The sequence below is a fragment of the Solirubrobacter phytolaccae genome (assembly GCF_027587195.1).
GTDB lineage: Bacteria > Actinomycetota > Thermoleophilia > Solirubrobacterales > Solirubrobacteraceae > Solirubrobacter > Solirubrobacter phytolaccae.
Map to the genome: position 1 here is coordinate 1 of NZ_JAPDDP010000073.1, position 40,801 is coordinate 40,801.

At 70.8% G+C, this 40,801-nt stretch carries 44 protein-coding genes, 1 tRNA gene and 1 pseudogene; 30 read left to right on the plus strand and 16 right to left on the minus strand.

The window, feature by feature from the left end:
- The coding region (locus tag OJ997_RS28550) for a DUF2339 domain-containing protein (protein ID WP_270028741.1) at window positions 1-1,463 on the minus strand (1,463 nt) is incomplete at its 3' end.
- Window positions 1,464-1,542: 79 nt separating this feature from the next.
- On the opposite strand from OJ997_RS28550, the gene OJ997_RS28555 reads away from it, so the two are divergent.
- Window positions 1,543-2,136, plus strand: coding sequence for a TetR/AcrR family transcriptional regulator (locus OJ997_RS28555; RefSeq protein ID WP_270028743.1), 594 nt, complete (start codon window positions 1,543-1,545; stop codon window positions 2,134-2,136).
- A gap of 4 nt (window positions 2,137-2,140) precedes the next feature.
- Here the strand turns inward: OJ997_RS28555 and OJ997_RS28560 are convergent, their stop codons facing one another.
- Together OJ997_RS28560 and upp are read right to left on the minus strand one after the other, a co-directional pair.
- On the minus strand, window positions 2,141-2,704 hold the full coding sequence (locus tag OJ997_RS28560) for an FKBP-type peptidyl-prolyl cis-trans isomerase (protein WP_270028744.1): 564 nt from the start codon (window positions 2,702-2,704) through the stop codon (window positions 2,141-2,143).
- A 108-nt stretch (window positions 2,705-2,812) separates the two neighbouring features.
- Window positions 2,813-3,442, minus strand: a complete 630-nt coding sequence (upp, locus tag OJ997_RS28565; protein WP_270028745.1) for a uracil phosphoribosyltransferase — start codon at window positions 3,440-3,442, stop codon at window positions 2,813-2,815.
- 27 nt (window positions 3,443-3,469) lie between these two features.
- On the opposite strand from upp, the gene cdd reads away from it, so the two are divergent.
- The 9 genes from cdd (at window position 3,470) to OJ997_RS28610 (ending at window position 12,945) form a co-directional block, all read left to right on the plus strand.
- Entirely contained in the window at window positions 3,470-4,372 is a 903-nt protein-coding gene (gene cdd / locus OJ997_RS28570) for a cytidine deaminase (protein WP_270028746.1), read from the plus strand.
- Entirely contained in the window at window positions 4,369-5,130 is a 762-nt protein-coding gene (locus tag OJ997_RS28575) for a purine-nucleoside phosphorylase (protein WP_270028747.1), read from the plus strand. The genes cdd and OJ997_RS28575 overlap by 4 nt, the downstream gene beginning before the upstream one ends.
- Window positions 5,131-6,429, plus strand: coding sequence for a thymidine phosphorylase (gene deoA, locus OJ997_RS28580; RefSeq protein ID WP_270028748.1), 1,299 nt, complete (start codon window positions 5,131-5,133; stop codon window positions 6,427-6,429). It abuts the gene before it with no gap.
- Entirely contained in the window at window positions 6,426-7,421 is a 996-nt protein-coding gene (add, locus tag OJ997_RS28585) for an adenosine deaminase (RefSeq protein WP_270028750.1), read from the plus strand. The genes deoA and add overlap by 4 nt, the downstream gene beginning before the upstream one ends.
- Window positions 7,422-7,499: 78 nt before the next feature.
- Window positions 7,500-8,510 (plus strand): BMP family lipoprotein, encoded by a 1,011-nt coding sequence (locus tag OJ997_RS28590; RefSeq protein ID WP_270028752.1) that lies wholly within the window; start codon window positions 7,500-7,502, stop codon window positions 8,508-8,510.
- Window positions 8,511-10,037, plus strand: coding sequence for an ABC transporter ATP-binding protein (locus OJ997_RS28595; RefSeq protein WP_270028754.1), 1,527 nt, complete (start codon window positions 8,511-8,513; stop codon window positions 10,035-10,037).
- A complete protein-coding gene (locus OJ997_RS28600) occupies window positions 10,021-11,220 on the plus strand; it encodes an ABC transporter permease (protein ID WP_270028755.1) in 1,200 nt (399 codons plus the stop codon). Before OJ997_RS28595 ends, OJ997_RS28600 begins: the two co-directional genes overlap by 17 nt.
- Window positions 11,217-12,377, plus strand: coding sequence for an ABC transporter permease (locus tag OJ997_RS28605; RefSeq protein WP_270028756.1), 1,161 nt, complete (start codon window positions 11,217-11,219; stop codon window positions 12,375-12,377). The genes OJ997_RS28600 and OJ997_RS28605 overlap by 4 nt, the downstream gene beginning before the upstream one ends.
- Before the next feature lie 37 nt (window positions 12,378-12,414).
- Window positions 12,415-12,945, plus strand: coding sequence for a hypothetical protein (locus tag OJ997_RS28610; protein WP_270028757.1), 531 nt, complete (start codon window positions 12,415-12,417; stop codon window positions 12,943-12,945).
- Here the strand turns inward: OJ997_RS28610 and OJ997_RS28615 are convergent.
- A complete protein-coding gene (locus OJ997_RS28615; RefSeq protein ID WP_270028758.1) occupies window positions 12,937-13,341 on the minus strand; it encodes a response regulator in 405 nt (134 codons plus the stop codon). The two genes, OJ997_RS28610 and OJ997_RS28615, sit on opposite strands and share 9 nt — an antisense overlap.
- A gap of 17 nt (window positions 13,342-13,358) precedes the next feature.
- On the opposite strand from OJ997_RS28615, the gene OJ997_RS28620 reads away from it, so the two are divergent.
- From OJ997_RS28620 to OJ997_RS28630, 3 genes are all read left to right on the plus strand, one after another.
- Entirely contained in the window at window positions 13,359-13,649 is a 291-nt protein-coding gene (locus tag OJ997_RS28620) for a DUF4031 domain-containing protein (RefSeq protein ID WP_270028760.1), read from the plus strand.
- Window positions 13,650-13,726: 77 nt separating this feature from the next.
- A complete protein-coding gene (locus tag OJ997_RS28625; RefSeq protein ID WP_270028761.1) occupies window positions 13,727-14,560 on the plus strand; it encodes a gasdermin in 834 nt (277 codons plus the stop codon).
- Complete coding sequence (locus OJ997_RS28630) at window positions 14,557-15,729, plus strand: hypothetical protein (RefSeq protein ID WP_270028762.1); 1,173 nt, start codon at window positions 14,557-14,559, stop codon at window positions 15,727-15,729. The genes OJ997_RS28625 and OJ997_RS28630 overlap by 4 nt, the downstream gene beginning before the upstream one ends.
- A 22-nt stretch (window positions 15,730-15,751) precedes the next feature.
- Here OJ997_RS28630 and OJ997_RS28635 read toward each other — a convergent pair whose 3' ends face one another.
- Window positions 15,752-15,955, minus strand: coding sequence for a hypothetical protein (locus tag OJ997_RS28635; RefSeq protein ID WP_270028763.1), 204 nt, complete (start codon window positions 15,953-15,955; stop codon window positions 15,752-15,754).
- Window positions 15,956-16,039: 84 nt separating this feature from the next.
- On the opposite strand from OJ997_RS28635, the gene OJ997_RS28640 reads away from it, so the two are divergent.
- Window positions 16,040-16,789, plus strand: a complete 750-nt coding sequence (locus tag OJ997_RS28640; protein WP_270028764.1) for a hypothetical protein — start codon at window positions 16,040-16,042, stop codon at window positions 16,787-16,789.
- Between the two features lie 159 nt (window positions 16,790-16,948).
- Here OJ997_RS28640 and OJ997_RS28645 read toward each other — a convergent pair whose 3' ends face one another.
- The 3 genes from OJ997_RS28645 to OJ997_RS28655 all read right to left on the minus strand — a co-directional run bounded on the left by OJ997_RS28645 (window position 16,949) and on the right by OJ997_RS28655 (window position 20,538).
- The gene (locus OJ997_RS28645; protein ID WP_270028766.1) at window positions 16,949-17,815 is read right to left on the minus strand and encodes a nucleotidyl transferase AbiEii/AbiGii toxin family protein; all 867 of its coding nucleotides are present in this window, start codon (window positions 17,813-17,815) and stop codon (window positions 16,949-16,951) included.
- A complete protein-coding gene (locus OJ997_RS28650; protein ID WP_270028767.1) occupies window positions 17,815-18,378 on the minus strand; it encodes a type IV toxin-antitoxin system AbiEi family antitoxin domain-containing protein in 564 nt (187 codons plus the stop codon). Before OJ997_RS28650 ends, OJ997_RS28645 begins: the two co-directional genes overlap by 1 nt.
- 762 nt (window positions 18,379-19,140) lie before the next feature.
- Entirely contained in the window at window positions 19,141-20,538 is a 1,398-nt protein-coding gene (locus tag OJ997_RS28655; RefSeq protein ID WP_270028768.1) for an AlbA family DNA-binding domain-containing protein, read from the minus strand.
- Between the two features lie 623 nt (window positions 20,539-21,161).
- On the opposite strand from OJ997_RS28655, the gene OJ997_RS28660 reads away from it, so the two are divergent.
- Complete coding sequence (locus OJ997_RS28660) at window positions 21,162-21,587, plus strand: helix-turn-helix domain-containing protein (RefSeq protein ID WP_270028769.1); 426 nt, start codon at window positions 21,162-21,164, stop codon at window positions 21,585-21,587.
- Window positions 21,588-21,905: 318 nt separating this feature from the next.
- Window positions 21,906-22,232, plus strand: coding sequence for an N-terminal phage integrase SAM-like domain-containing protein (locus OJ997_RS28665; protein ID WP_270028770.1), 327 nt, complete (start codon window positions 21,906-21,908; stop codon window positions 22,230-22,232).
- Window positions 22,233-22,294: 62 nt separating this feature from the next.
- Here OJ997_RS28665 and OJ997_RS28670 read toward each other — a convergent pair.
- Window positions 22,295-22,368 (minus strand) — tRNA-Thr (locus OJ997_RS28670).
- A 58-nt stretch (window positions 22,369-22,426) separates the two neighbouring features.
- Here OJ997_RS28670 and OJ997_RS28675 point away from each other — a divergent pair.
- The gene (locus OJ997_RS28675; protein WP_270028772.1) at window positions 22,427-24,700 is read left to right on the plus strand and encodes a sensor domain-containing protein; all 2,274 of its coding nucleotides are present in this window, start codon (window positions 22,427-22,429) and stop codon (window positions 24,698-24,700) included.
- Here the strand turns inward: OJ997_RS28675 and OJ997_RS28680 are convergent.
- Both OJ997_RS28680 and OJ997_RS28685 read right to left on the minus strand, forming a co-directional pair.
- Window positions 24,697-25,596, minus strand: coding sequence for a GDP-mannose 4,6-dehydratase (locus OJ997_RS28680; protein ID WP_270028773.1), 900 nt, complete (start codon window positions 25,594-25,596; stop codon window positions 24,697-24,699). The genes OJ997_RS28675 and OJ997_RS28680 overlap by 4 nt on opposite strands.
- Before the next feature lie 90 nt (window positions 25,597-25,686).
- Window positions 25,687-26,217: a hypothetical protein gene (locus OJ997_RS28685; protein WP_270028775.1), complete on the minus strand. Its 531-nt coding sequence runs from the start codon at window positions 26,215-26,217 to the stop codon at window positions 25,687-25,689.
- A 68-nt stretch (window positions 26,218-26,285) separates the two neighbouring features.
- Between OJ997_RS28685 and OJ997_RS28690 the strand changes: the two genes are divergently transcribed.
- From OJ997_RS28690 to OJ997_RS28710, 5 genes are read left to right on the plus strand one after another with little or no spacing between them, the layout of a single operon-like run.
- Complete coding sequence (locus tag OJ997_RS28690; RefSeq protein ID WP_270028776.1) at window positions 26,286-27,950, plus strand: 1-acyl-sn-glycerol-3-phosphate acyltransferase; 1,665 nt, start codon at window positions 26,286-26,288, stop codon at window positions 27,948-27,950.
- Between the two features lie 12 nt (window positions 27,951-27,962).
- Window positions 27,963-28,523 carry an RNA polymerase sigma factor gene (locus tag OJ997_RS28695; protein WP_270028778.1) on the plus strand — a complete coding sequence of 187 codons (561 nt, stop codon included), beginning with the start codon at window positions 27,963-27,965 and terminating at the stop codon, window positions 28,521-28,523.
- The gene (locus tag OJ997_RS28700; RefSeq protein WP_270028779.1) at window positions 28,520-28,894 is read left to right on the plus strand and encodes a hypothetical protein; all 375 of its coding nucleotides are present in this window, start codon (window positions 28,520-28,522) and stop codon (window positions 28,892-28,894) included. Before OJ997_RS28695 ends, OJ997_RS28700 begins: the two co-directional genes overlap by 4 nt.
- A gap of 9 nt (window positions 28,895-28,903) precedes the next feature.
- Entirely contained in the window at window positions 28,904-29,497 is a 594-nt protein-coding gene (locus OJ997_RS28705) for an RNA polymerase sigma factor (protein ID WP_270028781.1), read from the plus strand.
- Window positions 29,494-30,207: an anti-sigma factor gene (locus OJ997_RS28710; RefSeq protein WP_270028783.1), complete on the plus strand. Its 714-nt coding sequence runs from the start codon at window positions 29,494-29,496 to the stop codon at window positions 30,205-30,207. Before OJ997_RS28705 ends, OJ997_RS28710 begins: the two co-directional genes overlap by 4 nt.
- On the opposite strand, the gene OJ997_RS28715 is transcribed toward OJ997_RS28710, so the two are convergent.
- A complete protein-coding gene (locus tag OJ997_RS28715) occupies window positions 30,175-30,807 on the minus strand; it encodes a TetR/AcrR family transcriptional regulator C-terminal domain-containing protein (protein ID WP_270028785.1) in 633 nt (210 codons plus the stop codon). The genes OJ997_RS28710 and OJ997_RS28715 overlap by 33 nt on opposite strands.
- A 39-nt stretch (window positions 30,808-30,846) precedes the next feature.
- On the opposite strand from OJ997_RS28715, the pseudogene OJ997_RS28720 reads away from it, so the two are divergent.
- The 3 genes and pseudogenes from OJ997_RS28720 to OJ997_RS28730 form a co-directional block, all read left to right on the plus strand.
- Window positions 30,847-31,545, plus strand: a pseudogene (locus OJ997_RS28720) (ABC transporter ATP-binding protein); the annotation flags it as partial.
- A 65-nt stretch (window positions 31,546-31,610) separates the two neighbouring features.
- Window positions 31,611-32,348 carry an ABC transporter permease gene (locus OJ997_RS28725; RefSeq protein ID WP_270028788.1) on the plus strand — a complete coding sequence of 246 codons (738 nt, stop codon included), beginning with the start codon at window positions 31,611-31,613 and terminating at the stop codon, window positions 32,346-32,348.
- A gap of 35 nt (window positions 32,349-32,383) precedes the next feature.
- Window positions 32,384-33,187 (plus strand): rhomboid family intramembrane serine protease, encoded by an 804-nt coding sequence (locus OJ997_RS28730; RefSeq protein WP_270028790.1) that lies wholly within the window; start codon window positions 32,384-32,386, stop codon window positions 33,185-33,187.
- Here the strand turns inward: OJ997_RS28730 and OJ997_RS28735 are convergent.
- Window positions 33,184-34,068, minus strand: a complete 885-nt coding sequence (locus tag OJ997_RS28735) for an ABC transporter substrate-binding protein (protein ID WP_270028791.1) — start codon at window positions 34,066-34,068, stop codon at window positions 33,184-33,186. The genes OJ997_RS28730 and OJ997_RS28735 overlap by 4 nt on opposite strands.
- Here OJ997_RS28735 and OJ997_RS28740 point away from each other — a divergent pair.
- Window positions 34,067-34,309 carry a 4a-hydroxytetrahydrobiopterin dehydratase gene (locus OJ997_RS28740; RefSeq protein ID WP_270028792.1) on the plus strand — a complete coding sequence of 81 codons (243 nt, stop codon included), beginning with the start codon at window positions 34,067-34,069 and terminating at the stop codon, window positions 34,307-34,309. The two genes, OJ997_RS28735 and OJ997_RS28740, sit on opposite strands and share 2 nt — an antisense overlap.
- 70 nt (window positions 34,310-34,379) lie before the next feature.
- Entirely contained in the window at window positions 34,380-35,702 is a 1,323-nt protein-coding gene (locus OJ997_RS28745) for a hemolysin family protein (RefSeq protein ID WP_270028793.1), read from the plus strand.
- A gap of 351 nt (window positions 35,703-36,053) precedes the next feature.
- Here OJ997_RS28745 and OJ997_RS37895 read toward each other — a convergent pair whose 3' ends face one another.
- On the minus strand, window positions 36,054-36,845 hold the full coding sequence (locus tag OJ997_RS37895; RefSeq protein WP_270028794.1) for a 3-hydroxyacyl-CoA dehydrogenase family protein: 792 nt from the start codon (window positions 36,843-36,845) through the stop codon (window positions 36,054-36,056).
- A 123-nt stretch (window positions 36,846-36,968) separates the two neighbouring features.
- Here OJ997_RS37895 and OJ997_RS28755 point away from each other — a divergent pair, with 123 nt between their 5' ends.
- Window positions 36,969-37,661, plus strand: coding sequence for an FHA domain-containing protein (locus OJ997_RS28755; RefSeq protein ID WP_270028795.1), 693 nt, complete (start codon window positions 36,969-36,971; stop codon window positions 37,659-37,661).
- 173 nt (window positions 37,662-37,834) lie between these two features.
- On the plus strand, window positions 37,835-38,782 hold the full coding sequence (locus OJ997_RS28760; protein WP_270028796.1) for an acrylyl-CoA reductase family protein: 948 nt from the start codon (window positions 37,835-37,837) through the stop codon (window positions 38,780-38,782).
- On the opposite strand, the gene xseB is transcribed toward OJ997_RS28760, so the two are convergent.
- Window positions 38,783-39,004, minus strand: coding sequence for an exodeoxyribonuclease VII small subunit (xseB, locus tag OJ997_RS28765; protein WP_270012471.1), 222 nt, complete (start codon window positions 39,002-39,004; stop codon window positions 38,783-38,785).
- Between the two features lie 65 nt (window positions 39,005-39,069).
- Between xseB and OJ997_RS28770 the strand changes: the two genes are divergently transcribed.
- The gene (locus tag OJ997_RS28770; protein ID WP_270028797.1) at window positions 39,070-40,173 is read left to right on the plus strand and encodes an HD-GYP domain-containing protein; all 1,104 of its coding nucleotides are present in this window, start codon (window positions 39,070-39,072) and stop codon (window positions 40,171-40,173) included.
- On the opposite strand, the gene OJ997_RS28775 is transcribed toward OJ997_RS28770, so the two are convergent.
- A partial coding sequence (locus tag OJ997_RS28775) for an exodeoxyribonuclease VII large subunit (RefSeq protein WP_270028798.1) occupies window positions 40,170-40,801 on the minus strand: 632 nt, incomplete at its 5' end. The two genes, OJ997_RS28770 and OJ997_RS28775, sit on opposite strands and share 4 nt — an antisense overlap.

The following is a 40,801-nucleotide window of genomic DNA, read 5'->3' on the forward strand; positions in this document are numbered from 1 at the left end:
CCGGATACATCGGGTCCATCGTCGCTCGCCGGCTGCTGGCCCGTGGGGCGGCCCGTCGCGGCGTCCTCGCGAGGCGCGCCTGTGGCGGCGGCCGACGACGTGCCCGCGGGGCGGCCCGTCGCGGCGTCGTCGCGCGGTGCGACCGGAAAGGCGAGGCGGACGTCGTTCACGAAGGCCTCGACCGCGGCCGGGCGGCGGCGGGCGCCGAGCAGCGCGGCGAACGCGAGGACCGGGCCGGCCCAGCCGAGGACGACCGGGAGGCCGTCCGCCATCGCGACCAGCGCGAGGTCCGCCAGGCCGACGGCGATGCCGAGCGTGACGAGGGCGACCGGGCGCGAGATCCCTGGGGTGCGGGTCGCGGCAAGGCCGGCGACGAAGTGCGCGGCGGCCAGCGCGATCAGCCAGCCGTCGTGGTCGCCGTAGGAGACGGCCAGCAGCAGCGCGTTGAGGACGAGCAGGGCGGCCGCGTTCCAGTTGACGGACGCGCGGCGCGCCTCCAGGCCGAACGCGAGCGCGGCGGTCAGAAGGCCGAACGTCACGAGCACGACGAGCCGCCCCGTCTCGGTGGGGCTCGCGTCCCACAGCCACACGATCAGCTGCAAGGCGGCGGTGACGAACGCGGCCCACGCGAGGGCGTTCCAGCGCTGCCACACGACGACGGCGACGGTCGCCGCGTACGCGACCGCGAGGAACGCGACGGCGTCGAGCGCGCCGAGCGCCGTCGGTGCCCAGAGCGCGCCGAGCAGTCCGAGCCAGCCCATCAGCGGGGCGTTCCAGCGGATGGCGAGGACCGTCGCGGTCGTGCCGACGATGAGCGCCCCGACGAGGGCCGTGGCGGTCGGGATGAGCTCGTAGCCGGCGCCCGCGATCAGGAGCGTGCCGAACAGGCCGGCGACGCCGACCGCGGCTGCGGCGAGGGCCGCTTCGGTGCGGTCCTTGTGCTCGCGCAGGTAGACGCCGGTGGCGAGCAGCGCCGCGGAGAGCGCGCCGCCCAGCACGGTCCGCATCGTCTCGTCGAGCCAGCCGCGGGAGATCGCGATCGTGAGGAGGAACGCGAGGCCCGCGAGGATGGCGACGCCGCCGAGCCAGGCGAGGATTGAGCCGCCGACGACGTCCTCGAGATCGCGCTTCGGAGGAGCGCCGGCCGCGTGGTGGCCGGGTGCGCGCGACCCCGGTCGTGCGGAACCGGCTTCGCCGAAAAGGGGGGATGTTCCGCGCGGACCGGGTCGCGCACACCCGGCTGGGGCGGCGCGACGGACCGCTCGCCGTGAGGCGGCGCGGAGGTCCGGGCCTTGGGCGGCGGCCAACTCTGTGGCGCGGGCACTTCCGGGTGCGTGCGATACCACGCCACGCCGCGGCGGGCGCCCTCCAGCTCGCGGACGCGCTCCTCGAGCGTCGCGGCGTGCTGCTCCAAAGCGGTGATGCGGTCCTCGACCATCCCAGCGGCTCCCTTTGTTGACCATCGGTCGATAACCGCAATACGGAGAAGTGGGCCAAGGGTTACAGCGCTATCGACCGATGGTCAGATACGCTGACCCGCAGATGTCCGACGGACCCGCCTATACGCGGCTCGCGGTGGACGAGCGGCGGCGTCGCCTGCTCGAGCTCGGCTCGGAGCTGTTCACCCGCCACGCGTACGACGAGCTGTCGATGGCAAAGATCGCGAAGGAAGCCGGGATCAGCAAAGCGCTGCTCTACCACTACTTCCCGAGCAAGGAGGCGTACTTCGTCGCCACGCTCGAGGAGAAGGCGAACGAGCTGCAGCGGCGCACCGTCCCGGACCCGGCGCTGCCGCCGTTCGAGCAGCTGTCGGCGAGCCTCGACGAGTACCTGAAGTGGGTCGAGGAGAACGCGGGCGCCTACGACAAGATGATCCGCAACGCGGGAGCGGCGCCGGAGGTGCGGGCGCTGCTCGACCGAGTGCGCTCGCAAACCGCGAACCGCATCCTCGTCGGCCTCAGCCCGGACGGCCCGCCGTCACCGCTGCTCAGAACCGCGATCCGCGGCTGGCTCGGCTTCCTGGACGGCGCGTGCCTGGACTGGGTCAACCACGACGACGTGGACCGGGAGACCTTGCACGGCCTCCTCGTGTCCACGCTCGTGGCCTCGGTCCTCGCGCTCAGCGAGGACGAGTGACGCGCTACGGCGCCGTGATGTCTTCCATGTCGACGACGAAGACCAGCGCCGCGCCGGGCGGGATCGGGCCGGAGCCGCCGTCGCCGTAGCCGAGGTCGGACGGGATGACCAGCACGCGCCGGCCGCCCTTCTTCATGCCGACGACGCCCTGGTCCCAGCCGGGGATGACCTGGCCACCGCCGAGCGGGAAGGTGAAGCCCTCGCCGCGGTCGAACGAGTTGTCGAACGGCTCGCCGCCGTCGAGCAGCACGCCCGAGTAGTTCACGGTGACGCTCTGGCCGGCCTGGGCGGGGTCGCCCGTGCCCTCCTCGAGGTCCTCGACGATGAGGCCGTCGGGCGCCTTGGCACCGGACGTGTCGATCTCGGGCTTCTCGCCGACCTTGCCCGTCACCTTCACGCCGGAGTCGGTGGACTCGGGCGCCTCGCCCGTGGGCGCGGCCTCCGTCGGGGCTTCGGTCGGAGCCTCCGTCGGAGCCTCGGTGACTTCCTCGGTCGGGGTGGCGGTGGCGGCCGTCTCGTCGTCGGACGAGTCATCGCCGCACGCCGCGAAGGCGAGCGCGAGGGCCACGGCGGGCAGGGCTAGTAGATGTCGGCGCATAGCGGCGACTGAGGGTAGAGGGCGACGCTCGCGTAGGACGCTCGCGTCGCTGGCTCGCTCTCCCGCCGCGGGATGGGCTTAGCGGTCAGTACCGAAGATGCGGTCGCCCGCATCGCCGAGCCCGGGCCGGATGTAGCCCGTCTCGTCCAGCTCGCGATCGAGCGCGGCCATGGTGATGTGCACGTCCGGATGCGCCTCACGCACCGCGGCGACGCCCTCGGGCGCCGCGACGAGGCACACGAAGTGAATCCGCCGAGCGCCCGCGCGCTTCAGACGCGCGATGGCCTGCACGCCCGACCCGCCCGTCGCGAGCATCGGGTCCACGACGAACACCTCGGCGTCCTCCACACCCGACGGGATGTTCTCGTAGTAGCCGACCGGCCGCAGGGCCTCTTCGTCGCGGTACATGCCCAGGTGCCCCACGCGCGCTTCCGGCACCAGGCGTAGGAAGCCGTCGACCAGGCCGAGGCCCGCGCGCAGGATCGCGACGACGAACACCTCGTCGGCGAGCCGCGTCCCGGGCGTGCGCTCCAGCGGCGTCTCGAGCTCGATGTCGGCGCCGCGCAGTCCGCGCATCGCCTCGTAGCCGAGGATCAGCGCGGCGTCCGTCATCGTCTCGCGGAAGACGCGGTGCGGCGTGTCCTTGTCGCGGAGAATCGAGAGAAGCCGCCGCAGCAGCACGTGATCGACGACCGTGACCCCATCCATCCCCCGGAACCTACTAGTGTCGGGCCGATGGCAGCGCCGCGCCGCAACATCGAGCTCAAGGCGTCGGACCCCGACCCCGAGCGCTCGCTGGCCGTCGTCAAGGGTCTCGGAGCGCACGACAAAGGCGTGCTCCGTCAGCGGGACACGTACTTCCGGGTGCACACGGGTCGCCTCAAGCTGCGGGAAGAGGACCCCGGCGGCGCGACCCTGATCCAGTACGACCGCGTCGACGCCGACGAGGCCCGCGAGTCCCGCTACCGGCTCACGCCGATCGACGATCCGCAGACGCTCAAGGCCAGCCTCGAGGCGACGCTCGGCGTGCTCACCGTGGTCGAGAAGGAACGCCACCTGCTGCTGTGGCAGAGCGTCCGCATCCACCTGGACGTCGTCAAGGGCCTCGGCAACTTCCTCGAGCTGGAGGGCGTCGCGACCGCCGATTCCGACCTCGCGCTGGAGCTGGAGCGCGTCACGCGGCTGACGGAGGCGCTGGAGATCGCCCCGGAGCGGATCCTGCGCAACTCCTACAGCGACCAGGTGGTCGGCTCCGGCGCGCTGGTCGACGCCGCGCGCGACGTCATGCAGCGCGCCCACGCGCCGTATTCGAACTACAAGGTCGGCGCCGCGCTGCGCGCCGAGGACGGCTCGATCCACGTCGGCGCGAACGTCGAGAACGCGGCGTATCCCCAGGGTCAGTGCGCGGAGGCCTCGGCGATCGGCGCAATGGTCGCCTCCGGCCGCACGCAGATCACCGAGGTGGCCGTGATCGCCGACTCCGACGACTTCTGCGTCCCGTGCGGCGGCTGCCGTCAGCGGCTGCGCGAGTTCATCGCGCCCGGCGCCGAGATCCACCTGTGCGCGCGCAACGGCGCGCGCCAGACGACGACCCTGGAGACGCTGTTGCCTCGCTCGTTCGGCCCGGAGTTCCTTTGACGCCGCGCGTCGGAATCGTCCTGGGCTCCGGCCTCGGCGCCATCGCCGAGGCGCTCACCGACGCCACGCACACGCCGTACGCGGAGCTCGAGGGCTTCCCGCGGCCGAGCGTGGCGGGCCACGGCGGGACGCTCAGCCAAGGGCTGCTCGGCGGCCTGCCCGTCGCCATCTTCCAGGGCCGCAAGCACGTCTACGAGACGGGCGACGCGTACGGGATGCGGGTCCCGATCCGCTGGCTGAAGGAGGCCGGCGCCGAGACGCTCTTCCTCACCAACGCGGCCGGATCGCTTAACGCCGACGTCGGCCCCGGCCGGCTGATGGCGATCAGCGACCACATCAACTTCCTCGGCGTGAACCCGCTGACGGGCCCGAACGACGACGCGGTCGGCCCGCGCTTCCCGAGCCTGCGCGACGCGTACGACCCGGAGCTGCGCGCGAAGCTGCACGCGGCGGCGACCGGCCTCGACATCAACCTCGCCGAAGGCGTCTACCTCGCCACGGCCGGCCCGACGTTCGAGACCCCGGCGGAGATCCGCGCGTTCCGCACGCTCGGTGCCGACGCGGTGGGCATGAGCACCGTGCCCGAGGTCATCCTCGCCCGGCACGCCGGCCTGCGGGTCGCGGCGGTGTCGGCGATCACGAACCTCGCCGAGGGCATGGGCGGCGAGGAGCTCTCGCACGAGCAGACGTTGCGCAACGCCGAGGTGGCGGCGCGTGACCTCGTGCGGCTCGTACTCAAGTTCGCGGAGGACTATTAGTTGCTGGCACCCGAGGTCATCCGGAAGAAGCGCGACGGCGCCACGCTCACGCGCGAGGAGATCGGCTTCCTCGTCGGCGGGATCACGGACGGAGGGCTGAGCGACGCGCAGGTCGGCGCGCTCGCCATGGCCTTCTTCCTGAAAGGCCTCGACGCCGAGGAGCGGCTGAACCTCACGACCGCGATGCGCGACTCGGGCAGCGTGATGACGTGGGACCTCGATCGCCCGGTGCTCGACAAGCACTCCACGGGCGGCGTCGGCGACAAGGTCTCCCTGATGCTCGCGCCGATCCTCGCGGCCTGCGGCGCGGCCGTGCCGATGATCAGCGGCCGCGGGCTCGGCCACACCGGCGGGACGCTCGACAAGCTCGACAGCATCCCGGGCTACGTCTCCACGCCCGCGACGGAGGTCATCCGGCGCGTCGTGCAGGACGTCGGCTGCGCGATCGTCGGCCAGACGAGCGACCTCGCGCCCGCCGACAAGCGCCTGTACGCCACGCGTGACGCCACGGGCACGGTCGAGTCGATCCCGCTGATCGTGGCGAGCATCCTCTCCAAGAAGCTCGCGGAGGGCCTCGACGCGCTCGTGCTGGACGTCAAGACCGGCAGTGGCGCCTTCATGGCCGCGCCGGAGGACGCCCGAGCGCTCGCCACCGCGCTCACGGAAGTGGCCAACGGCGCCGGCGTGAACACGGTCGCGCTGATCACCGACATGAACGAGGTGCTCGGCACCACCGCGGGCAACGCGCTCGAGGTCCGCGAGGCCGTCGACTACCTGACCGGCACGGCGCGCGAGCACCGGCTGCACGAGGTCACCGCCTCGCTGGCGTCCGCCGTGCTCGTCCAGGCGCGCCTCGTGGCCGACGACGAGTCCGCGCGCGCCCAGGTGGACGAGGTGCTGGAGAGCGGCGCCGCGGCGGAGGTCTTCGGCGCGATGGTCAGCGCCCTCGGCGGCCCGAGCGACTTCGTCGAGAATCCCGCGCTCCCATCCGCCTCCGTCACCCGCCCCGTCGCCCCGGAGCGGCCGGGCTACGTGACGAGCGTCGACACGCGGGCCGTCGGCCTCGTCGTCACCGGCCTCGGCGGCAACCGCCGCCGCGAGGACGACCAGATCGACTACGGCGTGGGGCTGAGCCGGATCGCCCCGATCGGCGCGCAGGTCGGCCCGGACCGCCCGCTCGCGCTCGTCCACGCCCGCGGCGACAGCAGCGCCGCCGAGGCCGCCACGGCGCTCCTCCGAGCCGTCAAGATCGGCGACGAGCCGCCCGCCGCGCGCCCCGTCCTGCTGGATCGCGTATGACTCAGCTCCCGCTCGCCGAGCTGCACGTCCACTTGGAGGGCACGGCGCCGCCCGCGCTCATCCGCAAGCTCGCCGACCGCAACGGGTTGACCGTCCCCGAGGGCGTCTTCGAGACGCCCGAGAAGTTCCGCTGGGTGGACTTCCTGGACTTCCTGCGCACGTATGACCTCGCCGCGAGCGTCATCCGCACGCCCGAGGACTACCGCGACGTCACCTACGAGTACCTCGTCGGCTGCGCGCGTGAAGGCGCCATCTACGTCGAGCTGATCGCCTCGCCCGACCACGCGGCGAACGTCGGGCTCAGCGACGCCGATCACTACGCGGGGATCGCCGCCGGGATCGACGACGCGCGCGCCGCGACCGGCATCGAGGCGCGCATCCTCGTCACCGCGATCCGCAACTTCGGGGTGGAGGCGGCGGTGGAGATCGCCCGCCGGCACGCGGAGGAGCGCCATCCCTACGTCGTCGGCTTCAACCTCGCGGGCGACGAGGCGGGCTACCCGCCGGCGCAGTTCCACGAGGCGTACGCGATCGCGGCGGCGTCCGGCCTGGGCTGCACGGTGCACGCGGGTGAGCACGCGGGCGCCGAGTCCGTCCGGGAGGCGCTCACGCTGCCCGTCAGCCGCCTCTCGCACGGCGTGCGGGCGATCGAGGATCCGGCGCTGGTGGCGGAGATCGCCGAGCGCGGCATCGTGCTCGAGGCGTGTCCGACCTCCAACGTCGCCACGCACGTGTTTGCTTCGTACGAGGAACATCCACTTCGCAAACTCCATGAAGCGGGTGTGAAGTGGACGTTGGGTTCTGACGACCCTCCCTATTTCGGCTGTAGCATCGGCGGCGAGTACGCCGTAGCGCGTGAGCGTTTCGGCTTCGAGGAGGGTGAGTTGAGGACGATCACGCGCACGGCGGTCCAGGCGTCCTTCGCGGACGATGCGGCCAAAGCCACCCTGCTCAATCGAATTACTGCCTCAGACGACCGCCACGACCACTAGGGTCGCGGCTCGGTCGTTCCAATTCGAAAAGGAGTCCCGGCCGTGCGCCGACCACTTCATTTCATCGCCTTGCTGGCCATGCTTTGTTCTTTCTTCGTAGCCGCGTGCGGCTCCGACGAGGAGGAACCGGCCACCGGCGGTAGCCCCTCCGCTGAGGAGACCCCGGCCAAGGAAGCGATCAAGGTCGGCCTGGTCACCGACATCGGCGGCCTGAACGATCGCTCGTTCAACCAGCTCGCCAACGAAGGGCTCGAGCGGGCCAAGTCCGAGTTGGGCGTGGAGACGCGAGTGCTGATCTCCAAGGCCAACTCCGACTACGTGCCGAACCTCAGCACGCTCGCGCAGCAGCAGTACGACCTGGTCATCGGCGTCGGCTTCCTGATGGCCGAGGCGATGAACACCGTCGCCCCGAAGTTCCCCAAGACGAACTTCGCGATCATCGACGTGGACGCCACGGGCCTCGAGTCCAAGCCGACCAACACCGCGGGCGTGCTCTTCAAGGAGAACGAAGCGGGTTACCTCGTCGGCTACATGGCGGGCCTGTACATCAAGGACGAGGGCGGCGGAACGGCGAGCTCGGTCGGCGGTCAGAAGATCCCGCCGGTCGACGCGTACATCGCCGGCTACCAGGCGGGCGTGAAGGCCGCCAACCCGGACGCGAAGGTCGTCAACGGCTACTCGCAGAAGTTCGACGACCCGGCGCCGTGCAAGGAGCTCGCGCTCGACCACATCGCGCAGGGTGCGAAGGTCGTCTTCCAGGTCGCCGGTGGCTGCGGCCTCGGCGCGCTGGACGCGGCGAAGGAGAAGGGTGTGCAGGGCATCGGCGTGGACGCCGACCAGGCCTACCTGGGTGACCAGATCATGACCTCGGCGCTCAAGAAGGTCGACGTCGCGGTCTACGACGAGATCAAGGCCGTGCAGGACGGCACGTTCAAGGGCGGTGCCAACACGATCTTCGACGTCAAGTCGGGCGCGGTCGGCATCGGCGAGACGAACGAGGTCGGCGCCAAGTACGCCGACCAGATCAAGGCGGAGCAGGAAAAGATCGCCTCGGGCGAGCTCACCGACATCCCCAACACCGTCAAGTAAGTGGCAGACTCGCCCGCGCTGGAGCTCCGGGGCATCACCAAGCGGTTCGGTGCCCTGGTCGCGAACAACTCAGTCGACTTCGAGCTCAAGCGTGGGGAGATCCACGCGCTGCTCGGGGAGAACGGCGCGGGCAAGTCGACCCTGATGAACGTGTTGTACGGCCTCCATCAGCCCGATGAAGGCCAGATCCTCCTGGACGGGGAGCCGGTCACGATCGACTCCCCGCGCCGGGCCATCGGGCTCGGCATCGGCATGGTCCACCAGCACTTCATGCTCGTGCCGGTGATGACCGTGGCCGAGAACCTCGTGCTCGGCGCGGAGCCGCGCTCGGGGCTGCTGCTCGACTACAAGGGCGCGGCCAACCGGGTGCGCGAGCTCTCGCAGCAGTTCGGCCTGGCCGTCGATCCCGACGCCAAGGTCGAGGACATCGGCGTCGGCACCCAGCAGCGCGTGGAGATCCTGCGCGCGCTGTTCCGCGGCGCGAAGGTGCTCGTCCTGGACGAGCCGACCGCCGTGCTCACGCCGCAGGAGGCGCAGGACCTGTTCGTCGTGCTGCGCCGGCTGACCGAGCAGGGCACGTCCGTCGTGTTCATCTCGCACAAGCTCAACGAGGTCCTGGACATCGCCGATCGCGTGACCGTCCTGCGCCGCGGCGAGAAGATCGACACGGTCTCCACCGAAGGCGCGACGGAGCGCTCGCTCGCCGGCCTGATGGTCGGGCGCGAGGTGCTGCTGCGCGTCGAGAAGCCCGAGCAGACCCTGGGCGAGCCGCTGCTGACCTTGGAAGGCGTCTCCGCGGAGGACGACCGCGGCCTGCCGGCGGTCAATGACGTGTCTTTGGAAGTCCGTGCGGGCGAGATCGTCGGCCTCGCCGGCGTCGACGCCAACGGGCAGTCCGAGCTGATCGAGGCGATCATGGGCCTGCGCGCGCCGACCGCGGGGACGATCACCGTCGACGGCAAGGACGTCACGCACTGCGGCCCGCGCGACACGCTCGCCGCGGGCGTCTCGCACATCGCCGAGGATCGCCACCGGCGCGGGCTCGTGCTCGAGTTCGACCTCGCCGAGAACCTCTGCCTGCGCGAGTACAAGACGCCCGCCTTCTCCACGCGCGGCTTCCTGTCGCCGTCGAAGATGGTCACGCGGGCGCGCAAGCTCTTGAAGGAGTTCGACGTGCGCGGCGGGGAGCCGGAGACGCGTGCGGGCTCGCTGTCGGGCGGCAACCAGCAGAAGGTCGTGATCGCGCGTGAGCTCACCGCCGATCCGAAGGTGATCATCGCCGCCCAGCCCACCCGCGGCCTGGACGTCGGCGCGATCGAGTTCGTCCACCGACGGCTCGTCGAGGAACGCGACCGGGGCAAGGCCGTGCTGCTCGTGTCGTTGGAGCTCGAGGAGGTCCGCTCGCTGAGCGACCGCGTGCTCGTGATCTATGAGGGACGGATCGTGACGGAGCTGCCTCCCGAGTCCTCCGAGGAGGACTTCGGCGTGTACATGACCGGCGGGGGCCGTGATGAGCGCGCTGCCTGACGACGAGCTGCCGCCCAACATGACCGTCGCCTCACGGGCCGCGGTCTATCTGCGCAGCGGCGGCTTCGTCGCACCGCTCATCACCGTGCTGGTCGCGTTCCTCGCGGGCGGCCTCGTCGTGCTCGCGACGGGCCACAACCCGATCGAGACCTACCAGGCGATCTTCAAGGGCACGGGCTTCAACTGGGTCTTCCCGTGGCTGTCCGAGGACGACCGGACCATCGCGGCGCTGGCCCTCCAGCAGACGCTGATCACCACGACCCCGCTGATCCTCACGGGCCTCGCGGTCGCGTTCGCGTTCCGCTGCGGCCTGTTCAACATCGGCGGCCAGGGTCAGTACATCGTGGGCTCGATCCTCGCGGTCTGGGTCGGCTCCTCGTTCGACGGGATGCCGGCGCTGCTGCACATCGTCGTCGCGATCCTCGCGGGCATCCTCTCCGGCGCGGCGTGGGCGGGCATCGCCGGCCTGCTGAAGGCGGTCACGGGCACCAACGAGGTGATCACGACGATCATGCTCAACTGGATCGCGATCTGGGTGGGCGTGTGGCTGTTCGGCCTCGGCGGCCCGCTGCAGAACGACGATCCGACGCGGGTCGACGTGCCGGTGTCCAACGACGTCCTGGCCGGCGCGAAGCTCCCGGTGTTCTGGGGCGACGCGCAGCTGCAGGGTCTGCACATCGGCATCTTCATCGCGCTCGCGGCGCTCGTCGTCTTCTGGGTGCTGCTGAACCGCACCACACTCGGCTACGAGGTGCGCGCGGTCGGCTTCAGCCCGGACGCCGCCGAGGCGTCCGGCATCAACGTGCGCCGCAACTACATCCTCGTGATGGCGATCTGCGGGGCGTTCGCCGGGCTCGGCGGCGCGCTGGACGTCATGGGCTGGCAGTTCCGGATCGCGACCAACGACATCCCGGCGAACCAGCTCGCGTTCTTCGGCATCGCGGTCGCACTGCTCGGACGCAACACCGCGATCGGAACGCTGCTGGGAGCGCTGCTGTTCGCGGGGCTCATCAACGGCACGTCCACGCGCAACCTCGACCCGTCGGTGTTCGAGCCCCAGCTGGCCACGAACCTCACCTACATGATCCAGGGACTTGTCGTGCTGCTGATCTCGACTGATGTGCTGGTGGTCTACCTGCTGCGGTTGCGCCGCCGGCGCCGGACCCAGGCGGTGGCCGCATGACCCCGAAGCGTGTCGGCTGGGCGGCGGTCGCCCTGGGCATCCTCGCGTTCTTCGTCGCGGTGCCGCCGCTGACGGTGCGCTCGCCGATCGTCGTGATCGTGCTCGCCGCGCTCGCGATGGCAGCGGGCTCGTACGCCGTCACGGCGGGGGAGAAGCGCATCGGCTGGGGCGGCATCGTCGCCGGCCTGGTCGGGCTCGTCGGCGGCTACGCGGCGACGCAGTCGGGCGTCGCGAACCTCGAGCGGGTCGTGGTCTGGGGCGCGCTCGGCGCGGCCACGCTGCGCTACGCGACGCCGCTGATCTTCGGCGCGGTCGGCGGCCTGTTCTCCGAGCGCTCGGGCGTCGTGAACATCGCGCTCGAGGGCATGATGCTGATGGGCGCGTTCTTCGGCGCGTGGGGCGCGGACATGACCGGCTCGTGGATCCTCGGGTTGGTCATCGCCGTCGTGGCGGGCTCGGCCTTCGCGGCCATCCACGCCCTGTTCGCGATCAGCTTCCGGGCCGACCAGATCGTCTCCGGCACGGCGCTGAACCTGCTCGCGGTCGGCATCACGGGCTACCTGTACGTGCAGGTCTACGGGGACCTCGGCACGCCGGACGACCTGCCGTCGGTGCCGAACGTGTCGCTCCCGATCGACTGGCTGCCGCTGTTCGGGGACGTCTTCGGGGACCTGAACCTGCTCGTCTGGCTCGCGCTCGCGGCCGTGCTCGTCACCTGGATCGTCGTCTTCCGCACGCCGACCGGCCTGCGGCTGCGCTCGGCGGGCGAGAACCCGCTGGCGGCGGAGACGGCGGGCCTGAACGTCGTGCGCACCCGCTACTACGCGGTGATGGCGTCCGGCGGGCTCGCGGCGCTCGGTGGCGCGTTCCTGTCGATCGGCTTCCTGCACACGTTCACGCAGAACATGACCGCGGGCCGCGGGTTCATCGCCCTGGCGGCGCTGATCTTCGGGCGCTGGAAGCCGGGCCTCGCGCTCGCCGCGACGCTGCTGTTCGGGTTCGGCAGCGCGTTGGCGTCGCGGCTGCCGGTGTTCTCGCCGTCCGGCGCGGTGCTCTTCCAGGCCCTGCCGTACGTGCTGACGCTGATCGCCGTCACGGGCCTCATCGGCCGTTCGGTCCCGCCGCTGGCGCTCGGACGTCCGCTTCCACGCTCGTAAGGTTCAATTCGGGCGGTCGGGTGGAATGCTTGACCGCATGATCTCTCGCCGGTGGTTGGGAGCGCTCGCGGCGCTCGGGCTCGCGATCACCGGCTGCGGCGAGGCCGCCGCGCCGGAGCCGGATCAGCTGGCGCTCAAGCGGCCGGAGCGGCCGCGCGAGGCTCAGCCGGACAAGCGTGCCCCGGTCACCGGCGCCGAGCGGGGCGTGATCCGCCGCTGGGCGGAGGAGCTCTCCCGCGGCGACGTCCGCGCCGCGGCGAAGGAGTTCAGCGTGCCGAGCGAGATCGTCAACCTGCAGCCCGATCCGCTCGAGCTGGACACGGCGCGCCGCGTCGAGGACTTCAACGACAGCCTCCCGTGCGGCGCGAAGCTCATCAAGGTCACGCGCACCGTCAGCAAGCTCGTCGTCGGCGAGTTCGAGCTCACGGACCGCCCGGGCGGGGATTGCGGCGCCAGCGCCGGCTCGCAGGCGACGTTCGCCTTCCTGATCGACGCCGACGGGCACATCGCGCGCCTGATCTACATCGACACCGACGACGCCGACGCTCCCGGCACGGCCCTAACCTAGGCTCGGGCTGACATAGCGCTCCCCGCGCGTCACGGCGTCCAGCCCGTCGATCAGCTCGGGCAGCCCGCCCTCCTTGAGGACGATCCCGTGTGCGCCCGCCTCGAGCACGCCCTGCAGCTCCTGCGGGTCGGTCGTGGCCGTGAACACCACGACCTTCGTGTGCAGCTCCGCGGCCACGAGCCGCCGGATCAGCCCCTCGCCACCGCCCTCGGAGGCCAGGTGCAGATCCACCACCGCCACGTCGGGCTTGCTGCCCAGCACGAGCTCCGCGCCGGTCTCCGCCGTACCCGCCACGCCGCACACGGTCCAGCCCCGCTGCTGGAGCACGTCGCGCAGAAAGATCCGCAGCGCCCCGTGGTCTTCGACGATCGCCACCGTCCGTCCCTCGTTGCTCATGCCAGCCTTCATACCCGATGACGGTCCTGGTGGATCCGCTCCGGCGCTACGAGCACGTCCCGTTCACGGTCAAAGACTGGTGCCACATGGCCGTCGACGGCTCGTTCGAGGAGCTCCACGCGTTCGCCGCGGCTCTCGGCATCCCGCGCTCGCGCTTCCAGGGCGACCACTACGACCTGGTGCCGTGGATCCGCGAGCGTGCGGTGACGTTGGGCGCGGTCGAGGTCGAGACGTCTGAGCTCTTGGTGCGCATGGCGGGTCCGCGCGGCGACCGTGCCCGACGGCGCACCGCCGCGCGGTCGTCGTAAGCGCCCGGCTCGCGCGCATTGACAACGGCGGCGGCCTCATGTGAGATCGCGCATCCGTCTCCTACTCGCTGAGCTCCTTGCCAAGACTTCCACTCTGCTCGGGCGATCCGCTCGTCCACACGCTGCGCGACCTGTTCGACGCGGTTCCCCTCCGCACGCCGGAGGAGCGCGTCACGACGATGTCCGTGGTCGCGAGCCAGGACGGCCGTTCGCGGTTCCTCGGGCCGCTCGGCCCGATCCTGGACGGCGATGAGGCACTCGACGTCGACGCGATCGAGTCCCGCATCGCCTCGCTCGCGGGCAAGCGCTCGCGCGTCGTCGAGCGCAAGCTGGCGCTCGAGATCCTCGAAGGCTTCCTCGCCCCGCTCGGCGTGCCGCTGCCCGCGGTGGCCGCCGCCGTCGGCCGCTCGACGAAGGTCTCGTTCCGGTTCGACGACGTGCGCCGTCGTTACGTCGAGGTCACGCGTGTCGGCAAGCTGCTGCGTGATCGGCGCATCGACACCGCCAACGCGACCGCGACGATGTTCCTCGAGCAGCGCGCGGACTTCCTCCTGGTCGACTCGGTGCTCCAGAGCTCCGGCTTCGCGATCGAGGTGGACGACGAGCGCAGCCGCAGCGCGGAGTTCGACGCCGGGGCAATCAGCGAGCTGATCGGGACGGTCCAGCCGTCGACGACGACCGTCACGGCGGATCAGCGGCAGATCACGTTCGCGGGGACCCGCCCGCTGACGTTCGCGTTCTCGTGCGTCCGGTTCTTCGTCGACGAGTACGGCGCGCTGGCCTCGATCGAGCCCGACCGCGGGCCCGCGAGCCTGGGCTTCGGCCCGTCCGGTGTCGTCATCGAGACACCGAACCGCGTGCTGCTCACCCAGGAGCCGGCGCTGCTCGAGTGGGACGACGACGGGCTATGAGCTCGACCCCCGCGAACGCGTACCTCGAGCGCCTGCAGCGCAACCTCTTCGCCGCCACCGGGGAGGATCCCGAGCGCCTTCAGGAGATCGGGGACAAGACGATGGCGACGGTGCTGGGCGGCGCGACGAAGGTCGGGTTCCCGGACGCCGAGGCGATCCCGAAGATCCTGCAGGAGGAGTTCGCGCGCGGTTTGGCGATGCGGCCGTCCCGCTACGAGGATCCGCTGACGCACATGCTGATGGTCCGGCTCGCGGACGACCTCGAGAAGACCGCGGGGACCCTGGGCTATGAGCTGCCTCCGCGGCCGGTGTTCGGCACGTTGCCGCTCGGGCAGCTCAACGCGAGCGCGATCGCCGTGCCCGACTCGTCGGAGCACCTCATCGTGTTCCAGAAAGGGCTGTTCGGCTTCATGAACCTCTTGGCGAAGGCGGTCGCGGCGAGCCTGCCGTGGGTCGACGAGCCGGAGGGCGGCGGGGTGTCGTTCAGCACCGATGTGGACAAGATCCGCGAGCATCTCAAGAGCGACTCCGAGCCGGCGGCCCGGCTGGCGGACTTCGTCGCCTCCTACGTGGTCGAGGGTGATCCGCACCGCTCGCAGCAGTACTTCCTCGGCGGCCCGGCGATGCGCCTGGCGGAGATCCTGCGTTACGGCGGCGAGCTGTTCGTGCTCGCGCACGAGTACGGCCACATCGTCAGCGGGCATCTCGAGAGCGATCACCGGACCGAGCAGGTGGCCGACGAGACCCTCACGATCGTCTCCGAGCCGTGGGTGAAGGAGCATCAGGCCGACTACATCGGGATGATCCTGGCCGTCTCGACGATGCACCACGAGAAGGACCTGGACATCGCGATGGCCTTCGGCGCGGTCGACCTGGTCTTCTCGGCGATGGCCCTGGTCGACGCCGCGCTCGGAGTCGTCGCCGTCAACGACCCTGAGGCGACGGCCCGGTCGGACACGCACCCTCCGGCTCAGCTGCGCCAGGCGATGCTGCGGGAGATGCTCGACCGCGCACTCGACGACGAGGCTCAGGTCGCGGCGGCACGCTTGTTCGCCGAGACGCTCGACGAGATCATGCAGGTGCTGTGGGACAGCATCGCGCCCTACCTGAGCGAGCTGCACGCACGCGGCGTGCGGCCCTCACCCATCTGGGGCATCGCTCCCGCCTAGCGCCGGGCGTGAGGCCCCGCGCTCACCACGACAGGTAGTCGCGCGCGTCCGGGATCCGCTTCAGCGCCCGGTCGATCTCGCCGCGCTCGGCGGTCGGGATCTGCACGTCTCGGCCCTTGACCATGACGGGGCACTCCGGGAGAGCGGCTCGAAGTCGCCAGATGGCCATGTGGGCCTCACTGCTGTCGTTGAGAAGCGTGAGGGTACGGCCGGTCTGAGGGCTCATGCGCGTCCCCTCGGCCGGCCGGCGTCCCGAGACGAGTCCTGCACGCGGCGTTGCAGAGGCCACTCGGTACGATCCGCACTCGCCATGTCGACGGAGTCCCGCTCACCGCTCGAGCTGTTCGAGATCGCCTACGACAGCGAGGGCGACGCGTACAGCGACGTCCTGCGAGAGCTGCACTGGAGCGGCGAGCGGGTCACGTTCGAGATCGCCCGCGCGTGGGCGTTCGACCCCGACGAGCTCCGCCGCATCGTCGGCCTCGACGTGCTGGGCCAGCTCGGCATCGCCCAGTCGGCGCGCCGCTCCCACTGGCCCCACCGCCCGGAGACGATCGAGCTGCTGCGGCGCATCCTCCAGGACCCGAACGTGCCGCTGGACGTCCTCGAGTCGGCGATCGTCTCCGCCGGCCATCAGAGCGCCCGCGCGCTGCTGCACGACGTCATCGCCTTCGTCGACCACCCCGACGACGACATCCGGTCCGCGGTCACGTTCGCCGTCTCCTCCCTCCGCGTCTTCGCCGACGACGACGGCGACCTTTACCCCGCCGCGCCCGAGATCGTCGACACCCTCATCCACCTCTGCGCCGACGACGTCGCCGAGATCCGCGAGTGGGCGCTGTTCCACCTGCGCATCCTCGAGGACGACCAGGCCCCGAACGAGTCCCCGGGCGCGCTGGCGGCCTACCTGGCCGGCGTCGAGGACGAGGACGAGGACGTCCGCCTGGAGGCGCGACAGGCGCTCGAAGCGCTGGGCCTCCGCAGCGAACCCCGCATCGGCCGGCTGTCCCGCCCGATGACGCGCCGGCGCCGAGCGCACCGCCGCTCGCGCCGTCGCTGACCCTCGGCCAAGCCGGAGACGGGATTCGAACCCGTGACCTACCGCTTACAAGGCCTGAATTTGAAGTGACGCGAGACCTCGATTTTGGCCATGGAAGGCCGATTTCGGGGTCTCGGTCCTTTCGCGGATTGTCAGCGATCGGGCTGAATCGACTGGGGTTTAGGCACGTTTAGGCGCAAATCCGGCGGCGTCGATCGCGTCGACGAGTCCCTGGACGGCGGCGGCCGCGTCGTGGACGTTCCGGGGCTCGAAGTCGAGTTCGGCGGCGAGGGCGGCGTACTGCTCGGGCCAGCCGTCGAACACCGTGACCGTCGGCGGCCAGGAGTGCTTCGCGCGGAGTGCGAAGATCTCGACGCAGGCATCGCGCACGCGGGCCAAGTCGTCAATCAGGCCTTCAAGCATCAGAACGTCGCTGAGATCGCGGAAGCGGTCGTTGGGTGGTGGCTCGGCGAAAACCTCGGTGCACGCGTGGAGCTTCTGGGCGATCTGGTAGCGAACAGCCACGCAGGCGACGTCGTCCGGACCGCTCAGACCGAAGGGGCCGAGAGGGATGGCCGGCACGCGATCGATCTCCTGTCCGGCGTCTCCCTCGGTCGGCGCGACTTCGAGCTTCACGGTGCCCCAGGAGCGGCCACGGTACGCGAGCTTGAGGTCGAGCTGGATGGCGTCGGTGTTGCGGATCGTACGCGGCGGGGTGCGAGTGATCTTGAAGTCGCCGTAGGTGTCGGCGATCGCCTGGTCCAGGCGATCGAGCATGTCGCCGCTGCGCTCGCGAAAGGCGGTGTCGTAGTCCTTCGTCGCGCGGGCATCGAGTCCGAGCCGTAGTTCCATCGCCACGCCACCCTTGAGCGCGAACACGGGATCGTCGTCCTCGTCCCGGACCCGCTCGAGAGCCGCCGCGACGACCATGAACGAGATCCAGCGCTGGAGTCGCTGCTGGGCAACGCCGGTCGCCTTGGCGTGCTCGCCGACCCAGCGCTGCAGGACCTGCACGTTGTGCGGCGGCTTGCCGCGCTCGACGGGCATCAGGGCGCCCGGCCTCCGGGACGGGCGAGGCGCTTGAGTTCGGCCTCCTCCGCTTTGCTGATCGCGCCGCGCTGGCGAGCTGTGCTGATCGCCTGCTTGATCAGATGCGCGCCCAAGTGGACCTCGATGCCGTCGCGGATCGCGCGCGCTGGCGTGACGATCGGGATCCCCTCATGGTTGGTGACGTCGCGCTCGTCCAGGTCTCGGTGATGTAGCCGGTAGGCGGACGGGATCTCGCGCGTGATCCGCAAGTCCTTGCGGACTGTCACGTGGACCTTGGTCGGATTGATGTCGCACAACTCGTGCAGGTCTAGCGCCGTGTCGTGGCTTAGGACCCCGCCACCGCGCGGCCACAGCGTGGCCTCCATGTACTGATCGAGCCCGGTGACCGGGATCGCCGGAACGCGGTACAGCCCATAGGCGACGCGTTCGAGCGTGCCCCGCTCTGCCATCTTGCGGAGTCGGTCCGCGACCACGTCGACAGCGGCAGCGTCTTCGGCTGTCACGTAGCCGTACTGGCCTACCGCTACATCCATCAGGGCGTTGTATCCGGCTCCCGGCACACCGCACAAGATAGGACATTTCGACCGATCTTGTGCGAATTGACGTAGATGGCCTACGTGCCCCGTCGAAGCTGGGCTCGTGGCTGAATTGCCGGGGGTCAATACGTTCGAGCTAACTCGGAGCATCCGGCACTCGGGCGATTCGGGAATCCCACAAGCCACCGACCGCGCGCTTCTCAGGCACGGAACTTCGGCTTCCAACACGTATTCGTGCCCCCAAGAAGCGACATCGCCTTCCGTAAATCTCGCTGTACGATGGAAGGCACCACGCGTTGCCCGTACCGATGACCTGGACGACCCGAGAGCTCAACGAGATCCAGCAAGCGGCCACTCGCGAGTTCATGGGCGATGCCGATGTGCTCGGAGTGCGGGTCCGTCGCCAGCACGCTGCGCCCACGCTGCAGATCACGTGTGCCACGGACGCCAGTGTTGTTGCCGCGCGGCTACCTGCGACGTTCCGGGGGTTGACAGTTGTCTGTCGCGAGGCCCAGCCGATGGTCCTCGGGTACACGATCGCGCAGTAGCCACACCCCCACTGGCCTGCTGGAACGTCCAGGGAGCTGGATCTTCGAGGACACGCCGAGATCCGCCGTCAGCTCGCGATACAGCTCGACATCACATCCGCGATCGCCTGGCGCAAGCACGTACGACTCCGCTTCGCACAGATCATGACCGTGCTCGCGATCACCGGTTTCGTGCTCGCCGAGACGGCGTTTGGATAGCGACGCCTAAGGCTGACCACGGAGTAGGCTGTCTGCCGCTTCATCCGCGGCGGAGAACGCCAGCGATCTCCTGCGAATAGATGATTGGATCGGGCTCGAAGTCGAACGCGGCATACAGCGGCCCGACAAGCGCCTGCGCGATCTCCGGCAGCGTATTCGGGATGGCGTCGTACGCGACTGCGACGAGCCCCGTCGCCTCGTCCTGCATGCTCGTGTAGAACGGACCAATCATCCGTCTGCCGCTCGCCCAGGTTGAGAGCTTGCGGCCGTGGAGCCCGCGCCAAGTCATGCGCAGGTGCACCTGCGCTCCCGCGTCTGCAAGATGCGCGCCGAGGCGGTGAGCATGCAGAGCCAGCTCGCCCGCTCGAAAGATCGGGATTGTGATGTCCAGCAGCTCGCCGGGAGGTAATTCTCCTTCGATTTTGCTGTCGTCCTGGTAGCCGCGCAACAGCATCAGACGGCCGGCAGGATGAGCGAGCCAGTAGTCCGAGTGAGCGCCGTCGTCGAAGACCTGATCGTCGTTGAGGAAGCACTCGAGCATGCCATCAACGACCGTGACCCGCTCCGGCATACGGCCGTCCGGGACCATCCACATCGGCCAACCACTTTCGTGGCCCTCAACCTCGTGCAGGATTCGCTTGAGTACGGTGAGTGCTTGTGGCTCCGATGCGTTCTCGATCGCGTAGCCGCACGAGTAGACCCCGTAGCGAAACCGGGATTCGTTCATCGGCCCGTCCACCTCAGCAACGAGTTCCGTCAACCGGTGAATGGCGAACGTCTCGAGTTCCGTAAGCCGTTCTTGAGGCCCCATCTCGGCCGGGCCGGGAGCTAGGGCCTCGCGGAGAGCCTGCGGGCCACCCATCGTCCGAGCGATCTCGCGGAACATGTCTGCCAACGTCTCTCGCTGCGCGCGCATGCAGCGAGAAATCACCGCGTCCCAGTCAGCCGCGTCAGCGATCGGGGCGCTCTGAGGCCCAGGTCGGCGCGTGTAATAGACGTTGTCGCGCAGTGCATGGCCGGTCGGTCCTGCCGCGCGGGCACGAACGGGGACCCGATGCCCACCCGGAACATCGATGACCACATAAGGGTTGCCAGCTCGGTCCGTCAAGTGGTGCGTTGCGACTTCGAAGTTCGGATCGGCGTACTTGCTGACGATTGCGTTGATGGCATCAGCTGAATAGCCGCCGATGTCGTACGGACACTGCCCCGACGGAACCCAGCCGTCGGAACGCTCGCTCGCGCCGACAATAAGCCATCCTCCTCCGTGATTCGCGAGCGCCAGGATCTCCTTCGCGAGCGTGGCCTTCCCGACGTTGTCGGTCGTGAGGTCTAGCCATTCCTTCAGCTCGACGTCGAGCGTCTCGCGTGGTGTCTCTATCAGTACCTGGAGGTCCGCAAGCGCCTCGCCAGACGTCCACTGTCGGTCCTGACTGGTCAACGCGCACCGGCCCCTTAGTGTGAGCGGATCGTGGCGGTCAGCGACCAATCGATCTTGGATGGCTTCGGTGCATCATCCGGGAGAGCCAGCGACCACTCTGCAACGCGCGCGGCCCTCAACTCCGGATACTCGCCAGAGCACAGTTGAAGCTCTATAAGCGCGCGCAGCTCATCCACGTTGGCCAGCGTGGGCGTCGCGGACGCTCGAAGCGGAATCCCTTCTGGCTCCCAGAGGACCGGTAGTCGTAGCTCGATTGTGACTTGGTTCTCAGCTGACACATCGGCGTCTGGCGCGAAAGCGTTCGGGCGGCGCACGGACCGGACAGCTTGCACCTTGAAACCCCACGGGACGAGGTCCGGCCTCTCGTGCTCCAGAAATTCGCCTACCCGTGCGAGGAGCCTACGTGCACCGGATTCCGCCATGGTCGGACTCACGGTGCGATCGTACGCCGACGGCCGGCGGAACACCGGCGATGGTCGCTCGCGCTACCCGTCCTCGTGCCGGAAGCGCGCCCTAGGGCGCCATCGGAAGTCGCGTGTCGGTGCTTGGGCCGCAAGGCCACCGTGCCATCGAGCACGAAAGAACCTGGGACAGGCCGACTGCTCCGCCTCCTAGTGGTGACGATGGCGAATCACCACAACAGCTCAATCAGGGAGGAACTCGTACGCCTCGATCCCGAGAGCGTGCGTGCGGTCGCGCTGGCGGTCGCGGATCTGCTTCGCGCCGAGGACGGGACGGCGCCGGAGACGCTGCTCACGCCGTCCGAGGTCGCGCTGCGGTACGGGGTCTCTCGCGCGTGGGTGTACGCGCACGCGAGGGAACTCGGTGCCGTGCGGCTCGGGGCCGGTCCGAAGGCTCGGCTTCGATTCCACGCTGAGCGCGTCGAGGAGGCCCTCGCCACGAACTCGACACGCGGCCCGGCGGCCAAGGGGAGAGGGACCGTCCCGACGAACGCACGACGAGTCGCCGCCGAGCACGCTTTCGACGCTGGGATTGATGACCTTCCCGACGCGTGGCGCGACGCGGCTTGTTGCGCCGTCCGACGGTGAGCGGACGCATCCCGTCTCCCTCTTCTGGTCGCTTCGGGTCCGTCCGCGCTGGCGGTAAGTTCGGAGCGTCCTACACGAATCCGGGGCGCTGCGAACGCCTCGCAGGGAAGGAGCCGCAATGGCAATCCGTAGGAGGTCGGGCTGATGGCCAGACCAGCTACGGGGCAGGTGATCGAGCGAGCCGGGAAGGCGGACACGTCCTTTGCGCTTCGCTTCTACACGCCGACCGGGGAACGCCGGCAGGTACGACTCGGACGAGCGTCCGAAGGATGGACTCGGCAGCGAGCCAGTGAGGAGCTGCAAGCCGTTCGGGCGGACTTGCGGCGCGGGATCACGAATCCGCTCGCCCAGGCGCCCGAGGAGACGAAGCCGGTGCCGTTGTTCGCGGTCTTCGCGCACGAGTGGTTCGAGGGCGTCCGCGGCGAACTCCGGCCGAGCACGGTCTTGGACTACGAGTGGCAGATCACGGCGCATCCGCTCCCGTTCTTCGGGGCGATGCCGCTGTCTGCGATCAGCGTCCAGGACGTCGATCGCTACCGGCAGGCAAAGGTCCGCGAGGCCGAGAAGCGGCGCCAAGCCGTCGACAAGGGCACGCCGCTTCGCGACAAGGACGGACGGATTCTCCGCCCGCTCAACGCGACATGAAGCACCCGGCCCAAGTGGCCTGATTCCCCGCAAACCCGCCTGCACAGCGGTGTTCCGGTGAGAGCCGGAGACGGGATTCGAACCCGTGACCTACCGCTTACAAGGCGGTTGCTCTGGCCAGCTGAGCTACTCCGGCGGGGAAGGGCAGTGTAGGGATCGCTAAGGCGCTCGCGCATATGGCCGATTAACGGATCGTGACCGTTCCTGCTGCCTTAGAGACCGAACGTGGATCGGCGCTGGAGGCCCTGGTCGACGCAGCCTCGGGCATCCTCGCGGCGGATTCGCTGGACGGGACGCTCGGGCGGATCGCGCATCACCTGCGCGCGCTGTTGCGGTACGACGATCTGACGGTGTACGAGATCGACGAGGCGGCGGCGCTGCTGCGGCCCGTGTTCGCGGTCGGGAACTGGGTGGACGAGGTGCTCTCGGACCCGATTCCGCTCGGGACCGGTGTCACGGGGTGGGCGGTGAGCCATCGGCGGACGCGCAATGTGCCGAACTCGGTCGAAGAGCCGTTGTGCAACGTGGTGGGCGGGACGCCGGACGACGCCGAGGCGTTCGTGTGCGTGCCGTTGCTGGCGCGTGAGCGGGTGGTCGGTGCGCTGAACGTCTATCGCGGGATCGACAGCGCGGCGTTCAGCACCGAGGAGGTCGAGCTGGTCGAGCGGTTCGCGACGATGGCCGCGCTCGCGTACGACTCGGCGCGGCAGCGGGAGACGCTGCGCGAGCAGGTGCAGCGGGACGGGCTGACCGGGCTTTTGAATCATCGCGCGTGCCATGAGCGGCTCAACGCGGCGCTCGCGGACGGCGACGGCGCCGTGGCCGTGGTGCTGATCGACCTGGACCACTTCAAGGTCATCAACGACACGCTGGGGCATGCGGAGGGCGACCGCGTGCTCGTCGCGTCGGCCGAGCGGCTGTGCAGCGCCGTGCGGGTCGGTGACGTGGTCGGCCGGATGGGCGGCGAGGAGTTCGTGCTGATCCTGCCGGGCGCCGACGCCGAGGCCGCCGAGGACTGCGCCGAGCGTGCGCGGGCGGCGCTTGGGGAGCTCACTGTGCACGGTCGTCCCGTGGCGGCGTCGGCGGGGGTCGCGGCCGCGCCGACCGACGGGCGCGAGGCGGCCGTGCTGCTCGAGAACGCGGACGCCGCGCTGTACTGGGCCAAGCGCTCGGGTCGAGGGCGGACCGTGCGCTACGTGCGGGGCGCGATCCGGCCGGAGTCCGAGCAGCGCAACGAGATCGCGGCGCTCCTCGAGAGGGGCACGGCCGCGATCGAGATCGTCTTCCAGCCGCTGGTGGAGCTCGCCACGGGCCGCGCGGGCGGGTATGAGGCGCTCGCGCGGATCGACGTCGAGCCGCGCCGGGGGCCGGACGAGTGGTTCGCGCAGGCACATCGCGTCGGCCTGGGCAACGACCTGGAGGCGCTCGCGCTGCGGGCCGCGCTCGAAGTGCCCGGTCGCCCCGACGGCGCGTTCCTCGCGCTCAACGTCTCGCCGCGCGCGCTGCTCTCCAAGCCGGTCCAGGACGCGCTGCCGGCGCAGCTGACCGGCATCGTCGTCGAGCTCACCGAGCACGAGGTCTTCGGCGACGAGGACGAGCTGGACGCGGCGCTGGCGGACCTGCGCGCCCGCGGTGCGCAGATCGCGCTCGACGACGCCGGCGCGGGCTATGCGGGCCTGCAGCAGATGATCCAGATCGCGCCCGACATCCTCAAGCTCGACCGCACGCTCGTGCACGGCGCGCACGCTGACAGCTCACGGCAGGCGCTGCTGGAGGCGCTGATCGGCTTCGCGTCCTCGACCGGCGCGGCGATCTGCGCCGAGGGCGTGGAGGACCTCGACGACCTCCGGGCGCTCGTCGCGCTGGACGTCACCTACGCGCAGGGCTACGTCCTCTGCCGTCCGGCGCCCGAGTGGCCGCAGCCGGACGCGGCGGCGACCGCCACCAGCGCCTCGCAGATCCGCGCGGGCCTCCGCGTCGCGCTCAACCCGCGTGGCGGCTCAGGTGCGTTCGCCCGCGGGCTGGCCGAGCTGTCCGACGAGCTCGCGGCGGCCGAGACCGTGTGGGACCTGGGCGCCGCGAACTCGCGCGCCGCGCACCTGCTCGGCGCGGACGAGCTGTCGATCATGCTCGTGCACGGCGACCACCTCGAGCAGATCTCCGACGAGTGCGACGAGGCCGGTGAGCGCTGGCCGATCGCCGACTTCCCCGCCAGCCGCTACGTGCTCGACGCCGGCATCCCCGGCCAGATCGTCGCCGGCGACGCCGCGGGCGACCAGTCCGAGCTGGAGGAGCTCGCCCGCATGGGCTTCGCGACCGCGCTGCTCGTGCCCGTCACCTACGGCCGCACACCGCGCGCCCTGCTCGAGGTCTACCGCATCCGCCCGCAGGCGTTCACGTCCCGCGAAGTCGACCGCGCCCGCGTGCTCGCCCAGCAGTTCGGCGCCGCGCTCGACCGCTTCACCTAGGCGCGAAAGCTCGCCAACGCGTCGGCGAGCGTGCGCTCGAGCGGGATCTCCGGGGTCCAGCCGGTGGCCGCGTGGAGCTTGGAGGCGTCGCCGCGGATCTCCATGACCTCGTGGGCACGGACTCGTGATGGGTCCACGGTGTGGTCGACGGGCACGCCCGCGATCTCGGCCAGGCCCGCGACGAGCTCGCGGGCCGAGCGGGTGACGCCCGAGCAGACGTTGTAGACCTCACCCGACACGCCGTGCTCCGCCAGCAGGCGATAGGCGCGGACGATGTCGCGCACGTCCGTGTAGTCGCGGCGCGTGTCGGCGTTGCCGGTCGCGATCCGGATCGGGTTCTCGCCCGCGTCGAGCCCGCGGGCGATCTGCTGCGCGAACGCCGCGATCGCGTAGATCGGCTCCTGGCCTGGACCGGAGTGGTTGAAGGCGCGCGCGTGGATCACCTTCAGGCCGTACGCGTCGGCGTAGAAGCGCGCGGTCAGCCCGCCCGAGGCCTTCGACACCGCGTACGGGTTCTGCGGGCGCAGCGGGTGGTCCTCGGTGGTGGGAACGGTCTCCGGCGGCCCGTACTCCTCGCCCGAGCCGACCGAGATGACCGTGGCCTCCGGCGCCTCGAAGCGGACGGCGTCGAGCACGTTCGCGGTCACGGACACGTTCGCCGCCAGCGTGCCCAGCGGGTCGTCCCACGACTGGCCGACGTGCGCACGGGCGGCGAGGTGGTAGACGACGTCGGGACGCGCGTCGGCGACGAGCGCGCGCGCGACGGCAGGGTCGCGCAAGTCGGCGGCGGACGACGGCGGCGCCGAGACGACAAGATCGCCCGCGGCCTCGCACGCGGCGACGAGATGGGAGCCGGCGAAGCCACGCGCGCCGGTGATGAAGACGCGCCGGCTCACGCGGCGAGGGAGGAAGAGGGGCGTGTGGCGGCGGGGCGCGCGGCGACGTGCGGCGCGACCGGCGCCGGGTTGAAGTCGGCCATGCGGGGCCTAGTTGAGCGAGACGACGTACTCGGCGGAGCCGTGGCCGTTGGAGGCCGCGGCGGCGGGATCGATCGGCTGCGGCTCGGAGTCCGGCGGGTTCAGCCGTCGTTCCAGCTCGCCGAGGACCGCGCCGAACAGCACGTGGCGCCAGGTGGCCTGCGCGAACGCGCGACCGGAGCCCCACAGCTGCGGCAGCTCGTCGCCCGCGGGGTGCAGGCGCGAGAGCGCGGCCGTGCCCGGCCAGGTCGCGAAGTGCTCGGCGATCCCGGCGAGCGGCCCGCGCAGCACGCCCGGCACCGGCAGCCCGCGCGCGGCGTTCGCGTACAGCGCGCCGAACATCGCGCCGTTCGCGAGGTGCATCGCGAGCCCGATCGGATAGGCGGCGCGGCCGTTGGTGACGAAGCGCCCGAGCAGCTCCACGTCGTCGTACTCGACGTCGAAGACGCGCTGGTCGAGGGGCTGCTGGGCGGCCCACACGGCCGCGGCGGCGGCGCCGGCGAGAGCGCCTCGGAGGGTGCGGGTGCGGTCGACGGCCATGACTCGACTGTAACGCGCGCAACGGCAACGGTGTACGAAATCGGCGAGGAGGACGGCTACCCCACCCTATGGATCACTCACGTCTGCACACACGCGCCCGCACGAAGGGCGTCAACCCGATCGTCTACTGGCTGATGCGCGCCTGGGTCCAGCCCTTCGCGCACGTCTACTGGCGGCTCTCGCGCATCGGTCGCGAGCACGTCCCGCAGAGCGGACCGGTGATCTTCGTCTCCAACCACCGGTCGTTCATCGACCCGTTCATCATCGGCCTCTGCAGCCGGCGCCCCGTCTACTACGTGGCCAAGCAGGAGCTGTTCCACAACAAGGCGCTCGGCTGGTTCCTGTCCAGCCTCGGGGCGTTCCCGGTCCGCCGGGGTGAAGCCGACGGCGACATGATCGACACGGCGAAGGCGATCCTCGAGCGCGGCGACCCGGTCCTGATCTTCCCCGAGGGCACGCGCACGCGCCCGGGCGCGCTCGGCAAGCCCAAGCGTGGCGTCGGCCGGCTCGCGCTGGAGACCGGCGCGACCGTCGTCCCCGTCGCGATGATCGGCACCGAGTCGATCCGCAAGGGCTTCAAGATCCGCCCGCACAAGATCCGCGTGCGGATCGGCCAGCCGCTGAACTTCCCGAAGACGGAGACCGTCACGGGCCCGCTCGCCGCGGCGGTCACGGACCGCATCTGGCCGAACGTGATGCTCCAGTGGGAGTGGCTCGGCGGCCTGCCGCCGCTCCGGCGCGCCGCGGTCATCGGCGGCGGCTCGTGGGGCACCGCGATCGCGGTCATGCTCGCCCGCTCGGGCATCGACGTCGACCTCGGCTGCCGCACGAAGGCCCAGGCCGACCTGATCAACGCGACCCGCGAGAACGACCGCTACCTGCCGGGCGTCCAGCTCGCCACCCGCATCAACGCCGTCCGCGCCGCCGACCTCGAGCTCGGCCGTCACGACCTCGTCGCGTTCGCCGTCCCCGCCGCCGAGCTGCCGCAGGTCGTCGCCGCGCACGCGTCCAAGCTCGCGCCGCGCACGGGTGTGCTCGTGCTCAGCAAGGGCCTCGTCCCGCCGCTCGGCACGCTCCCGTCGGCGTTCGTCGCCGAGCGCACGCAGTCGTGGGCGGTCGGTGTCCTGGGCGGCCCGGCGCACGCCGCGGACGCGCTGTCGGACGGTGCGAGCCTCGTCCTCGCCGCCAAGGATCCGTCCTTCTCGCGCCAGCTGTCGGACGCCCTGCAGGCCGCCGGCCTGCAAGTCACGCCGACCACCGACGTGATCGGGGTGGAGCTCGCAGGCTGCGCGAAGAACGCCGCCGCGCTGGCCGCGGCCGCGGCGGCCGGCAACGGCCCGAACGCGGCCGGCGCCGCCGCCGGGAAGGTGTTCGCGGAGGTCGACGCCTTCGCTCGCGCGTCCGGCGCGCAGCCGGAGACGTTCGCGGGCCTGGCCGGCACCGGCGACCTCGTCGCCACCGTGCTTGCCGAGGGCTCGCGCAACCGCCGCGCCGGCGAGCTGCTCGCGCAGGGGATGCCGGCGGAGGAGATCGGCGCCGCGATCGGTCAGACCGCGGAGGCCGTCGACACGGTCCCGCTGCTCGCCGCCCGGCTCAAGGAGGCCGGCGTCGACGCGCCCGTCCTGCGCGGCCTCGCGAGCATGATCGAGGGCAAGATCGAACCCGACCGCTGGCGGGCCTCGATCACCGCTCCGAAAAAGGCGAAGAAGGCGCAGCGGGCGAAGGCCGCGTAGTGTCCGTGCCGGATGGCCACAGCACCACCGGACAAGGCCAGGCTCGACGCCGACTTCAGCGAGCTCTACAAGGCGCACCTGAAGGACGTCTACTCGTACGCGTACTACCGCGTGGGCAATCACCACGACGCGGAGGACCTGACCGAGCAGACGTTCCTGCAGGCGTACCGCCACTTCGCGCGCGCCCAGCAGGAGTCCGACGGGCGCCCGCTGCGGCCGTGGCTGATCCGCATCGCGCACAACCTGGCGGCGAACTACTACCGCGACCGCTCGCGCCGGCCGCAGACCAACATCGACGACGCGGGGGCGATCAGCACCCCGCACACGACCGAGGGGCTGGTGCAGGACCGCGACGATCTGGCGCGGATCCTGCGCGGCGTCCAGCAGCTCCCGGACGACCGCCGCGAGGCGCTGATCATGCGCTTCGCGCTCGGGATGGACAACCGCGAGATCGCGCGGGCGCTGGACCGCACGGACGGCGCCACGAAGGTGCTGATCCATCGCGCGATCCGGCAGCTGGAGGAGATCGTGCAGGCTGACGAAAACGGAAACGGACAGGACGGCAGGCAGTGAGCACACCGTTCCCGGACATCGAGGCGCGCCTGCGCGCGGCCCTCTCACCCGTCGAGCCCCCGGTCCACATGCAGGAGCGGCTCGAGACCACGCTGGACTCGATCGTCGAGCTCGCGGCCGACGAGCTGGAGTCGTGGGAGCTGGAGGCGATCAAGGACCCACGGAACTGGCCTCGCGCCGCGGTCGGCCCCGCGGCTGCGGTCGTCGTGGGCGGCGGCGCAGCGGTCGGCCTCGTGCTGCTCAGGACCCAGCGCAAGCGGCACAAGCGCAGAGCCGCGTCACGCGGCGCGCGGGACCTGCTCGCACGCACGCTCAAGGACGCCGGGCGCGAAGCGCTGAAGGTGTTCGACGACTTAGCGCCAAGACGCTGATCCAAAGTCATGGCTCGCGCGCAGACCGACCACATGGACGTCCGCGCATTCGCCGACGAAGACCTCATCCCGATGATGGCCCGGGGTGATGCCCGGGCGTTCGAGACGCTCTACGAGCGCCACTCGGGCGCCGCGTACTCGCTCGCCTACCGCATGGTCGGCAAGCAGGCGCTGGCCGAGGACGTCATCCAAGAGGCCTTCCTCAACCTCTGGCGCTCCGGCGCCCACTACGACCGTGGGCGCGGGTCCGTGCGCACGTGGATCCTCGGGATCGTCCACCACCGGGCGATCGACGCGCTGCGACGCAACTCGGTGCACGCCAAGCGCCGCTCGGACGACGACACCGCCGCCGAGCGCCTGGAGTCGCCCGAGCGCGTCGAGGAGGACGTGGCCCGGCGCGACGAGGCGAGCATCGTGCGCGGCGCGATGGACGTCCTGCCCGCCGACCAGCTCAAGGTGATCGAGCTCGCCTACTTCGGCGGCTTCACCCATACGGAGATCGCCGACATGCTCGAGTCGCCGATCGGCACGGTCAAGGGCCGGATGCGGCTCGGCCTGAAGAAGATGCGTGAGGCCCTGGCACACGGGGCGGTGGAGGCATGAACGTGGGTCCTGATCACGAGCGCTGGGCGGATGCCGCGGGCGTGTACGTCCTGGGCGCGCTGCCGACGGACGAGTGCGCTGCCTACGAAGACCACCTCGCCGCCTGCCCGACCTGCCGGGCCGAGACGGAGGAGCTGCGCGTCGCCGCACAGGCGCTGCCGCTCTCCGCACCGGCGATGCGCCCGCCGCCGGCGCTCAAGTCGCGGATCATGGCCGAGGTCGAGCGCGAGGCGGAGCTGCTCGCGAGCGCGAGCGGCGCGCCCCGGCGTGCACCGGAGCCCAAGCGCCGTCGCTTCAACTTCAGCCTGCGTGGGGTGATCCCGGCCGTCGGGCTCGCGTGCGCGGCCCTGGTCGCCGGCGCCTTCGGGGGCGCGGCGCTGTTCGGCAGCTCGAGCCCGCAGACGATCCCGTTCGAGTCGACGATCTCCAACACGTCGGCCGAGCTCGAGATGACCGACGACGGCGCGACCATCGTCGCCAACAACCTGCCGCTCCCGCCCGAGGGCAAGGTCTACATGGTCTGGATCCAGAAGCCCGGGCAGGCGCCCGAGCCGACGTCGGCGCTGTTCACGCCCCGGCGCGACGGCTCGGCCACGGCGTCGGTGACGGGGGACATGGACGCGGTCGAGACCGTGCTGGTCAACACCGAGCCGATCGGCGGCTCGACCACGCCGACCTCACAGCCCGTCCTGACCGCCAGCGTCTCGTAGCGACTCCAGCCCGCGGACGAGCAGTTCGAGCGCCCACTCGAAGCGCTCGTCCAGATCACCGGCCACGAGCTCGTCGGCCAGGCCGGTGATCACCGGGAACTGCTCCGGCGGCAGCGAGCTGAAGACCCCGCGCATCTGCTCGATGTCCGGCGCCGGCATCGACTCCTCGTAGGCGAACGCGCCGACGTAGAGGCTGAACATGTCGGCGGCGTACGCGATCACCTGCGCGGGCAGCGCCGCGGCCGCCAGCACGGCCAGGTAGCGCTCCAGGACGGGGAGCGCGTTCGGCCCGCTCGGGATCCGGCCCATCGACAGCTGGGCGGCGTCGCGGCGGCTGTTGAGCAGCGTGCGCGTGGCGCGCGCGAGGTCCTTGACCTGCTCGCGCCAGTTCTCGGGGTCCGGGTCGGGCACGACGTTCTCGCCGACGATCCGGTCGAGCATCAGCCCGAGCAGCTGCTCCTTGTCGCCGACGTGCCAGTAGAGCGTCGCGGCGCCCGCGTCCAGCTCCTGCGCGAGCTTGCGCATCGAGATCCCCTGCATTCCCTCGCGTTCCAGGAGCGCCAGGGCGGCGTCGACGATCTTGTCGCGGGAGAGCGCCATTTGACAGCGACAGCGTAGTCGACTAGAACACTGTTCGAGATGACTCGTACAGTGTTCGAGAAGGCGATCGAGGCGGTTGGCCTCGTCAAGCGCTACGGCGAGGTGCAGGCCCTTGACGGGGTCGACCTCGAGGTCGAGGCCGGGACGGTGTTCGGCCTGCTGGGGCCCAACGGGGCCGGCAAGTCCACGACGGTCCGCATCCTCACCACGCTCTCCCGGCCCGACGCCGGGACCGTGTGCGTGGCGGGCGTGGACGCGCTGCGGGACCCCGTCGGCGTGCGGCGGGCGATCGGCGTCGTCGCGCAGAAGCACAGCGCCGACCCCGACGCGACCGCGCGGGAGAACCTGGTGCTGCAGGCCGAGCTCTACGGGCTGCGCGACCGCTCCCGCGTGGACGAGCTGCTGGAGCGGTTCGGCCTGCAGGACGCCGCCGATCGGCAGGCGAAGACCTACTCGGGCGGGATGATGCGGCGCCTCGACGTCGCGATCGGCCTCATCCACACGCCCAAGGTGCTGTTCCTCGACGAGCCGACCACCGGCCTGGACCCCGAGGCCCGCGCCGACCTGTGGGCCGAGATCGAGCGGCTCGCGCGCGAGGAGCGGATGACGATCCTGCTCACCACGCACTACCTGGAGGAGGCCGACCGGCTCGCTTCCCAGATCGCCATCGTCGACCGCGGCCGGATCGTCGCGCGCGGGACGCCGGACGAGCTCAAGGCCGAGCTGCGCGCCGAAGCCCCGAGCGACGAGCCGGTGTCGCTCAACGACGTCTACCTCAAGCACGCCGGACGGGCGGTGGCGGCATGACTGCGGTCCGGCAGAGTTGGCAGGTGTCCCTGCGCTACTTCCGCGTGCTGCTGCGCCAGCCCGCGTTCCTGCTGATCACGATCGTCCAGCCGCTGATCTGGCTGCTGCTGTTCGGCGCGCTGTTCAAGGCGGTCACGCAGATCCCGGGCTTCGGCGGCAACGGGAGCTACCTGGACTACCTCACGCCCGGCATCGTCGTGATGCTCGCGGTGTCGTCGGCCGGCTGGACCGGCATGGGCTTCATCGAGGACATCAACAGCGGCGTGATGGACCGCCTGCTCGTCACGCCCGCCTGGCGCGGCGCGTTCAACGTGGGCAGCGTCGCGCAGTGCGTCGTGTCCGTCGTGCTGCAGACGCTGCTCATCATCGGGCTCGCGCTGCTGATGGGCGCGGAGATCGCGCACGCGGGCGTGCTGCTGCTCGTCGCCGCGCTGCTCGCGGCCGCGTTCGCCTCTTTGAGCAACGGGCTCGGCGTGCTCACGCGCCAGCGCGAGTCGCTGATCGGCGCCGTCTCGCTGCTCCTGCTCCCGCTCACGTTCCTGTCGAGCGCGCTGATGCAGCTCAGCCTCGCGCCCGGCTGGATCGAGACCGTGGCCAAGTTCAACCCGGTCGACTGGGCCGCCGTCGCCGCGCGCGACCCGGACCTGCTGCGGATCGGGCTGCTCGCCGCGCTCACCGTGCTCTCAGGCTGGTTCGCCACCCGCGCGTTCGCGATCTACCAGCGGTCGTTGTGACTTCCTAAAGGAACCGCTGCTAGCTTCGCTCACCGATGGCCACCTGCTACCGCCACCCCAATCGTGAGACGGGCGTCTCGTGCTCGAACTGCGGGCGCCCGATCTGCCCGGACTGCATGACGCCGACGCCCGTCGGCATGCGCTGCCCGGAGTGCTCGCAGCAGAAGACGCAGGTGCGCAACCTGCGGTCGATGAACGTCGAGCCGATCGCGACGTACATCCTGATCGCGATCAACGTGATGCTCTTCGTCGGGGTGCAGTCGAACCCGTCGATCGAGATCGACCTCGCGCTCATCAGCGAGAACATCTACGGGCAGCCGGTCGGCGTCGGTGACGGCGAGTGGTGGCGGCTGATCTCCTCGGGCTTCCTGCACACCGAGATCCTCCACCTCGGCCTGAACATGCTCGCGCTGTTCTGGCTCGGGCGGATGATCGAGCCGGCGCTCGGCCACGCGCGGTTCCTCGGCATCTACTTCGCGGCGCTGCTCGCCGGCTCGTTCGGCGCGCTGCTCCTGGACCCGGACGCCCTCACCCGTGGTGCCTCGGGCGCGATCTACGGCCTGCTCGGCGCGGCGATCGTGATGGCCCGCAACCGCAACATCGACCTGATGCAGTCGGGCCTGCTGCCGATCCTCGGCTTCAACCTGCTCTTCACGTTCGTGGTCGGCGGCATCTCCATCGGCGGCCATATCGGCGGGCTCGTGGGCGGCCTCATCACGGCCTTCGTGGTCGAGGAGCTCGCGCGGCGCCGGCGCAACGCGACGCCGATCGCCGTGGGCTTCTGCGCCGTGTTCGCCGTCGCCGTGGGCGTGGCCACGGTCCTGATGGTCTCGCCCTAGAGCACTCGCACGCCGCCCGGGGGCTCGGGGACGCGGTCCGGATGGAGCGCGTGGCCGAGCCACTCCAGGCCGTCGACGAGCCGCGGGCCGGGGCGGGAGAACCAGGCGGACGCGTCGCCGACGACGATCCGGTCGGCGCCCAGCGCCGCCAGCTCGTCCGCGTAGTCGGCCGCCTCCCGCGCGCCGCGCTCGACGTCGTAGCCGCACGGCGCGACGATCACGACCTCCGGGCGCGCCGCGGCGACCTGCGCCCACGTGCGCTGCTCGGACGGCTCGCCCGGCAGGCCGAGCAGGTCCACGCCGCCGGCGTGCTCGATCAGCTGCGGCACCCAGTGACCGCCGACGAACACCGGGTCCAGCCACTCGAGCATCGCGACACGGACGTGCCGCTCGTGGCGCACGGCGAGCCGGACGCGGTCGATCCGCGCCGCGGCGTCGTTGACGAGGTCCACGCCGGCGTCCTTGCGGTCCGTGGCCTGGGCGAGCGTGCGCACGTCGCCGAGCACCTCGCCGAGCGTGTGCGGGTCCAGGCTGACGATCTCCGGCACCGGGTCCATCCGCGCGGCGATCGCGCGCACGTCGTCGACGGAGACCGCGCAGACGCTGCACAGCGCCTGGGTGACGATCAGGTCGGGCTTCAGGCGCCGCAGGCCGGGCTCGTCGAGCTCGTAGATCGAGCGGCCCTCCTCGGTGAGCGCGCGGACGGCCGCGTCGATCTCGGCGGGTGCGAGCCCGGGCGGGAGGACGTCGCGCGTGACCTTGGGTAGGTTCAGGGCGTCCAGCGGGTAGTCGCACTCGTGCGTCACGGCGGTGACGTCCGGGCCCACGCCCAGCGCGAACAGGGTCTCGGTGGCGGACGGCACAAGGGAGACGATGCGCATGGCCTCAGACGCAGTATGGCGGCAGGAAGGTGAGTCGCTGGTGCGCGACTACGAGTTCGAAGACTTCAAGGCGGCGATGGCGTTCGTGAACCGCGTGGCGGACGCCGCGGAGGCGGCGAACCACCACCCCGACATCCTCGTGCACGAGTGGAACAAGGTGCGTTTGACGCTCACGACCCACTCCGAAGGTGGGCTGACCGACAACGACCACAAGATGGCGGAGCGCATCGACGCGCTGTGAGTGGGGTATTCTCCGCGAGTCGCCCCTTGATGACCGACGACGAAGACCCCTCCCGAAGTAGGGAGGACGGATGATCGCCCTGCTGCTGCTGGCGGTCCTCGTCCTCATCCTCCTCAACGCGTTCTTCGTGGCCGCCGAGTTCGCCCTTGTGCGCTCGCGCAAGGCCCACCTGCAGACGGACGCGGACGAGGGCAAGAAGGGCGCCGCGACCGCGGTGAACATGATGGACGACCTCTCGCGCTACCTGAGCGCGGCACAGGTCGGCATCACGCTCACCTCGCTCGGCCTCGGCTTCCTCGGCGAGCCGGCGATCGGCTCGCTGATCGAGGACGTGATCGGCGAGGACGTCCCGCACTGGCTCTCGACCCTCATCTCGGTCGGCCTCGCGTACCTGATCACGACGTCGATCCACATCACGCTCGGCGAGCAGGTGCCGAAGATCTACGCGATCCAGAAGGCCGAGCCGGTCGCGCGCTGGGTCGCGCGGCCGCTGCTGATCTTCACCCGGATCTTCTCGCCCTTCATCAGCGCCCTGAACGCGACCTCCAACGGCATCCTGCGGATGGTCGGCGTCAAGACGGCGGGACAGCTCAACGAGGGCGAGTCGCCGGAGGAGCTGCGGGTGCTGATCCAGGAGTCCGTCATCGGCGGCAAGCTGGACCCGGGCGAGGCGGGGATGCTCACGGGCGTCTTCCACCTGCACGAGCAGCAGGCGCGCCAGGTCATGACGCCCGCGCCGGCGGTCATCACCGTCGACACGAGCGAGGACGTGGAGACCGCGCTGCGGCGCTGCGTCTCCAGCGGGCACACGCGGCTCGTCGTCACCGAGGACGAGAACCGCGATCGCGTCAAGGGCATCGTGCACTCCAACCAGCTCGCGCAGCTGCTGCTCACCGAGGGGCCGCGCGCCACGCTCGACGGCCTCGTGCGCGAGGTGCCGATCGTCCCGGAGACCAAGCCGCTCGACGACCTGCTGGCCGACCTGCAGCGCGCGCGCTCGTCGCTGGCGGTCGTGATCGACGAGTACGGGCGCACCGCCGGCATCGTCACCGTCGAGGACATCATCGAGGAGGTCGTCGGCGAGATCGACGACGAAACCGACCCGCAGGGCGGCGAAGTTCGCAGGCTCGCGAACGGCGACTGGTTCGTCCGCGGGCACGTCGCGATCAACGACCTCATCGACTACGGGCTCGAGCTGCCGGTGGACTCGGACGCCTACAACAGCGTCGGCGGCTTCGTCTTCGGCGAGCTGGGGCGCCTGCCCAAGCGCGGCGACACCGTGGTCCACAACGGCTACTCGATCCGCGTCGAGTCCGTTCGTGAGAACCGGATCGAGGCCGTTCGCATCCGCGATCGGCACGTTCCGAAGGCCGAGTCGAACGTCCAGTCCTGAAATGAAACTGCGTGACGAATTGCACTTTCGTCTCTGACGCGCTACCTTCCCGCCAGCCAACTTGCCGCTCCGGCGGTTGAGGAGGAGAGAGAGGGAGATCCTGGGGAGGATCGACCGAGTAAGCACGCAGCGCCCGGGCTCAGGGGAGCGAGACCCGGGCGCGACGTGTTTAACGGGTCAGTTCGCCGTGACGATGCCGGCGCGCGACCAGCCCTTTAAACACTTACGGCCGCCTCAGGGGAGCGAGGCGGCCGAAAGTGGTTCTGGAGGAGGGGTGCGATGAGAAGATCGTCGCGAAGCAGATGCTCCCAACGCGATCTCAATCGTAGCTAAACATTCCCTCGATGTAAATCAATATGTGTGGAAGCCGCGTCCGGTCTTGCGGCCGAGCGCGCCCTCGGCGACCAGCCGCTCGATCGTCTCGGGGATCTCCACGTCGATCGTGCGCCCGATCGCGGCGCTGACGTCGAGGCCGACGAGGTCCAGCAGCGCGAGCGGACCCATCGGGTGGCCGGCGCCGAGCCGCATGCAGGTGTCGACCGCCTCGGCGCTGAGCTCCGTGCGCTCCATCAGGCGCACCGCCTCGAACAGGAACGGGAACAGCAGCCGGTTGACGACGAACCCGGGCGTGTCCGGCACCTCGACCGCGGTCTTGCCCAGCGCTTCGCACAGCTCGTGCGCGCGCCGGCGGGTCATGTCGTCGGCCTCGGGCGGGAACGCGAGCTCGACCAGGTCCATCTTCGGCACCGGGTTGAACACGTGCAGGCCGACGAAGCGCTCGGGGTGGCCGCTCGCGTGCGCGAGGTCGGTCACCGGCAGGCTCGAGGTGGTCGTGGCGAGGATCGCGTCCTGCGGGACGTGCCCGTTCAGGCCCTGCCAGAAGGCGGCCTTGGTGTCCGGGTCCTCCACGATCGCCTCGACGACGAACGTGGCGTCGCTCAGCACGTCCGGGTCACGGCTGACGGTCACGTTGCCGTTGACGTGCGCGCCGAGCTTCTCGCAGATGGAGTGGACCTTCGCCGTCGCCCGGTCGCACGAGGCGTCGGAGCGCGCGAATACGGTTACCTCGCCTCGCGTGGCGGCGACGGCCGCCAGGCCGCATGCGATGGCTCCGGATCCCGCGATGGCGAGGCGCTCCGACACTGGGTTCTCTCCTTCGTTGACTCGTGAGTCAATCTGGATCGTAAGGCCTGGGCGCTATGGTCGTGTGACGAACCGCACGGACTTGCCGTAAGCGTTCGTGCGGCGTAGGGTCACCCTCAACCCATGGAGCCCTTGACGCTCGGCAGCAGGACACCCGAAGAACACGAAGAGCGCCAGGCAGCGGTCGATCGTGGGGTGCCCTTCCTCGTGTTCCGTGACGGCGACGGTCGTCAGCGCATCTTCAACCTCGAGGCGTCCACGGACTCGGTGACGGTCGGCCGCCGCTACGAGGCGGACATCTCGCTGCCGTGGGACCCGGAGGCCTCGCGCCTGCACGCGGAGCTGTCCTACCGCGCGGGCGAGTGGACGATCTGCGACGACGGCTGGTCCCAGAACGGCACCTGGGTCAACGGGCTGCGGCTCGCGGGCCGGCGCCGGCTGGCGGACGGGGACCTCGTGAAGATCGGCCGCACGATCATGGGCTTCCAGCAGCCCGGCGTCGGCGGCCCCGGCCCGACCATGGTCGAGGCCGAGCTGTCCTCCACGCCACGCTTCTCCGAGCAGCAGCAGCGCATCCTGCGCGCGCTCTGCCGGCCACTGTTCGCCGACGGCGACGGGTTCAACCCGAACTCGGACCTCGAGGTCGCCGAGGAGACGGGCGTCGACGTGGACATCGTCACCCAGGAGCTGGACCTCCTCGCCCGCCTGTTCGGGCTCGAGGACATGCCGCGCCCGGAGCGGCGCGCGGAGGTCGCGCTGCTCGCCGTGCGCTCCGGCCTCGTCGGTGCTGACGAGGGCGGCGGCACCCAGGCGTAAGTGGCCGCGGCCGCGACTCGCCGCATTCCGGCGGGTCCCGCCCGCCGCTGCGCGCGCCCGGCGGGCGCACACGTGCCACCAGCATGCTCGCGCCCACCGGGCACACGCAGCGACGGCCGTTACTGCCACCGGCGATGCGCCGGCCTCGCGGCCGCGACCACTAGCCTCGCCGTATGCGGGCATTCGTTGCGGAGAAGACGGACGACGGGGTCACGCGCGCGGTGCGCGAGGACTTCGAGCTGGACTCGGACGGCGACGTGGTCGTCGACGTCGAGTTCTCGAGCGTGAACTACAAGGACGGGCTGGCGACGATCGCCAAGGGCCAGGTGGCGCGGATCTCGCCCCTGGTGCCGGGGATCGACCTCGCGGGGGTGACGTCTGACGGCGCGGCGGTGCTGGCGCACGGCTACGACCTGGGCGTCTCCCGCCACGGTGGCTACGCCGAGCAGGCGCGGGTGCCGTCGGAGTGGCTCGTGCCGCTTCCCGACGGGCTGAGCGCGCGGCAGGCGATGGCGATCGGGACCGCGGGCTACACGGCGGCGCGGTGCGTCATGGCGCTGGAGGCCGCGGGGGTGACGCCGGACGGTGGACCCGTGCTCGTGACGGGGGCGAGCGGCGGCGTGGGGTCCACGGCCGTCGACATCCTCGCCGCTCGCGGCTACGAGGTGGTCGCGTCGTCGGGCAAGGACCCGGCGTGGCTGCGCGAGCTGGGCGCTTCCGACGTGATCTCGCGCGAGGAGGCGGCGGGGGATGCCTCGCGGCCGATGGAGAAGTCGCGCTGGGCGGGCGCGGTGGACTGCGTCGGCGGGGCGACCCTGGCGGGCGTGGTGCGGTCGTTGAAGTACGGCGGCGCGGTGGCCGCGTGCGGCAACACGGGCGGCATCAAGCTCGAGGCGACGGTCCTGCCGTTCATCCTGCGGGACGTGTCGCTGCTCGGGGTCGACTCGGTGCAGACGCCGATCGAGGCGCGGCGCGAAACGTGGGCGCGGCTGGCGACGGACCTGCGGCCGCCGCACCTGGACGAGGCGATCACGCGCGAGATCGGGCTGGACGGGCTAGAAGAGGCGTTGAGCGCGGTCCTGCGCGGGGAGCTGCAGGGGCGGACCGTGGTGAAGCTCTAGCTAGGCCGCTTCGAGGCGGGCGACGAGCTCGTCGAGGCGCAGCTCTTCGAGGCCCTGGCCGACCGCTTCGAGCTCCGCGGCGCAGAACTCGACGAGCCCGCGACCCTCCCGACAGAGATCCAGTGTTTCGCGCAGCCCGGCCTCCCCGGAGTCCAGGCGAGCGATGATCGCCTCCAGGCGCGTGCTGGCGGTCTCGTAGGTCAGCGTGTCCTCTGCGGCCATCCAATTGACCCTAGCGGGGGGATCGGCGGGTAAAGAGCAGCGTTCACGCGCCGATGTACCGGGGCGTGCGTTTGATTCCATCCCGCAAGATCCGCGACGGCGTAGAGCTGGCGCGGGACGTGGTGGCCGGCCCTCCAGGGACGGCACCACTGCTGCGGGCGGGGGTCAAGCTGTCCGCGCGCTACGCGGTCCTGCTCCCGAAGGCGGGTGTGGGATCGGTCTGGATCGAGGACGAGCTCGGCGCCGACATCGACGTCACGGAGCCGTTGACGCCCGAGACGCGAGCGAAGGTACACAAGGCCACGGCCGGCGCGCTGAGCGCCGCCAACACCGCGCTGCGGTCGGGCTCCGGGATGCCGCGTGAAGTGGTCGAGTCGCTCGGCGACGTCGCGGGCTCGATGGTCAACGACCTGCTCGACTGCCCCGAGGCCGCGCTCGCGCTCGAGGACCTCGGCGCCTTCGACGACTACACGCACAAGCACAGCGTCCAGGTCACGCTGCTCGGGCTGCTGATCGCCCGCCGCGTCTGGCAGACCGAGGGCTGGATCGACTACCGCGGGCGCCGGCGCTTCGACCGCATCGAGGACCGGCTGCGCAAGCTCGGCCTCGGGCTGCTGGTGCACGACGTCGGCAAGCTCGCCGTCCCGCCCGAGATCCTCAACAAGCCCGGCCGCCTGACCGACCCCGAGATGGAGATCATGAAGGGCCACGCGATGGCCGGTGTCGAGCTGCTGCGCCCCGCCGACCTGTCGCCGCTGTCGCTGTCCGTCGTGCGCGACCACCACGAGCGCGTTGACGGCTCCGGCTACCCGGAGGGCCTCTTCGGCTCGCAGGTCCAGGAGTTCCCCCGCATCGCCGCCGTGGCCGACGTCTTCGACGCCGTGACCAGCCAGCGCGTCTACAAACCCGCCGCGCCGCCGCACGTCGGCGTCCGCGTCATCCGCGAAGGCTCCGGCACCCAGTTCTGCCCGAGCATCGTCCGTCACTTCCGCGCGGTCGTCATGCCGTACCCCGTCGGCCACGAGATCACCCTGCCCGACGGTCGCGCCGGCGTCGTCGCGAGCGTCTCGATCGACGACCCCGACTCCCCGACCGTGCGCGTGAAGGGCCCGGTCGGCGTCGAGGAGCTCGTCGTCGACATGACGGTCGAGCGCGCGAAGGTCGCCTAGAAGAGGCGCACCGTGTCGTCCTCGGCGGCGCGCCCGGCCGCCGTGGCGGGCTTCGGCGCGCGCAGTCGGCGCGCGACGGGCGCGGGCTCGTCGCCGGCCGCCACGATCTCGCCGCCCGTCTCCGCGAGGTCGTCGCCGTGAACGGCCGCATCGAGAGAGGGCGTCTCGTCGCGCGCCCGCGACTCGTCCGCCGCGATTATCGCGTCGGCTGGCGTGCCGTCGTCGTCCGGCCGCGTGGGCGCGGCCTCGTCGGGCGCCGCCTCGGGCGCGTCGCCGGCCGCCACGGCGTCGTCACCCGGCGGCGCGGGCGCGGCGGTCTCCGGGCGGGCCGTGATGCGGCCGTCGTGGAGGCGGATCGTGAGCGACTGCTGGTCGCGGGCGGCGGCCGCGGTCGTGATCGGCTCGCCGTCGGCGTCCTCCAGCAGGGCGTAGCCGCGTTCCAGCGTGCGTTGCGGGTCGTGGGCGGCGAGCGTGCCCAGGATGCGGTCCAGGTCGCGCCGACGGCGCTCTAGGGCGGCCGCGGAGGCGCGGTCGAGCGTCGCCGCGTCCGCGCGGGCGCGGCCGGTGGCGCGCTCGGCGCCGAAGGCCGCGGCGGTGGCCTTGCGGGTGAGGGCGGCGGCGCGCTGCT

Bases quoted from the DNA above. Each gene is read 5' to 3' on its own strand.
- OJ997_RS28555 (WP_270028743.1), top strand. From the start codon at position 1,543: ATGTCCGACGGACCCGCCTATACGCGGCTCGCGGTGGACGAGCGGCGG.
- upp (WP_270028745.1), bottom strand. From the start codon at position 3,442: ATGGATGGGGTCACGGTCGTCGATCACGTGCTGCTGCGGCGGCTTCTC.
- cdd (WP_270028746.1), top strand. From the start codon at position 3,470: ATGGCAGCGCCGCGCCGCAACATCGAGCTCAAGGCGTCGGACCCCGAC.
- add (WP_270028750.1), top strand. From the start codon at position 6,426: ATGACTCAGCTCCCGCTCGCCGAGCTGCACGTCCACTTGGAGGGCACG.
- OJ997_RS28590 (WP_270028752.1), top strand. From the start codon at position 7,500: ATGCTTTGTTCTTTCTTCGTAGCCGCGTGCGGCTCCGACGAGGAGGAA.
- OJ997_RS28600 (WP_270028755.1), top strand. From the start codon at position 10,021: ATGAGCGCGCTGCCTGACGACGAGCTGCCGCCCAACATGACCGTCGCC.
- OJ997_RS28605 (WP_270028756.1), top strand. From the start codon at position 11,217: ATGACCCCGAAGCGTGTCGGCTGGGCGGCGGTCGCCCTGGGCATCCTC.
- OJ997_RS28610 (WP_270028757.1), top strand. From the start codon at position 12,415: ATGATCTCTCGCCGGTGGTTGGGAGCGCTCGCGGCGCTCGGGCTCGCG.
- OJ997_RS28615 (WP_270028758.1), bottom strand. From the start codon at position 13,341: ATGAGCAACGAGGGACGGACGGTGGCGATCGTCGAAGACCACGGGGCG.
- OJ997_RS28620 (WP_270028760.1), top strand. From the start codon at position 13,359: ATGACGGTCCTGGTGGATCCGCTCCGGCGCTACGAGCACGTCCCGTTC.
- OJ997_RS28630 (WP_270028762.1), top strand. From the start codon at position 14,557: ATGAGCTCGACCCCCGCGAACGCGTACCTCGAGCGCCTGCAGCGCAAC.
- OJ997_RS28635 (WP_270028763.1), bottom strand. From the start codon at position 15,955: ATGAGCCCTCAGACCGGCCGTACCCTCACGCTTCTCAACGACAGCAGT.
- OJ997_RS28640 (WP_270028764.1), top strand. From the start codon at position 16,040: ATGTCGACGGAGTCCCGCTCACCGCTCGAGCTGTTCGAGATCGCCTAC.
- OJ997_RS28645 (WP_270028766.1), bottom strand. From the start codon at position 17,815: ATGCCCGTCGAGCGCGGCAAGCCGCCGCACAACGTGCAGGTCCTGCAG.
- OJ997_RS28660 (WP_270028769.1), top strand. From the start codon at position 21,162: ATGGCGAATCACCACAACAGCTCAATCAGGGAGGAACTCGTACGCCTC.
- OJ997_RS28685 (WP_270028775.1), bottom strand. From the start codon at position 26,217: ATGGCCGTCGACCGCACCCGCACCCTCCGAGGCGCTCTCGCCGGCGCC.
- OJ997_RS28690 (WP_270028776.1), top strand. From the start codon at position 26,286: ATGGATCACTCACGTCTGCACACACGCGCCCGCACGAAGGGCGTCAAC.
- OJ997_RS28695 (WP_270028778.1), top strand. From the start codon at position 27,963: ATGGCCACAGCACCACCGGACAAGGCCAGGCTCGACGCCGACTTCAGC.
- OJ997_RS28705 (WP_270028781.1), top strand. From the start codon at position 28,904: ATGGCTCGCGCGCAGACCGACCACATGGACGTCCGCGCATTCGCCGAC.
- OJ997_RS28710 (WP_270028783.1), top strand. From the start codon at position 29,494: ATGAACGTGGGTCCTGATCACGAGCGCTGGGCGGATGCCGCGGGCGTG.
- OJ997_RS28715 (WP_270028785.1), bottom strand. From the start codon at position 30,807: ATGGCGCTCTCCCGCGACAAGATCGTCGACGCCGCCCTGGCGCTCCTG.
- OJ997_RS28725 (WP_270028788.1), top strand. From the start codon at position 31,611: ATGACTGCGGTCCGGCAGAGTTGGCAGGTGTCCCTGCGCTACTTCCGC.
- OJ997_RS28730 (WP_270028790.1), top strand. From the start codon at position 32,384: ATGGCCACCTGCTACCGCCACCCCAATCGTGAGACGGGCGTCTCGTGC.
- OJ997_RS28740 (WP_270028792.1), top strand. From the start codon at position 34,067: ATGGCCTCAGACGCAGTATGGCGGCAGGAAGGTGAGTCGCTGGTGCGC.
- OJ997_RS28735 (WP_270028791.1), bottom strand. From the start codon at position 34,068: ATGCGCATCGTCTCCCTTGTGCCGTCCGCCACCGAGACCCTGTTCGCG.
- OJ997_RS28745 (WP_270028793.1), top strand. From the start codon at position 34,380: ATGATCGCCCTGCTGCTGCTGGCGGTCCTCGTCCTCATCCTCCTCAAC.
- OJ997_RS28755 (WP_270028795.1), top strand. From the start codon at position 36,969: ATGGAGCCCTTGACGCTCGGCAGCAGGACACCCGAAGAACACGAAGAG.
- OJ997_RS28760 (WP_270028796.1), top strand. From the start codon at position 37,835: ATGCGGGCATTCGTTGCGGAGAAGACGGACGACGGGGTCACGCGCGCG.
- xseB (WP_270012471.1), bottom strand. From the start codon at position 39,004: ATGGCCGCAGAGGACACGCTGACCTACGAGACCGCCAGCACGCGCCTG.